Origin of the sequence: Actinomyces ruminis, from assembly GCF_002154335.2 — a bacterium.
GTDB classification, from domain to species: Bacteria; Actinomycetota; Actinomycetes; order Actinomycetales; family Actinomycetaceae; genus Actinomyces; species Actinomyces ruminis.
Genome location: NZ_MTPX02000077.1, coordinates 1 through 44,245, shown reverse-complemented (window position 1 = coordinate 44,245; position 44,245 = coordinate 1). Strand labels below are relative to the sequence as shown.

Sequence of the window (44,245 nt, the reverse complement as noted above, 5' to 3'; positions counted from 1 at the left end):
CGAACAGGGTGAGCCGGTGCGTCCTGAGAGTCCGGAGGAGTTGATCTACCGGCGTTTTTTGGGGCAGATCAGTAGTCAGGAGATGATGGAGCGGCTGCGTAGTTGGCCCTACACCTTTGGTCGTATCCGTGGCTACGACGGCTATGAGCGCGGCTCCTGGGACGACGTGTACCGCCTCAACATGAAGGGATACCTGAGAGACGAGGAGTACGCGGAGTTGCGGGCGATCACCGATCCGATGCCCAAGCCGCCCGATGACCCCATGCCTTGGGAGAAGGGGAGGCAGCCCCAGTGACATCCCCGACCGCAGGGGGTAAGGAGGATGTCCTGGATGCCACCGCAGCCCAGCTCCAGAAGGTCATCGATCGCCTGGAGGCCTACCACACCTTGCCCCGTAAACCCGCGGAGGGTTCTTTTTGGCACCGGTTGCAGGAGGCCATCTCTGACGCATACCTGGCCTGGGCGGGGGAGCACGGCTCGCGTGAGGGTCGGGCGATTATTATGGCGGGGTCTCCGGGGGCGGGTAAGTCTCAGGCGGTTGCCACCGTCCGGAAGGTTCTGGGGCCGCAGCACTCGGCTGAGCTGGGTGTGGACGAGTCCGGTTACACCACCATTGACGCTGATGACATCAAACAGTTGCTGCTGGGGAACCCCGTGGACGGTCTGGACGTGGACCCCAGTTTGCTGGCTCAGGCTCGCGCTCACTGGGATGGATTGATCGCCAGTCAGGCGCCCGGTCATTTGGCTGATGGTCGTCCCGTGGTTCGTGGCGAGTTGGCCACCCTGGTCCATCGTCTGTCCACCGACACCGCCGACCTCGTCCGCGGTGACCTGCTCGCTGAGCGGTTTGATGTAAAGATCGAGGGCACCCTGCAATGGATGGAGTCCCCCACCGTCGGCCAGGGCCCCCGCCTGGTCCGTGAGCTCGAGGCTGTGCGCTACGCGCGAGTGACTGTTGTGGCGGTGGACGCCCCCGAACACATGTGCCTCAAGGGTGCCCGGGACCGGTGGACGGGACCGCGCTCCCAGGGTGATCCCACTGCTCGCTATACCCCGCCCAGGGCTGTGACCGATACTTTTACTGTCGGCTCCGACGGCAGTAAGACCTGTCGGTGTATCGAGAACGCTCGGGCGACCCACCGCCTGGCGGCCTCCAGCACTACTTTGACTGCCGCGGATCTGTTGGTCACTCATCGTGCTGAGCGTGGTCCCGTTCTTATTGATCACATCGGTCATGATGGCAAGGTGACCTCCTACTCCGTGTCCCGCGCCGTGCGCGCGGACACTCCGGCCGACACCGGGGTCCCGGGCGTCAATAAGACATCCAGTCCAACCACCGCCCATACTCCGAGAACGCCGCTCACGCGTCAGGATGTACTGCGCAACATCAACGCTCGCGCCCAACAGGCACCACGTCACCCCAAACCACTTCGACACGGCCACGGCATCGGCCGTTGATGGTGTGGTGTTACCAGGTGTTATTCACGGGGCAGGTTGTGGCTGTGTCGTAACTGGATCGTCGGGTTGGAAGCACTGCGGAGCTGATACTCGATTCTCCCGCGGAGGCGATTGATGCGGTGAGCCGACCACCGGCCTGCGCCAGGCCAACATTGATGAAATGACCAGACGGATGCAAGAACTCCTCGCGGACCCGGGATGCGCCCGGACCGTCACCTGCTCCGCGTGCGCGGACAGGTCAAAGTGGTGCTGATCGCTACTGCGCGGAACAAGTCCTGGTCCCTGGCCGCAGGCCTGATCGTAGGCGTATCCCAACCAACTGTCTTCCGTAGTTGCCGGCGCATCACACAATCACAACGTCCCGAGTCCCTCGTCATCAACATCGTGGGGAAGTTGAATCTCTCGATCCTCAACGTGCCCATCCGGCCAAACAATGGTGACAGCTACCGTGCCCTCGAGAGCCGAGTCGGGCTCGCGCGTGTTGGCCTCGTTGTCCGTTGGCGTATCTGCTCGACGCGCGAGGTCTATGCGTGAGTGCCGTGGGATGGGTTTGTTGAGAGCGCTGGTAGTGTCGGGTTGGTAACGGTAGGGTGGGTGCTGGATCGGGGTGTGTGTGCCTTGGTTGAGGTTTGATGGCCTGGTTGGAGGAGTCATGAGTGACGATGACGATGCGCCCGCCAGTGGTGGTGGTTCTTTTGAACCACATGATGCCGGTGTGGCCGGTTTGTGGGACTTCACGCCGGAGCCGGAGCCTGTTGATCCGGTTGAGCAGGATGCGCTGACTGACAAGATCATCGACCGCGATTTGATTGGTGCGGTGGAGGGTGCGGGTCTCGCGCCGATGGGTGTGGGGCGGGCGGTGCCGGAGGAGTACTTCCACCGGTTCGCGCACATTCTGCCGCGCTCGGTTTTGCGCGTGTGGCGGCGTTTCGGGTTCGAGGGCTTCGGCAAGGGCCTGTTCTGGATCACAGACCCCCTCCAGTGGGCGCCCATAGTCGGCGAGTGGCTCGAACCGGTCAGGGATCGGCTGCCGTTTACCGACACCTTCTACTGCTTGGCCCGCAACGCTATGGGCGAGATGTACCTGTGGGGAGAGCACACCGGACACAGCCTGGATATCGACCCCACTCATACGCGCCTTGTCATCGACCAACTCTCCATACGGTCCTTCAGCGACCCCGACGTCCGCCAGCAGGCTGGGCGTGCCATATTCATCAGCCAGCGTATTTCACTCTTGAGGGTCCTGAGGATGAGGATTGCATGCCGTTGCCGCCGCAGGCCCTGGAGCGGTTGGGGCCGGTGGGCGCCGACCAGGTGTACGGGTTCGTGCTGCCGCCGGTGCTGGGTGGGGCCATCAGTGTGGATAACCTGCGCGTTATGGACGCGCGCACCTACCTGACTCTGCAGGCCCAGCAGGGCGAGATCACCATCGCCGACCCCGTGGGTGCCAACTGGGCTCAGGTCGCCACTATCATCGGTGCCGACCCTGGTGCTTTCCCGCTCGAGCAGCCGGACAACGAGCACAGGGGCGGGCCGTGACCGCTGCAGACCCTGCGGGCGGCGGAGACGCTGCAAGGGATGCTCCCGCGTCTTTGCCGGAGGTGCATGGTTTCCGGCATGTGCTGGGGGCTGAGGATGCTGGTGCGGTGGCCAGGCAGTACCCATCCGTACCGGCCGGTGATGGCCGGATCTTGGTGCGCACCGTGTACCACAACGGTCGCAGCTCCAGCCTGCAGACCCAGGGTGCGGAGTTCGAGTTCCAGCTCGACGGCCAGTACCGGGTCCTGGCACAGATACCCGCCCAGGACTACCTCAAGGCGCGCGACCTGTTCCGACAGCGGGGCCGCCAAGGAGACAGCGCCACCCGATTAGCGCGAAACGACCTCCGAAAGAAGCTTATAGATTACGGGATCAAACGCTTGAGGATGTCTCCCGGCCGGGCTAGTGGTTGGGCGGGTAAGGCTCTGCGTCAGGTGGCTATCTTGCACAACCCCGACCAGGTCCTGGGCGGTAACCTTGAGCCGTCTCGGGACCCGGTCGGCACACCAATCCCGGGGGACGCCAGGGTGAATTCCTCACTGGGGGCCCAGAACCTCACCAATGCGGCAGTCATCGATGCCGCCGCCCACCGACAGGTCGCAGAAGGCCGGGGCCACTTGCCCTTGGGGTTCCAGGTGGTGCTGACCAACCGGCGCCGCAATATCAAGCGACTGCTAGCCCGCCAACCATCTCCGGCCCGGGAAGCGGCGCCTCCGCGGAAGGATCGTCAACAGGGTGTGTCGGTTCGCGCGGGATCGACTCCCGTCACGCCGCGTCCGCCTCCGAAGCGACCCGTTACCGTCGCGGAGGACATCCGCGTGAGGCTTGGAATTGGACCGCCCAGTTACAGGGATGCTGGCGCCAAGTTCGTGGCGTCGCAGCGATTGCCCGCATTCGGCGGGCGGGTGAGAGGTCAGAAGACTGTGGAGGATGTGGTCCGCGATATCAATGGCAGGACGAGCAAGCGCGGAGACTCCACACCTCAAGTTAACGCGCAGGACCGGAGCCGCCGGCACAAACGTACACACTGATGGTGTTGTTCATGGGGTTATCGTCCGGTTCGGTAGAGTTCAGCCCTGTTGGGCAGGATGACGATGTCGGGTAGTTTATTCAGACGGTTGAGTAGTGCTTGCCGTTCGGTGGCCTTGGCGGTGGCGGGCCGGTTGCCAGCAGGGATGTAGGTGCCGTCGATCAACGGCAGGTGGCCCTGTTCGATGGTCGCATCCAGACTGATACCGTCCAGTACCTGGGGCGGCAGCGGTCGGATGCGCAGGTAGATGCGGTAGATGGTGGGTTGGGATACTCCGATCAGGTCGGTGGCCAAGGCCTGGGCTGGCGTAGCAGCATCGCTGTCACTTCGACCTGCCTGCGCACGCAGGGCAGGTGACGGCTCAGGATCACGCCCCGCCCGGACAGGACATCCGGCCCCCTGAATAACACCCTAAGGGGCACAATACGGCGGGTCGGCTGGCATCACTCCGACGGCGTGTCTTCATCAAAGAAGTCAGACAGCCGAATTTCGTCGTCCTCCACGTTGCCATCGGGCCAGACAACCGTGATTGCCACCCTGCCGTCACGATCTGAAGAAGAGACGCTCGTATCGGACGCTGGTATCGGATCCGCCGCGAGCCAAGGGTTCACATCGCCAACTGTGTCAAGGATTGCGTCAGGGACGTCTTCGCTTACGGGAGGAGCAGGGCTCTCGGCCGCTGCCGGTCCGGTGGCCGGTACTGCAACACGGGGAATATATGAGAAGGCTCCGGTAGCGGGCGCGGGCAGCTTGCGCGAGTGGAAGGGAGGCAGACCCCTCAATATGTAAATGCACTCGTCTCCGGGTAGGCGTGCCACTTCATCGGGTGTGAGTAACTCTCGTCCGGTCGAACGCAGAGAACGTGACCACGATCCATGTGTGCCGCGCTGCTCTGAGGTGTCCTCGCTGTTGACAGTCTCCTTGCCGAGCCTCTTGGAGATGAACTCCGTTGTTGACTGCTCGTTGCCGCCAAGAAAAAGCAACGAGTCGCAGTTGCCCACGATCGTCTCCCAGTCATCTCTGTATAGGGCCTTGCCCTGCGAGTAATTCTGAAGAATAACCGACGTGCTGATGCCGCGAGAACGCATGACGGCAATCTTACGCTCGAACGAGGGCATCTTGCCGATGTTCGCGAACTCGTCCATGAAGCACTGGATGGGAACGTCAAGGCGTCCGCCGTTGTGATCGGCAAGATAGATGTTGCGCTCGAAGAAGGTCTCATAGAATATCGATGCGAGAAAACTGAAGGCCTGATGGGTGTCAGGAACCACAAGGAACAAAGCGGTAGGTCTGCTGCCGACTCGATCGGCCTCGATGGAGTTGGCTGCAAGCAGCCTGCGAACTGATGCCATGTGTAACGGCGCCATACGTACACCGAGTGAGATGATGATGCTCTTCTTTGTCTCGCCCGCACCTTGCGTGTAAACGTTGTATTGGGAACAAGAGAAGCGCAGCCCTTCAAGCATGGCGGCCGCTTCCGGGGTGAATGCGTCGGGCTCCGCATCGTACTCGGCTATCTGTGCATGAGTGGATGCGAACAGGGCATCGATTTCGCTGACGGCGGTTTCGTCCTCCTCGGAGGCACTCATGGCTGAAAGCAAGTCGACTACATCGAGCAAAGTGCCTTGCGGTCCCTTGGTGAAATAAACGTAGCTGATCAGCGCATTCAGTAGTGCGCGCTCGGCTCTCTCCCAGAAGTCGGCATTGGCGCCTGTACTTCCCGGCCTCTGGCCAGAGGTATTGGTGATGAAATTCTCTGTGAGGATGGCGCAGTCGACCTCGGCCTGCTCGGGATTGAAGTAGGCGAGTGGGTTGAAGGTGTCACTGCGGCCGAAGTCCACGAGGTTGAGGCAGCGAATCTCGTACCCCCTGCGCGCGAGCTCGTCACCGGTAGCTGCAAGCACCTCGCCCTTGGGATCCGTTACTACGTAGCTGGTGTTGGCCTGATAGAGGTTCGGCATGACGAAGTACCTGGACTTGCCCGACCCCGATGAGCCGATCACCAGCGCGTTCAAATTGCGCTGGGTCTTGCGCGAATCGAGACTGAGCGACTCGGTTCGAGTAAAGAGCAGATCATTGCCTCGATCGCCGACGTATCTCCTGATCTCGCCGGGACGGGCCCAACGCGCAGAACCCTGCTCTTCGCCACTGCGCGTCGCCCGACGCGCTCCATGTCGGTACGCCCATGCCAGGCCCAAGAAGACGACGAATCCAAGTCCCGCCAGCACATCTGTGCGGTGGGACGACAGGTGTAACGGATCGTGGATCAGGTCTAGCCACATCCTGTCCATGATGTGGCTGAGATCCATGCCGGCAGACGCGTCTGTACGTATTTGCCAGGATATCTTGTCTCCGAGCCACCATCCGAGCCCAGCGACGACGGTGATGAACAGGAATCGCAGTCTAGTCATTGAATTCGCTCCTGTGCAGGGTTCTCTGCTTGGGCATGTGGAGTCTCCGAGTTAGTCGACTTACTTGGGTGGCGGGGTAGAGCTGGTCCGTGAGCCCCTCTATCCTCTCTAGAACCTCTGCTCGTGAGGCGCGTGCACGCTCAGTGAGCCGCCGCGTCTCTAGCCATTTCATATAGGAGTTAATGATCATGATGGAAATACTGTCTCGGATTTGGGTGATCTCAGTGTCAGGGGCGCCTGGGGGAGGGGATGTCATTCGATCCTGAAGTCTTATGGATTCACGCAAGTGCTGGATCAGCGGCTCCGGGGTGCCCACCACTATTATCATGCCGTCACCCAACGGATAGATCCAGGCGGGTAACTGCTTGATCCCCAGCCGTGAGACTAGAAACGAGGCGTCGCTGCGTTCGACGTCGATCAAAGCCACGTCCGCCAGCCTCGCAAAAGGTGCTGTAGCTGCGGTAGTCAGCTCGTCGTCCCGGGACCGTGTCAAGGCTATGACTCTATTCGGCACAGGGAGAGGCTCCTATGCCAAAGTGGGGATCGACGATCCCGACGCCGCATCGGATGGAGCGGGCCGTTCTAATACCGCCTGATGGGGCCAGGTGCGTGTCGAGAAATAACGGGGGACTGGTCGGCCTGAACATCAACGCGCTCCGTGAGAACGGGTGTGCTTGGGAGTATGTTGCTGTGCTCGTGCCGTTGAGGAAAGTTGTTTCTGCCTGCTGGCGATGCGTGCGAGTGTGTCGTGCTTGGAGATCCGTCTTGAGGTGTTCGGTGAGTGCGGTCGTGTGCGAGTACTACCCTCGTTGAAATTGTTCCTCAAGGCTGAGCGCCCCGATATGCGGTGACCCAGGAGTTTGTTTAGACGGGACGCCAAGCGCCGCATGGCTCGGTCGACGGATCCGGCGTCTCGCCCGGTGAACTTGAGGTTGGTTTGGCCGTTCGCGCCGGTGCTCGTCAAGAAGTCAACACCGATCCGCCGCATGTCTGCCTTGAGTGAGCGCAGCATCTGCGGAGTTATTTCAGCGGCTCCGCTTGCTGGTCGGGCGGAGCCCATAGGTGCTCGTAAAGTCATCTCGGCGGCATGCATGGACTTAGAGGCGGCGTAACCAAACCCTGTCCGGGAGACGCGGGTGACGTCCGCCAATGCCTGTGCCGTCAGCTGAGGTATCGAGGCCAAGACGTCTATAGCCCGCTCAGTCGCACTGACCGATACTTTAATGACGGCTTCTCCCTGCTCGTCTGCGAGCGTCATCGCGACTCCTTTCTTTTCTCGTGGGCGCGTAACGCCGGGGTCAGGTGGTTCATGTGGTTGAGATCGTTGGGGCCCAGCCTAGCTGATCACAGAGTGATCTTGACAGTATCTCAAGTGTTTGCTTACTGTGTTGTTCAAGATGACGGTACATCCGGAGCCGCGCTTCGGCCGATCTTGGCGAGAGGGGACGGCGGAGCCTGGATAGGTGGGCGGGACGCACGCCACACCGCGGCCAGCGGATACCCGCATACACTTGGGCCGGCCTGAGCGCCGCACCACCCGGTGTGAGCCAAGGCTCCCACCCGTAGTCGCCAGAAACGAAGAGCAGTGAACGCACGCCCCCTCAATGTCGCCGTCATCGGAGCAGGCCCCGCCGGCATCTACGCCTCGGACATCCTGTCGAAGTCGGGCCTGGACGTGAACATCGACCTGTTCGAGCGCCTGCCCGCACCCTACGGGCTGGTGCGCTACGGCGTGGCCCCCGACCACCCGCGCATCAAACAGATCATCGTGGCCCTGTACAAGATCCTCCAGCGCGGCGACATCCGCCTGATCGGGAATGTGGAGGTCGGTCGCGACATCAGCGTGGACGAGCTGCACGAGCACTACGACGCCCTGATCTTCTCCACCGGCGCCGACACGGACGCCCCCCTGGACATCCCCGGCATCGACGCCCCGGAGTCCTACGGCGGCGCCGACTTCGTCTCCTGGTACGACGGCCACCCCGACCATCCGCGCACCTGGCCCCTGGAGGCCAAGGAGGTCGCCGTCATCGGCGTCGGCAATGTGGCCCTGGACATTTCCCGCATCCTCGCCAAGCACGTCGAGGACCTGATGACCACGGAGATCCCGGCGAATGTGGCCGAGATCCTGAAGCAGTCGCCGGTCACCGACGTGCACGTCTTCGGCCGCCGCGGCCCCGCTCAGGTGAAGTTCACCCCCCTGGAACTGCGCGAGCTGGGCAAGCAGCCCGACGTGGACGTCACCGTCGACGAGGAGGACTTCGAGTACGACGAGGGCTCCCGCGCGGCCCTGGCCGCCTCGAACCAGCAGAGGCAGGTGGTCAAGGCCCTGGAGAATTACGCCATGCAGGAGCCCGAGGACCTGACCGCCTCCCGCACGATCCACATCCACCTGTTCCAGGCCCCGTCCGCCATCCTGACTGATGACGCCGGGCATGTGTGCGCCCTGCGCACCGAACGCACTCGGCTCAACGGCGACGGCACCGTCTCCGGCACGGGCGAGTTTCGCGACTGGCCGGTCCAGGCCGTCTACCGGGCGGTCGGCTACGCCGGCAGCCCGATTGCGGGCCTGCCCTTCGACGCCGACCGGCACGTGATCCCCAACGCCGGCGGGCGGGTCCTCGGCGCCGACGGCGAACCGCTGACCGGCATCTACGCCACCGGTTGGATCCGCCGCGGCCCGGTCGGCCTGATCGGCTCCACCAAGTCCGACGCCCAGGAGACGATCACCAATCTGGTCGCCGACGCCAACGCCGGCCTGCTGCACGCCACCACCGAGGATGAGTCCCAGGTCGGCCACGACGCCCTGCTCGCCCTGCTCGAGACCCGCGGCGTGCCCTACACCACCTGGGAGGGCTGGGAGCTGTTGGACGCCTATGAGCGCCACCTGGGCGAGGAGTACGGCGAGGTGACCGTCACCGGTGGGAAGTCCAAACCGCGCGAACGCGTCAAGGTCGTTGCCCGGGGCGCCATGACCGCCATCTCCCGTGGCGCCGAGGCTCCCGATGACCTCATCGGCCAGCCCGACGCCGACCGGGTACCCGACCGCGTCGCCCACCGGCTGCGGGACTGACCAGCGGGTGGGGCGGTAGGCTGTGGCGCCTACGGCTCAACCGGCGAAAGGCATCACCATGCGCATCGGCGTCCCCACCGAGGTCAAGGACCACGAGTATCGGGTGGCCCTCACGCCGCGGGCGTGGATACGCTGGTGCGCCGCGGACACGAGGTGACCGTGCAGGCGGGCGCCGGCCTGGGCGCCGGCATCACCGACGAGCAGTACCTCGACGCCGGCGCCACGCTCGCCGCCGAGGCCGCCTCCGTGTGGGGCGGCGCCGAGATGATTCTCAAGGTCAAGGAACCTGTCCCCTCTGAGTTCGGCTACCTGCACGAGGACCTGGTGCTGTTCACCTACCTGCACCTGGCCGCTGACCGCGCGCTGACCGAGGCGCTCCTGGAACGCCGGGTTACCGCCGTCGCCTATGAGACGGTCGCGACCGACGACGGCGGCCTGCCGCTGCTGGCCCCCATGTCCGAGATCGCCGGACGCCTGGGGGTGCAGGTCGGCGCGCAGGCACTCCTCGCCCCGGGCGGCGGCTCCGGCGTCCTGCTGGGTGGGGCTGCGGGCGTGCGCCGTGGCAACGTCGTCGTCCTCGGCGGCGGCACCGCCGGGCTGGCCGCCGCCCGCGTGGCCGCGGGCATGGGTGCGGACGTCACCGTCATGGACATCAACCCTGTCCGCATGCGTCAGATCGATGAACTGTCCGGCGGCGCTCTCCGCACGCGCTTCTCCACCCCGCTGGACGTGGCGGACGCCGTGGCCCGCGCCGACATGGTCATCGGCGCCGTGCTCGTGCCCGGCGCCCGCACTCCCAGGCTCGTCACCCACCAGATGGTCCAGGCCATGCGTCCGGGCTCCGTGCTCGTGGACATTGCCATCGACCAGGGCGGCTGCTTCGAGGACTCCCACGTCACCACGCACTCCGATCCCACCTACGAGGTGGACGGCAAGATCCTCTACGCCGTGGGCAATATGCCCGGGGCCGTGTCCTACACCTCCACCCACGCGCTGACGAACGCGACCCTGCCCTACGCCGTCGCGCTCGCCGATAACGGCTGGCGCCAGGCCTGTCGGGGGAGTACGGCCCTGGCTCGTGGCCTGGCCACTCACGGCGGCGCGCTGTACACGGCCGGCGTCGGGCAGGCGCTGGACCTGGACGTCGCCGACGTCGCCGCGCTGCTGTCCTGAAGCGCCAACTCCCAGGTGCTGCACAGCGAGCGTTCATACACTCGCTGTCATGACGGGCACGAACACCACAACGGACTCAAGACGGCGGTCCTCATGGGGGGACTGTGGGGGCTGCTGCTCCTGATCGGCTGGCTGCTGGCGCAGGGCACCGGCTCGGGTGTCTGGCTGCTGCTCATGCCGGCCATCGGGGTGGCCCAGACGGCTTACACCTATTGGAACTCCGACCGCCTGGCAGTGCGCTCCATGGGCGCCATCGAGGTCAGTGAGGCGCAGCAGCCGGTCATGTACGCCGTCGTGCGTGAGCTGTCCGCAGCCGCGGGGCAGCCCATGCCCCGTCTGTACGTGGCGCCCACCATGAGTCCCAACGCCTTCGCCACCGGCCGCAATCCGCAGCACGCCGCCGTGTGCTGCACCCAGGGCATCCTCCAGCTGCTCAACCGGCGCGAGTTGCGCGGAGTGCTCGGCCACGAGCTGTCCCACGTGTACAACCGAGACATTCTCACCGGCTCCGTCGCCGCGGGCATCGCCGGAGTCATCTCCTCGATCGCCACCGGCATCATGTGGTTCGGCGGGGGCAGGGACCGGCGTGACGGCAATGCGCTCGTCCTCCTGCTGCTGGCGCTGCTCGCCCCGCTCGCGGCCAGCCTGACCCAGTTCGCCGTCTCCCGCACCCGCGAGTACGACGCCGACCACGACGGCGCAGTGCTGACTAACGACCCGCTGGCTCTGGCCAGTGCTCTGCGCAAGCTGGAAACCGGCGTGGCCGAGGCCCCCATGCCGCAGGACCCGCGCCTGGAACCGGTGTCCGCCATGATGATCGCCAACCCCTTCGGGAGGGTGAAGAGCCTGTTCGCCACCCACCCGCCGATGGCGCAGCGCATCGCCCGCCTGGAGCAGATGGCCGGCTACTAGTCGGCGGCGTGGGCGCGGCCGCAGTGCTTGGGCCGGGGTGTCAAGGCATCAGGACTGCTCGGCGCCCAAGCAGTACACGATGTCGTTGGTGTCTTTTTCGGTCAGGCTTCCCAGGTTGGGGCCGGAGCTGTAGAAGTCGAAGTTCCACACGTACCAGGAGTCGTAGGCGTCTTCATCTACGCCGGCGTTGTAGCACGCGTCCGGCCATGTATCCAGTTCTGAGTCCTTGACGTCGGTGAGGACCTTCAAGACCTCACGGCTCCCGGTTGCGGTGCACTCCTGAGCCGTGGCCTCCTCGGAGACCGTGTCGACCTTTAGACAGTCGCCCTCCTGGGTGCCGGCCGGCGAGCTGCTCGGGTCCTCGTTTACGCCGATCAGGCACAGGTCTTCATAGACGGTGGTCGTACCCGCCACGGTGGCGCAGTCGGCGCCGGCGGCCGCGGTGACCTTGTATGCGGCGTCGTCGGCGTCACAGTCCGTGACGTGGACCTCGCTGCTCTGCTTGCCCTCCGGTTCCTGGATGCACTCGCCGGCGGCGGCCTTGGCCGCAGGTGTGGGGCGATTGAGTGAACTCACGCCGATGATGACGCCCATGACGACGACCGCCAGCACCGCAATCACAATGCCGAGAGCACGGCGGTTCTTGCGTGCGGGCGCGGACTGCTGCATGGGAGCGCCCGGCATCGGCGCCGGCATTCCCGCTGCGCCTGACCATACGGAGACTGCTGGCCGTACTGCGACTGGGGATTTGACTGCGGGTTGGAGCCATAAGGGTTGGGGCCGTAAGGAGACTGGGGTTGCGACATGGCAACGACTCTAGAACGATTCGCCTCAAGATGGGGGTGGACGTGATGCCGTTCGCCTCGCTGTGAGCAGGGTCCTACGGCGGCGATTGGCGTGCGTCGCGTCGGCTTGCTATCCTTCCACGGCACCGAGCGGAGGCGTGGGACGGCGAGACCGGCCCACGGTGAGCGAGGAGCCCGGCGGGTTGCCCGAGCGGCCAATGGGAGCTGACTGTAAATCAGCCGCAGTATGCTACGGGGGTTCGAATCCCTCACCCGCCACCATGGTTGCGGCGTGCGCTGCAACCAGACTCGCCCCCCCAGAGGGGGTGGGACCGCGGTGAGCGAGGCCACGGGGAGCGGAGTTGCGCAGGCAAATCCGATCTGCCTAAAGTTCCGCTCGTTGCCCCGATAGCTCAGTCGGCAGAGCGTCTCCATGGTAAGGAGAAGGTCAAGGGTTCGATTCCCTTTCGGGGCTCGGATGCTGCGGGGGCCTACGGGCCCCTGACGTGTCATCTGGCGAGGTAGCTCAGCTGGTTAGAGCGCACGACTCATAATCGTGAGGTCGAGGGTTCGAGTCCCTCCCCCGCTACGCAAGTTCGAGCATGGCACCCAACGGGCTGCTCGAGGATCAGTGAGAGGAGAGTGGCGTGGCTAAGTCCAGCGACGTTCGCCCCAAGATCACTCTGGCATGCTCGGAGTGCAAGGAGCGCAACTACATCACCAAGAAGAACCGCCGGAACACTCCGGACCGGCTGTCTTTGTCCAAGTTCTGCCCGCGCTGCGGCAAGCACACGGAGCACCGCGAGACCCGCTGACCATGGCGGAGCGCAGTGCGCACACAGGCCCCGACGATCCCAGGTCGCCGGGGCCTTGCTGTACCTCTACGACGGCGGGGGCCGCAGGCGCCGCGACAGTCTCGGACATGGCCGCCGTCATCGCCACCGCCTTCGCCCGTTTACCGCACGTCCCCGGCGCATCGGGGACGCCGGGCGCACCTGCTGCGCCTCAACCCGCTGAGATAACCCGTGCCGCCCAGGTGCTCCTCCCCGCCATTCTGGCGCTGGACCGCTTGGCTAACCGGCTCGCCCACGACACTGTCCGCGGGATCGGCGGCGCCGCGGGACCGGGGCTGGCCGGATACATCCACCGCCGCTGCAGGATCGCCCCTGCCGACGCCGAAGCCTCCGACGCCCGTGGGCACGACCGGAGCGCAGACGACGCCGGGGCCGGCCTGCGCCGCGCCGCCCGTGGCGGCTGGGAGCTGATCTACAGCACGACCCGGGTACCCGACGCCGGACCCGCCTGGGCCCGAGGCGCCCTGGTCGCCCATGACCTGGCCCGCCGCACGACGCCGTCGCCCCTGGGCGCGGACGGCCCCGCCCCGAGTGCCAGTCCCACGCCGACCCGGGAACTCACCCTTGCTGCCGTCGACTTGCGCGCTTGGGCCCGGGCGACCGGTGACCACAATCTCATTCACCTGCATCCCGGTGCGGCGCTGCGCGCGGGGATGCAGGCGGGGGAGGGGGACGTCGTTGCGCAGGGGCTGCTGTTGGGCGCCATCAGCCTCTCGCTCGTTCCGGCGGTCGGAGCGGTAAACCTGCGCTTCACCGGGGCCGTGCCGCTACCGGCTGACGGGAGCATCACGCTGCACGTCGACGCCGCAGGTGCCGTCAGCGTCGGTGCGCGTACCGTCCTAGTGCGCCGCTGAGTCGCTCACGCGGCGGGCGAGGCCCACAGGTCCGTCCAGGTCACTCCCAGGCGGGTCAACAAGCGGCGCAGCAGCGGCAGGGAGATTCCCACCACGCCGTGCGGATCGCCTTCGACTCCCTCAATGAAGGCGCCGCCCAGTCCGTCGATGGTGAAGGCTCCCGCGCACCACAGCGGTTCCCCGGAGGCGATGTAGGCGTCGATCTCGGCGTCGCTGGGAGAGCCGAAATGCACGATCGTGGATGACACGCCTGCGGCGGTGGCGGCATCGCGTGCGCGCACCAGGAAGTGGCCGGTGTGCAGGGTGCCGGTGCGCCCCCGCATTTCCAGCCAGCGCTCGCGTGCCGCCCGCGCGGTACCCGGCTTGCCGACCACCTCCCCGGCGATCTCCAGCATGGAGTCGCAGCCGACCACCACCAGGTCCGGGTCCGCATCCACCGCCGCGGGCGGGAGGCTGCCGGCCACGTCAAGCGCCTTGGCCTGCGCCAGCGCCTGCACCTGCTCGGCGGGCGTGGGCGCGCCGGCGCCGACGGACCGGCGGGCGGCGGCGAGAGCGGCCAGGATCCGGGGCTCATCGACGTCGGAGACCCGCACCTGTGGGTCTACGCCGGCCGCGCGCAGAGTGGCCAGTCGCCCGGCGGACTGGGAAGCCAGAACAAGCACGCGCTCAAGCCTAATGCCCGGCGCCGCGCAAACGGCCGGCGATCCTGGGTTTCGTCATTTCGACCGGTCTCGGTGGGAAACAAGTGCGAGTTGTCGGCACGGGCGTGTTGCCTGGGGGTCGGGGTGGTTGTGGTTTTGGGAGCTAGTCCGGGAGGGGGCTGACCCTGCGGGTAAATACGTGCGGGCCCTGAGAACACGGTCCCCGCGGGGCAGGGTCCTGCTCGATCTGCCGGGTCCCCGGGATGGAACGAGTCCGGCTGCATCGCCACAGCAGCCGCCCAGCCGTGGGTGCGCGCCGTCTGTCGGACCCAGGCGAGCGCATCACGAACGCCGCCGGCCTGTGCCGGCAAGCCCGAGCGGGTTGGAGTGAATCGTCCCGGTTTGGACCCCTTGCGTCGGTTTGGACCCCTTACGTCGGTTTGGACCGCCCCAGTAGCACGCAACGGCGGTCCAAACAGGGGATAGCGGTCCAAATGGACTTTCGCGGTCCAAACAGGGGACAGCGGTCCAAACAGGGGAGGTCGCCAGCGGCCATCCCCCCGACACACCGCACTAAAGCACCACACTCACCCCGATAACCCACAAGTGCCGGTCTCTGTGGATGCATAGGCTGGTGGCATGAGCTCCCGTTCGCCGTTCAGCCGGCTCATAGTGGTGGAGCGCACCGGTTCGACCAACACCGACCTGCGGCGAGCGCTGACCGGCCCCGACGGCGCCCTCGACCCCGCCGCGGCCGCCGCCTGGCCGCACCTGTCCGCCCTGCACGCGCTGACACAGACCGCCGGCCGTGGCCGCGCCGACCACACCTGGACCACGCCACCCGTCGGCGCCCTGACCGCCTCCATCGTGGTACGGCCACTCGTCCCCGCCGCCCACCTGGCCTGGCTGCCGCTGCTGGCCGGTCTCGCTGTAGCTCGCGCGCTGGCGCCCCGCCTGGAGGCTACGGGCTGGAGGACGGCCACTAAGTGGCCCAACGACGTCGTCGCCCTGCCCGCGCCAAACGCGTCGGCACCCACGGCGGTGCCGGGGTGGGGGCGCTCCCGCAAGGTCGCAGGCATCCTCACGGAATTGATCGCCGTACCCGGTCACGGTGAGGCAGCCGATCCCGCCGCCCCGCACGACCGGGCGGAGGCGCCTGCCGTCGTCGTCGGCATTGGCGTCAACCTCGCCCAGCCCGCCGCGCAGCTGCCGGTGCCTGGGCCGCCTCCGTGGCCTCGCTCGGCGCCCCCGCACCGCCCGCCGCCACGGTTTTGGACGACTGCGGGTACCACCTGAATGAACTGCTGGCCGCCTGGGAGGCGAGCGGCGGCGACCCGGACGCCGGTGCGGGCACACTCGGCGCACAACTGCGCGGCGCCTGCACCACCCTGGGGCAGACCGTGCGCGTCACCGGCCCTGCGGGCGCCATTACCGGCACTGCCGTTGACCTCGCCCCGGGCCTAGTCCTGCAAGGGGACGATGGTGCCGGCCCGCGTCACGTCGTCACCGCCGGGGATGTCGCCACGGTGCGTACGGCGAGGTAGCGCGCAAAGACCGCCGCCGAGAGGAGGCGCGGTAGCGGCGGGCGCGGGAGCCGCGGGCTGAAGCCGGGCACAGAATCACCCCGATTGTTCCACCGATTGATCACCCTCCTGTGATTTGCGCTACTCTTGCGCGGTGACCCCTCAGCAGACGCCCGACCCGCGTACCCCAGCCGGGGACCCCGAACCCGGCGAGGCCGCATCCACGACGGGCGCTCCGGCCGACGACGCCTGGGGGACGGTCCGCGGTCACGAACAGCGGCTGCTGCAGGGAGTCCCCAGCCTCACCCTGCGCCAGATCGCCGAACGCGCCGGCACCGGACTGGATCTGGCCCGCCGCTTCTGGCGCGCCATGGGCTTTGCGGACGTCGACCCCGATGAAGTCTGCTTCACCGATCAGGACGCCATGGCCCTGCGCACCGTCGCAGACCTGATCGATGAGACCGACGACGGCCTGCCGTCCGCGCACGCGCCCGGGGGTGGCTCGCCGCCAGCAGTGTCTTGGAGCTTCTGCGCGCCCAATCTTTCACCATGGACAGGCTGGTGCTGTGGGAATTGGAGACCCTGGTGGCGGACATCTCCCAGCGTCTGCACCTGGACGACACCGCCGCCCGGCTGGTGGCCCTGGACCATATCGACGAGATGATCCAGTCCCTGTCCGAGCAGCTGATCTACGTGTGGCGCCGGCACCTGGCCTCGCTGCTGGACCGGACGGACTCGGAAGTCTCCCGCCGGGGGCGGGAGGACGCCGGCCCCGACTTCTATCCGCTGATCCGCTCTCTGGGGTTCGTGGACATCGTCTCCTTCACTCAGCGTGCCCAGACCATGGGCAGGCTGGAGCTGTCGGAGATGCTCGACGACTTCGAGTCCACCGCCCGCGACGTGGTCACCTCCCGTGGTGCCCGTGTGGTCAAGACCATCGGGGACGCGGTCATGTACATCGCCGACGATCTGACCACGGCGGCCGACGTCGTCACGGCGCTGGTCGAAGAGCTCCAGTCCGGGCCGGAAATGATGCGGGTGCGCGCCAGTCTGGTGCAGGGGAGGGTCGTCTCCCGCTCCGGGGATGTCTTCGGCCCGCCTGTGAACCTCGCCTCCCGGCTGGTGGATACTGCCGAGCCCGGGGGAATCCGCATGGATGAGGCCACCGCCATGGACATCCTCAACGGCCCAGACGCCTACAAGTACACGGTCCACCCCTGTCACGAGGTGGTTGCCAAGGGATTGGGCAACGTCACCCCGTGGGCACTCGCCCTGGCTTGAGACCCACCGGTTCGGGGCGTCGGCCCCGGCCCGGGGCGAAATGCCTCCTGCGTGGGGAGGATGACGCCCGCCGCCCTGGTCGCATACGATCCTGGGCATGACGACTGTGCTTCTCGTTGAGGACGACCCCGCCATCTCCGAGCCGCTCGCCCGCGCCTTCGGCCGTGAGGGCTACGAGGTCCACGCCCACGGCACCGGCAAGGGCGCCCTGGAAGACCTGGACGGAGCGGACATCATCGTCCTCGACCTCGGCCTGCCCGACATCGACGGTCTGGACGTGGCTCGGCAGGTCCGCGCCCAGGGCCTGACCATCCCCATCCTCATGCTCACCGCTCGCAGCGAGGACACCGACCTGGTGGTCGGTCTCGATGCCGGCGCGGACGACTACGTGACCAAGCCCTTCCGCCTGGCCGAGCTGCTCGCCCGCGTGCGGGCGCAGGTGCGGCGTGCCTCGGGGGAGGCGATCGAGGAGGAGCTGGTCGCCGGAAACATTCGCGTCGACGTCGCCGCCCACCGGGCCTTCGTCGACGGGGGCGAGCTTCAGTTGACCACGCGGGAGTTCGAACTGCTGCGCGTGCTGGTGCGCGGCGGCGGCCAGACGCTGCCCACCGAGGACATCCTCAAGGAGGTCTGGGGCGAGGATCCGACCGGCACCGAGCACACCCTGGCCATGCACATCACCTGGCTGCGCCGCAAACTGGGCGACGACGCCGATTCCCCCGCACTGCTCGTGGCCGACGGTGCCGGGTACCGGCTGGCGGTTTGACCGAATACCCCGGATCTGGAATCGGCCACAACTAAAAGCGACCGTCTGTGAGGGCAGGGACAATGCAACGCCGAGCGATGCAGATGACCATGGCGGCGGTCTCCGTCGCCGTCATCCTCCTGGGGGTGCCGCTGGGCGGAGCCTGGATCGCCGTCGCCTCCCGTGCCTCCTCCGACAGTGACGACCACCTGCGGGTGATCATGGTCGTGGTGCTGACCACCGTCGGCCTGGCCGCGGTGGCGCTGGTGGCCGCCTACATCGTCGCGGCAAGGGCATCGCGGCGTATCAGCGCCCCCCTGATCTACCTCGCGGCCGAGGCCGAGCAGCTCGGATCCGGACAGGTACGGCCGCGCCTGCGTTCGTCCGGCATCGAGGAGATCGACCTGGTGCAGGCCGAGCTGGTGCGCAGCGCCGAGCGCGTGGCCGGCCGTATCGCCGCCGAACGGCAGTTCGCCTCGGACGCCTCTCACCAGCTGCGCACGCCCTTGACGTCGTTGAGCCTGCGCCTGGAGGAGATTGAGCTGCTGTCCACTCAGGAGGAGGTGCGCGAGGAGGCGCGCGCCTGCATTGAGCAGGTGGACCGTCTCGCCGGCGTGGTGGAGGACCTGTTGCGCATTTCCCGACGCACCGGCGGCGGCACCACCGAGGCCCTGCACCTGGCGGACCTGTTCGCCCAGCAGCGTGAGGAATGGGAGCCGGCCTTCCACGAGGCGGGGCGTGAGATCACCTTCACCGACGAGGTCGGTATGCCGGTGCTGGCCACGCCCGGGTCGCTGGCACAGGTGCTGGCCACCGTCATTGAGAACTCGCTGCGCTACGGCGACGGCACCACGAGTGTGAACGTGCGCAGCGCCAACGGCGGGCACGGTGTCTTCATCGACGTCGCCGACGAGGGCGAGGGCGTGGCCGAGGACATTGCCCCGAACGTGTTTGAGCGCAACGTCTCCGGGCATGGCTCCACTGGGGTGGGGTTGGCCCTGGCCAAGGACCTGGTGGAGGCCGATGGCGGGCGCATCGAACTGTCTCAGCGCAGGCCCGCTGTCTTCTCGATCCTGCTCAACGCCGTGCCCAAGTCTCTGGATCCCAACAATGTGCTGCCGCGGGGAGCGCTGGTGAGCGTGGGTCGCAGGCGTCGGCTCTGACTAGCCTGCGCGGCCGAGCCGGCACTCCCAACCCCCGCCGGAGCCCGCGTCGCCCCAGTCGGCGCCATGAAACACCGACGCGCGTTTTGAAGGTGACCGCCGGGTGCGGGCAGTCCTCCAAAACGCGCGTCGGAACTCAACGTGCGGTCGGGGCGGGTCACAGGATGAACGGGGCGATCATGAAGCCCAGGGCCACGCACACGATGATGGACGCGGTGCCCGGCAGCACGAAGGGGTGGTTCAGCACCATCTTGCCCACCCGGGTGGAGCCGGTGTCGTCCATCTCCATGGCGGCGACCGTCGTCGGGTAGTTGGGCAGCAGGTAGTAGTTCGCCACCGCCGGGTAGGAGGCCACCAGTGCCGTCCCGGGCAGGCCCAGGGACACCATGAGCGGCATGAACGCCCGGGTGGTGGCGGCGTGGGAGAACATCAGCGGCGCGGCGAAGTAGAAGAACACCGCCACCAGCCACGGGGCCGCCTGGAACGGGCCGGACAGGGCGTTGGAGATGGTCTCCTCATAGTGGTTGACGAAGGCGTTGCCCAGCCAGGCCAGACCGAGGATGCACACGGCGGCGGTCATGCCGGCCCGGAAGGTGTCCTGGGTGGCGATCTGGGTGGTCGGCTTCTTGGCGGCGGCGCAGATGATCGCGGCGGTGGCCAGCATGATGGTCATGATGGCCGGGGTGGAGCCCATCGGCGGGTCGGACAGGATGCCCAGCTCGGGGGAGGAGATGGTGGCGTAGGCGACCACCAGGATGAGGGCCACCAGGAAGATGATCAGGCTCGGAACGGCGCTGGGGGCCGGCTGGTAGTCCTTAGCCGCGGCGGTGGAGGGCTTGACCAGGCCCTTGGCCTTGCGCTCGAGGTAGACCGGGTCGTCCTCCAGCTCGCTGCCCTGGAAGTAGGCGACGACGGCGCCCACCATGCAGCCGATGAAGGTGGTCGGAATGACGATGGCCAGGCACTGCAGGTAGCCGATGTTAATCGGCTCCAAGGCGACGACGAGTGCCACCATGGCCGCGGAGATCGGGGAGGCGGCCACACCCACCTGGGAGGCGACCACGGCGATCGACAGCGGCCGCGAGGGGCGAATGCCGTGGCCCTTGGCCACGTCCACGATGACGGGGATGACGGAGTAGGCGGTGTGCCCGGTGCCGCAGAGCAACGACATCAGGTAGGTGACGATCGGCGCGAGAAACACAATCTGCTTGGGATGCTTGCGCAGGAGGACCTCGGTCAGGTGGACCAGGTGGTCCATTGCCCCGGCGAGCTGTAGCGCTGCGACCGTGCAGATCACCGACATGATGATGCCGATGACCTCCCAAGGGGCGTCATCGGCCGAGGTGTGTACGCCGGTCAGCGCCAGCACCAGAATGCCGGCGCCGCCGGCCAGGCCGATGCCGACGCCGCCCATGCGGGCGCCAATGATGATGAACAGCAGGACGACGGCCAGATGGAACCAGATCATCGTCGGTCTCCTTTCGGGATAGGGCGGTGCTGCCGTCGGCCGAGGCTCCATCCGACTCCTGTGCTGTCACTACGGCGCTGGCAGGGACGTGGCAGGCGTCGTGGGGAAGAAGCAGTAGGAGGATGACGACAACCTGTTGTGATCGTAGTCATAGTCCGCCGGTTATGTGTGAGTTTTGAACGTACAGATGTGTTACCGGCTTTTGATCAGAGTTGGCGTGATAACAGCGGTGCTCCGCGTGTGAGAGTCGGCCCCGATGCCTGCAGCGTGGCAGTATGTAGGCGCCCGCGCGCATTCGGCGTGCGGAACGAGCCGGAGGAGTGTGCGTGGAGACCGACACCTTAGCGAGGTGCCTGTGAGCGGCAGCGCGCAACCCTTGCGTATCGGCATTATGGGCGGCACCTTCGACCCAATCCACCACGGACACCTTGTGGCTGCCTCCGAGGTGCAGGACGTCTTCAAACTGGACGAGGTCATTTTTGTGCCCACCTGGGCGCAGCCGTTCAAAAAGGACCGACGCGTCTCTCCGGCCGAGCACCGCTACCTGATGACGGTGATCGCGACTGCGTCGAACCCGCGCTTCACGGTCTCCCGGGTGGATATTGATCGGGGCGGCACCACCTATACGATCGATACGCTTCATGACATCATGGCGGAGTACCCGGGCGCCGAGTTGTACTTCATCACCGGCGCTGATGCCCTTGCCCAGATCCTGACCTGGAAGGACAACGAGGAGATCCTCTCCTTGGCGCACATGGTGGGGGTGACCCGGCCCGGTCACGTGCTTACGGACACGGGCCTGCCCGCGGACAAGATCTCCCTGGTGGAGGTGCCTGCGATGGCCATCTCCTCCACCGACTGCCGCGAGCGGGTCAGCCACGGCGGTCCCGTTTGGTATCTGGTGCCTGACGGCGTCGTCCAGTACATCCGCAAATATGGTCTTTACCGCGTGGCCGAGCGGTCGGCGTCGACGACGTCAATGACCGCCCATGTAGCGCGTGAGCAGTCCCTGAGGAAGGAGAGCGAAGGTGAGTGAGAACACCGACGTCAACCAGTCCGAGTCCGGCTCGGGGGCTGCCCCGCGTCGTAGCCGTCGTGCCATACGGGAGGCGGAGCGCGCCGCCGAGCGTGAGGCGGCGCTGACCGGGCAGCAGCCGCTGCTCACCCGCCGGGAAATGCGGCGTCTGCGCGAGGAGGCGGAGGCGCTGCAGCAGGCACTTGAAGCCGGGGAAATCACTCCCGAGCAGGCGCGTGCGCTCCAGGACCGCTGGCCGAACAGCCCATCATCAGCGTTCCCGCACCCGGGGGTACCGGTCAGCACGCCGTCGCCGCGACGCCCGCCGAGGGCGGTCCCGCCGAGCAGGCGACGGCGCCGACTCCCGCCACCGCCGAAAGCCCGGCCGAGCCGGAGGAGGCCGCGGAGGCTGCGGAGACCGAGGAAACCACGGATGCGGAAACCGAGGGGGCGACCGAGTCGAAGGCCATTGCACCGGAGGCGACCGAAGCCGAATCTGAGACTGCTACCGCGGTTGCGACGCCGACGGAGTCGGAAGTCGCGTCTGCCATGCAGGCCGCGCCGTCGGCCCAGACCCCGGCGCAGGTTCCCGCCGGGGAGCCCGCCGCCGAAGAGCCCGCCGCCGAGGAGCCCGCCGCCGAAGAAGCATCGGCAGAAGAAGATGCGGAGGCGTCCGCGCCCGTCACCCCGGTGACGGGCGTGCCCGGTGCCGGCTCCCCGCAGGTGGCCGACACCACCCTGACCGGTGCACAGATGGAGGAGATCGCCAGTCTGCCCACCGGGGTTCTCGACGCGGTCGACGCCCCGATCCTGGACGCACAGCCGGATGCGGCGGCTTCCACCCCGACGCGTCGCTCCCTGCGCCACCGGCACGTCGCCGAGGAGTCCGGCCAGCCTGCCGATGAGCCGGCCGCCGAGCCCGCCGCAGAGGACGAAGGGCCGAAGACGCCGACGCGCCGTCCCATCGTCCGCATCCCCTCCGCCGCCCAGGGCGTGCGCACGGTAGACACCGACACCGGGCAGCTCAGCGCGGTCCAGCCGGTGATTCAGCCGGACGCGGCGCTGCAGGTTCCCCAGGAAGTCGCCGGTGAGGAAGACGACGAGGACGCCGAGATTTTCGGCGGCATCGACAACCCGCAGTGGCACTCCCTGACCGATGCGGACGCGGCCGGCTCAGGGACCGTGGACCGGGCGGAGGAACCGTCCGAGGGCGAAGCCGAAAGCGCTCCGGTCGCTGCGCCGGCCCCGAAGACAGAGGCCAAGGCGGAGTCGGCGGGGACCGAGGCGGCAGAGGCGTCGACCCAGACCGAGGGCGGCTCGCGCGCGGGACATACGCTGCTGATCATCCTGCTGGCCGTGGTGCTTGCGTTGGTTGTGCTCGCAGTGGTGTGGTTCCTGCTCCACAACGGCATCATCGGCGCGCTGTCGCAGACGCTCGACGCCTGGACGCGGCTGCTCATCTAGCCCGGACCGGACAATTCGCCGATCCCGCGGTTCGGCGCGGACGTCGGCTTGGCCACACTCGGCTGCCCGCGTGCCTCATGCCGCGAGCTGGCCCGTAGAGTGGTGGGCCAGTACCGATGTTCAGCCGGAGAAGGAGCCCCGTGCCCGCTACCGAACACGCCGTCGAGCTGGCCGCCGTTGCGGCCCGCGCCGCCACAGAGAAGAAGGCGAGCGGCGCCGTCGCCATTGACGTATCCGAGCGTCTGCCCTTCGCGGACATCTTCCTGATTGTCTCCGCCGCGAACGAGCGCCAGGTGCGCGCCGTCGTCGACGCCGTCGAGGAGGACATGTTCAAGGCGGGCGCCAAGGCGCGGTCGCGGGAGGGACTGGAGGAGGCCCGCTGGGTGCTGCTCGACTACGCTGACGTCGTAGTGCACGTGCTGCAGGCTGAGGACCGCGAGTACTACGGGCTTGAGCGCCTGTGGAAGGACTGCCCGCTGGTGCCTCTGCCCGAGCTCGCCTCGGAACCGGCCCAGGCCTGAGATCGGCTGCCCAGCTCATGACCACCAGACTCATCCTGTGGCGGCACGGCCAGACCGACTACAACGCCCAGGCGCGCGTGCAGGGTCGCGTCGACATTCCCTTGAACGCGACCGGTCGTGAGCAGGCGCGTGCCGCCGCTCCCGGACTCGCCGCGCTGGCGCCGGTGCGGATCGTCTCCTCCCCGCTGTCTCGCGCCCAGGAGACGGCACGTGCCCTGGCCGAACTGGCCGGCGTCGATATCGAACTGGATGAGGGCCTGTTGGAGCGCTCCTTCGCCGCTGGGAGGGACTCTCACGCGTCGAGATGGAGAGCCGGTGGCCCGAGGCCTACGCCGCCTGGAAGCGGGGCGAGGATCCGGCCGACGTCGGTGTGGAGACCCGACCGGCGGTGTCACTGCGCGTGGGTGGCACCCTGGAGCGCATCCTGGAGGAGACCCCACGGGCGGACGGCGGTCAGACCGTGGTGGTCGTCTCCCACGGCTCGGCGATCACGCTGGGCATCACCCATCTGCTTGGGCTCGACCCCGCCGGTTGGTTCGGGTTGCGCAGCCTGGATAACTGCCGCCACGGGGTCGTGGTGCCGGGGGAGCGGGTGCCCGGTTGGTCACTCACCGAGTGGAACGTGCAGTGAGCGGCGCCAGCGTGCGCGGGCGGCGTGTGCCCACCGGCGAGTTGGCGCCGGCCGGTGAGCGGCCCCGGCATGCACGGGCGGGTGAGGCACGGCACGCGATTCTGATTTGCTCGGGGACCGTCTGACTCCGTAGAGTTTGGACGTCGCCCGCGAGGGCGAAACCCGCAAGGGGCTATGGCGCAGTTGGTAGCGCGCTTCCATGGCATGGAAGAGGTCGGGGGTTCGAATCCCCCTAGCTCCACGATCACCGCCCCAAGCGGCGGGCCGATCAACCATTAGGGGCTATGGCGCAGTTGGTAGCGCGCTTCCATGGCATGGAAGAGGTCGGGGGTTCGAATCCCCCTAGCTCCACCCAGGTTTCGCCTCCTTCAAGCCCGGATCGTCGGAGCGAATGTCCAAATCCGGCATTAATGACGGCGATGCTCTCTCTGCGCGACGGCAGATCCGCATGATTTCAACGGTCGTGAGAACGCCAGTCTCCGCTTCAGGCTCGTTTATGCCGGATTTGGACAGTTTGCGGGCGTGAGTAGGGAAGGAGTAGTCAGTTCGCGGCGGTGCGCTCGAGACGGTCGAGCAGGCGCAGGACGTGCAGCTCTTCAGGGCGGGGCTCGTAGCCCTCGCGCAGATGCCGGAGGCGGTGGACATTGGCGACCACCACAGGTGTCCCCGCGATGGTGCCGGTGGTGCGCTCGTCGGCGCGGTGGTGGAACGTTTGCTCGTCGAAACCCTGCTGGACGCCGTCGCCGTTGCCCTCCAGGGCATGGGGTGGACGTCGACCCCGCCGAGGGGAGGCGCCAGCTCCACGCGGATCGGCAGCCAGTCGACGAGGGGCCGGTAGCCCCGTCCCCCAAGTCAGGTGAGCAGGTCTGGCATGGCAGTCGCATCCACGAACACATCAAGGTCCCCGTGCGCACGAGTCTGCCTCCCGACGAGCGCGTCGACGGCCCAGCCGCCGTAGACCTGATAGGTGGCTCCTCGCGCCGTCAGCCACTGCACGACGGCGAGTACCTCGCTAGCGGGCATGTGCGGTGACATATTCATGCTGCCACCCTACAGAACACCGAGGTTCGTGGCATCGCCCCGCTGAAGGCGTCGGGACATCGTGCTGCCGGAGGGGGACCGGCTCGGGACGGTGCAATACACAGTTTCGGATGAGGGGTGCCGGAACAGTTCTATCAATCTCGCTGTCGAAAAGATCGTCAACGGTTTCGGTCCGCTGTGTGTGGCTGGGACTGCAAGGGGCCCTGAATACAGATCACGGTGTTCAGTGGACTGCTTTGCCCAGACGGTGTGGCGTGACTTGGGCAATGATGGGCCCCCGAGCAGCGAGCTGCCGTTCTGTGTTGCACAAGACTAGCAGGTGTCTAGCGCCTGATCGTGTCCGCGTGCTCGCTTTGCGGAGCGTCCTGCAAACGGGTGCAGGTCGGTCGAGACGGCTTGCTGTATAGTTCTATTCCGACTCGATGATCGGCACGCGGGCCACAGCGACAGTGAATCCCATAGTAATGAGCTGCCGGCCCTGCTGCATCAGGTTCAACTTGCTGAAGAATGGAAGCCAGTCGTGTCCCTTACGGGGCGAGTTCGTGATCACCGCGTACGTGATGCGATACTGCGACCGGTCCACCGTCTCGTCGGCTTTTGGCACAAGGCGGAGCCACTCCTCGCGTGAGTTCTCTGAGGCCGCTTCTTCGATGAGCTCGCGGATTCGGGTTCGGAAAACGCCATCACTGATGAAAGTGGATGCGGAGACACTTCCTTGGGCGAAGAGATGGCTCAGCGTCGCGGAGCGGGACTTCCGCTTCACGTGGATCAAGTCACCCTGGTCAGAGAGGATATCGCAGAACTCGATGCCGCTGCTTGCGCCACCGGGCCGCTTGATGCGTGCGTCTAGTTTGAGCAGGTTCCCAGATGACTGACTGGCCAGACGCGTGTTGTACTCTGCCTCGATCTCGCCTGAACGTGCCGGTGGAAGGAACACTTGAGCATCTGATAGTTCCGCGACAAACGTGTCTACTTCCTCGACGAGCGTGGAGCTGACAGCGAACCAACGTCCTTCGATGAGGACGTGAAGCCGTTCATTGTGCCGCTGCTCGGTCACGATGCACTGGTAGAGATTCCACCGCTTGTCGAAGTTTCCGGAGCGTCCGAATCGAACTGAAACGGGTCTTGTCTTGAGATTTTCAAGCGTAATTGAGGCGCGTTCTTCTCCGAGACGGTTAAGGTAGTCATCGAGATCCAGGTCTTCGTAGACATGCGAGCGGGTTCCGGCGATCTTGAATCCATCGATGTCCTCCCAGTCTATTGTCTCTGGCATGGCGAGGTGTGTTGCCCCTGTTATCCCGGTTCGCAGTTGCTCGATGAGAAGATCATCCAGTGCGTCGATTGTTGCGTTATCGCGCACGAGTGAGAGATGATCGATCCAGCCGAAGTCAGTCTTGTAGTCGTCTGCAGTGAACGCTGTCAATAGGTCGTCGCAGATAGCGGGAAGATCCGATGAAGGCTTCTTGATGCTCATGACCAGTGAGTCTGCCCCGGCGATCCGCTTGGAGAATGTCTGGTCGCGAGGTTCGCCGGTTACCCCGCGTAGAATATCGCGGGAGATGTCAACGCCAAAGGTCGGCAACTCGGCACTCTTGCTCACTTGGGTATTGGTTGACACGACGAGGTCCTCGAATGTCTTGGTGTCAAGACTGCGGATCTGACGAGGATCGATGCGGTTGAGCGCGACGCGGAGACCGAATTGATGCTCTATCTTTGACAGGTTGAGCAGTGACCTACCATATCCGAAGGTCAGTGCGAAAACCCGACCGCTGGTCCGCAGGAGTAGCAATGCCGCAGTTGAGGTCGAGCGGATAGTGTTAAGTTCGTCCGTGAGTAGAGGTTGCACGAAAGCGACCCATGTTGGGATGGATGGACTGGGTTCGACGTAGAAAAAGCGGCCATCGATGCCGGTGGATGGGTCAATTTCAACGGTGATCCTTTCCTTGTCCGGGTCGAGAGCATCATCGAAGTCGACGATGTCCTCTCGGAGGAGATAGAGCGTGAGCCGTCTCGCCTTCATAATGGTCCTTTCGGTAGTGACAATGCTGTGTCGAAATTCATGGTCGCAATTGTGTTTTGTTGCTGGGAATGGCGGTCGTCGCTTGGGAACCGAATCATTGCCGGGAGGATGGTGTTGTGTGTGGACAGTGTTCTGGTTGCTATGGTCGGTGGTGGTCGGGTCCCAAGGGTGTGAGTCATGCGATGTATAGAGGTTTCGGATAGGGGTGACGCGCTACTGCGTCGCCATTCCTGTGTTGTTCATGGGGGGGCACGCCGATCAGGTGGATGACTTACCTCTGCGTCCGTGGCGCGGCTCTGATCCGCCTTGTTCCTGCCTTGGTGGCGGAGCGGTGGGTTTCGATGTCAGATGCCACCCATGGCATTCCTTGCATCGATAGGTACGGATCTCTCGTCGTCGCGATTCCTCGTTGGCTTCGCGTGCCCTCTTGCGCTGGTTGGCGGCCCGGTGCAGTGCCATCACTGCCTCGAGGTGGTCTCGGAACCGTCGCTTGCCTGACGCGGGGCATCGGTCCTTCGCGAAGCTCCTTGGGTGGCCGCCCGCCTGCCGGTTGTGCGGTGAGTTGTGATAGCGGGAGTCTGCTGCGTGTGCGACTGCGTGATGCTTGCCCATGGTTCCCTCCTCGGGTGTGGCTTGCCGGGTGCCTGGTGGAACTTAGGGTGCGCGCAGGCTTGCGGCAATGCAAGCATGACCGACGATAAGCCCCCTTATCAGTATCCGCAGCCTTCGGGCTGCCTGTTGCGCGTAGTCTTGCCTTGTATGTTCCAACGAGATAAGGAGAAGCGCCATGGTGGGTTCACATGGGTCCTTGTCCCTCGCTGACGTCGCCAAGCTGGCTGGGGTTAAACGTCCGGTTGTGTCGATGTGGCGCAAGCGCGAACTGGCAGGCGTGCCCTTTCCTGCGGCCGATGAGGATGGGCGCTTCGCTGCTACTGAGATCGTTGACTGGCTGGAGACGACGGGACGCGGCAACAATCCTGAAGTGCGTGCCGACCTGGCGGTCCGGGTGGCTACTTCGAACTCGATGAGCCCACTGCGCCGCAGTGCACTCATCACCTTGCTCGCTGTCAGGACGCTGCTTGATGAACCGCTGGTGTCCTACACGTTGGATGAGTTACTGGACGAGGCCGACGCGTTTGACCCAGACGATGACTTCCTATTCAGTGAGGTTGAAAGTCTCGACGTGGACGAGTACCCGACGCTGGCCGAACAGGCCGATGCTATTGCGGAGGCTGCCTGGTACCCCCAGGCGGCCTATGAGCGGCTGCTGGCCGCCCAACCCGGACCAGAGAATGACAACCGGCTGCAGCCGGACTTATGCGAGCTGCTCGCCGGGTTGTGCCACCTCCTGCTGAGGCCTGAAGGAGAACTAATCGATGTCCGGGGTGAATGCTGCGACGTGGTCAGCGTCGCAGGCGCTGAAGAGGATCTGCCCGCTCCAGCTATCAAAACCCCTGCGGATGTTCCTATTCGGGACGCCTACAGACACTACCGAGTGCGCGGCATGGCCCCCGTGGGGTGCGGCATGACGGATGACTGGGATGCTCGTCCAGGTAGCGTCACCCTAGTGAGGATCAAGGATCGGAATGACTTCGGTGTCGTCGACGAAGCCCGTCTGCAACTGTCTCGGAGTTCTACCATCATCGTCGTCGGCCCGGCGTCGCTGCTGACCGACGCCGCACCATCCGAGGTGGAGTCGTTGCGCGATGAGTTCATTCGCCAGGACCGCCCTCAGCCGGCAGTGCTGCGCGCTGCGGCGCGGCTTCCCGCTGGCTTGACGCGTGGCGGTAGCCGTCAGCATCTGGCTCTGTGGCTGCTGGGACCGGCTCCACAGCCTAGCCCGATCTGGATCGGAGATCTCTCTGGGACTCGCTTTGGCCGTGGCACTCGGCAGGCTTTGCTTGATGATTTGCAGGCGGTGTTCCAGGCACCGGGAAACCATGCCTTCGCCACGCTGCATGCGGTCCCGCGCACTGTGATTACCGCCAGTGGCGGCTCATTGGTCGATACCGGTGGGGCGACGGCCAGTGTGATGGTGGCAGCGTCCGACGACTCCGCCCGAATAACTGAACTGCGGCGTTCCCTGGCGGCGCCGATGCCTGAGGTCTTCGAGTATGAGCCACTGCCGTAGGCGACGGCGTGCAGCGTCAGATTCGCCTTGGGGACGCCTGCCAGGCTAGGCAGGCCAAGCTGCTGCCCGGCTCACGACTGGGAGAATTGCCGACTGGCACCACACCGCTGTGGACGAGCGACGCTGTGGCCGCGGGTAAGCCCGCGTCGGTCGATCTGTTGCGCCTGACCCACCAGCGTCCGGACATTCGCCTCACCGAGCCCGACGATGTCGTCTTCACCGCCGCGGGAAAACCGGTCGCGGTGCTCGACGAAGCGGGTGGGGCAGCAGTCGCTTACCCGGCGCGCATACTGCGCGTCACCGGAGGTCGGCTCTGCCCCGCGGCCATTGTGGACGCTATCAACGCCGTCCCGGCAGGCAATGCCAAGTGGCCCACCTGGCTGGTGCCCGAGACTCAGATTGACCCAGGTCTGGCCGCCGAAATCCTTCAATCCCTCCAACGCTGGGAGCGCCAGCTCCGTCAGCGGCAAGCTCTATTAGAGGAGTTAAAAGTGCTCATCACTCGATCGGTCCTGTCAGGGGCTATTCAAGTGGCCCGTCCGAACGAACAGAAAGGCAAGTAGGTGGCGCGTAGCAAGCAAGCCGAGGCTCTCGTCCCGTCGACGGCGAAGGAGCTTAAGGACACTCTGTGGAAGGCCGCGGACAAACTGCGCGGCTCGATGGACGCTTCCCAGTACAAGGACGTGGTGCTGGGGCTGGTGTTCCTCAAGTACGTATCCGACGCCTTCAACGAACGGGGCGAGGCGATTACCGCCGAGCTGACTGCGGAGGGTTACGACGAGGAGCAGATCGAGGAGACCCTTGAGGACCCGGACGAGTACTCCGGCCACCAGGTCTTCTGGGTCGACCCCGACGCGCGCTGGCAGACCCTGGTGGAGTCCGCCAAGGTGGGCGGCAGCAAGACCATCGGCCAGCGCATTAATGAGGCGATGGACCTGCTGATGGCGGACAACCGGGGTTTGGAGGGAACCCTGCCCAGGCTGTTCAACCGGGCGAATGTGGATCAGCGGCGGCTTGCGGACTTGCTCGATCTGCTGAACTCGATGCAGTTCACCGGGCAGGGTGCCTCGAAGGCGCGCGACCTATTGGGGGAGGTGTACGAGTACTTCCTGGCCAAGTTCGCGGCGGCCGAGGGGCGCCGCGGCGGGGAGTTCTACACCCCCGCCGGCGTGGTGCGGGTAATCGTGGAGATGCTGCAGCCCAAGGAGGGTAGGATATATGACCCGTGCTGTGGCTCGGGCGGCATGTTCGTGCAGGCCGAGAAGTTCCTGGCCGCCCACAACGAGGACCCGACCAAGCTGTCCGTATACGGCCAGGAGCTCAACGAGTCGACCTGGCGGATGGCCAAGATGAACCTCGCTATCCACGGCCTGAATGGCGACCTGGGGCAGGCATGGGGCGACACCTTCGCGCTAGACCTGCACGCGGGCACGCAGATGGACTTCGTGATGGCGAACCCGCCGTTCAACATCAAGGACTGGAACCGCGTCGAATCGGACTCGCGCTGGGCGTACGGCGTGCCGCCGGCCAAGAACGCCAACTACGCCTGGATGCAGCACATCATCTCCAAGCTCAAGCCGCACGGCACCGCGGGCGTGGTCATGGCCAACGGCTCAATGACCTCGAACTCCGGGGGAGAGGGACAGATCCGGGCGCAGCTGGTGGAGAACGACCTGGTCAGCTGCATGGTTGCCTTGCCCGACAAGCTCTTCCGCTCCACAGGCATTCCCGCATGCCTGTGGTTCTTCGCCAAGGACAAGTCGGCCGGGCAGGGAGGCACGGTTGATCGGAGAGGACAGGTGCTGTTCATTGACGCCCGCGCCATGGGGCACATGGCGACCCGTGCCGAGCGGGCGCTTTCTGACGCCGAGATCCACCGGATCGCCGACACTTACCACGCCTGGCGCGGTATGGAACGGCTGGAGCTGGGCACCCGGGACGTCACCGACACTGCGAGTACCGGTGAGGAGGCGGCCGAGTTGTTCGACGAGTACGAGGACGTGCCCGGCTTCTGCAAGTCGGTGAGTTTGGCGGATATCAAGGAGGCCGGCTACGCACTGACCCCCGGACGCTATGTCGGCATGCCCGAGGCGGAGGACGACGGCGAGCCCCTGGACGAGAAGATCACCCGCCTCACTGCGGAGCTGGAGGAGCAGTTCCGCGAGTCCGAGCGGCTGCAGCAGGTAGTGCGCGAACAGCTGGGGAGGTTGCGATGAGGCTGGAGGACTTGGCTGTGGAGGATGGCATTGTTGGTGGTCCGTTTGGTTCAACCCTGGTAGGTGCAGATTATGTGAATGCGGGCGTGCCAGTCGTTCGTGGATCTAACATGCGAGGCCGCTTTGTGTCCGGGGAGTTTGTGTACGTGACGTTGCGCAAGTTCGATCGGGATCTCTCGCGTAACACTGCCGAGCCTGGCGACCTGGTATTCACTCAGCGTGGAACCCTAGGGCAGGTTGCTCTTGTGCCAGACTCACCGTACGGGATCTATGTGGTTAGCCAAAGTCAGATGCGGGTTCGAGTGGATGCTTCCAAGGTGGAGCCGCTCTATGTGTACTATGCGTGTATGGCGCCGTCCTTCTTGCGGCAGATAGATGACATGGCGATCCGTACCGGAGTTCCGCATATTAATCTAGGAATACTGGGCAAGCTGCAAATCCCCGATATGCCGCGCCGTGAGCAGCAGGCCATCGCCGAAGTGCTGGGCGCGCTGGACGACAAGATCGCCGCCAACGGTCGTTTGATCTTGCTAGTGGAGGAGAGATTGCGAGCCCTGTTTGAACGCGATATTCGACGAGGTGAGCCAAGGCTTCTGTCTGAGTTTATTCTACTGAATCCGCGTCGGGAACCTCCGTCCGATCCGGCGCCGCATATTCCCATGCAAATGCTCCCGAGTCCTGGTGTGGCGATTCTGGAGTTTGGGGTTGCTTCGCCAAACGGTGGTGTTCGTTTCATGAACGGGGATACCTTGCTTGCTCGTATCACCCTAGCTTGGAAAACGGCAAGACTGGCTATGTGCTTTGCCTGCGGGATGGTGATGTCGGTTTTGGGTCTACCGAGTACATAGTGATGCGTTCTAGGTCAGGCTACCCGTTGCCACTGTCCTATTTTGTGGCCACGGATCCAGGTTTCCGGGCAGAAGCTATTCAAAGGATGGTCGGTAGCTCAGGCAGACAACGTGTGAAGGCGGACGATCTTGCGGACCTGACTTTTCCACTGACGAAAGATGCCCGAGCTCTGGAGCGTTTTGAGAGCCACGCAAGTTCGGAACTTCAGTTGGCTCAAACGCTAGCGGTCGAGTCCCATACTCTCGCTGAGCTCCGCGACGCCCTACTACCCCCACTCATGGACGGCACTCTGCGCGTGAAGGATGCTGTCGCCCAAGTTGAAGAGGTGCTGTGATGATCAACGAGTCCGAATGGGAGCAGGCCATGCTCGACTGGCTGGGCGAGCTGGGCTGGCGGCCCGGCAACGGGACGGAAATCGCCGTCGAACGGGCGTCGTCGGCAGACCCGGTGCTGCACGACGAGTTCCTGCGAGCGCTGCGCCGCTTGAACCCCACGATCCCCGACCAGTACCTGCAGCAGGCCAAGGCCGACATCCTACAGCCGGCGTCGCAGGACCCGCTGGCGGAGAACATGATCTTCCACGACTTCCTGGTGCACGGGTTCCGGGGCCTGACCTACACCGATGCGTCCGGGCGAGAGGAAACCCCCACCTTGCGCCTGGTGTCCGAAGACCCCGACGAGAACACATTACGAGCCGTGCAGCAGGTGACTGTGCAGGACCGACAGCAGCACCGACGCTTCGACGTCGTGCTCTACGTCAACGGCCTGCCGCTGGCGCTGATCGAGCTCAAGAATGCCGGGTCCAAGGACGCCACGATTGCCAAGGCACATGCGCAGCTCGCCACCTACCTGGACGAGTTCCCGATGGCCTTCCGCACCGTCGTCGCCACCGTGATCACCGACGGCATCGCCGCCCGCTACGGCACCCCGTTCACTCCACTCAATCACTTCTCTCCGTGGAAGGTTGACGAGGACGGCAATCCGGTAGAGACCAACCCCGAGTATCCCGAGATCGAGTCCCTCACCTGGGGCTTGTTCGAGCCGACCCGGTTCCTCGACATCGCCCGGAACTTCACCGCCTTCGATGTCTCTGAGGAAGGCCGGACCAAGCGCATCGCCAAACCCCACCAGTACTTCGCGGTACGCAAGGCCGTTGACAAGACCCTCGCGGCGATGAACGCCGACGGTCGTGCCGGAGTGGTCTGGCACACCCAGGGATCGGGCAAGTCGATGGAGATGGAGCTGTACGCCAACCTGGTGATCGGCCACCCCCGCATGCTCAACCCCACCATTGTGGTGGTCACCGACCGCACCGAGCTCGACGGCCAGCTCTACGACACCTTCAAGCGCTCCACCCTGCTGGAAGAACCCATCCAGATCAGGCGGCGCAACGAGTTGCGCGAGCAGCTGACCAACCGCAACAGTGGCGGCATCTACTTCACCACCCTGCAGAAGTTCAGCCGCTCAGCCGACGAGCGCAGTGCCGGGCTGGCACACCCCGAACTGAGCGACCGGCACAACGTCATCGTCATCGTCGATGAAGCCCACCGCAGCCACTACGACGACCTCGACGGCTTCGCCCGCCATCTCAAGGACGCGCTGCCGAACGCCACGATGATCGCCTTCACTGGCACCCCGGTCAGCCTGACCGAACGCAATACCCGAGAGGTCTTCGGCGAGTACATCGACGTCTACGACCTCAGCCGCGCCGTGTCCGACGGCGCGACCGTGCCCGTCTACTTTGAGCCGCGGCACATCCGAGTAGGGCTAGCCGACGGCGTGACCGAGGAGGAACTGGACGCCGTCGCCGATGAACAGACCGCGGGACTCGACGACGTCGAACGCGCTCGGATCGAACGGTCGGTCGCCGTCATCAACGCTATCTATGGTGCTCCCGAGCGGCTGAGAGCGCTGGCCGCGGACATTGTTGAGCAGTGGAAGCGCCGTCGGAAGGCCATGGAAGAGGCCCTGCAGCCCACGGACCCGGATGACAACACCAAGCCGCACGGCAAGGCGCTGATCGTCTGCTCCACCCGCGAGATCTGCGCCAATCTCTACGCCGAGATCGTCAAGCTGGAGCCGGACTGGCGCTCCAATGACATCAACACCGGGGTAATCAAGGTCGTCTACTCCGGCACCGCCGCGGACCAGCCGCCTATCCGCGAGCACGTGCGCCGGGACTCCGAGAACAAGGTCATCAAGAACCGGCTCAAGGACATCAACGACGAGCTCGAACTCGTGATCGTTAAGGACATGATGCTCACCGGCTTCGACGCTCCGCCGCTGCACACCCTCTTCCTGGACCGACCGCTCAAGGGCGCTTTGCTCATGCAGACCCTCGCCCGCGTAAACCGCACCTACCGGGGCAAGCAGGACGGTCTAATGGTCGCCTATGCGCCGCTGGTCGACAACCTGCGCGATGCCCTGAAGGAGTACAGTCCCGGCGACCAGCAGCACCGGCCTCTGGGCCGTGACATCGACGAGGCCGCCGCTGCCGTCCGTGAGCTGATGGCGGCCCTGCGCGAACTGCTTGCTGGGTTCGACTGGCAGACGATCATGACAAGCAGCGACCCCAGGCGGGCGTTCAAGCCGTCGGTGGTGCCGTCAACTACCTGCGCTCCGTGAACACCCCGGGCAACCGCGTGCCCGAAGGGACGCCGACGCTCGCTGACCGCTACCGGACGCTGTCCGGTCAGCTCAGCCGGATGTGGGCACTGGCCTCCGGGGCCGAGACACTGACCGAGATGCGGAACGAGATTCGCTTCTATGAACAAGTACGCATTTGGATGGCCAAGTACGACGCCATGGAGCGCCGCGCCAGTGGTGAGGCCATCCCCGAGGAGATTGCTCGCGCCCTACGCGGAACCGTCGCCCAGGCCACCGCGGCCGGCGAGATTACCGACATCTACCAGGCGGCGGGCCTGGAGCGCCCGGATATCCGCAACCTGAATGCGAAGTCGCTGGACCAGGCAGCCAAGGGAGACCGGGCACACCTGGCGATCGAGGCCCTGCGCGACCTGCTGATCGATGAGGCGAACCGGGTTACCCGAAACAACGTGGTGCGGCGCAAGGCGTTCAGTGAGCGGGTTAGGGAGCTGATGAACCGCTACACCAACCAGCAGCTCACCGCTGCCCAGGTCATGCAGCGGCTGTACCAGCTGGCCCAGGAAGTGGCGGGGGAGGCCGATCGTGGCAAGCAGTTCGACCCGCCGCTCAGCCACGACGAGCTCGCCTTCTACGACGCGGTCAGCCAGAATGACTCGGCCGTGCTCGAGCAGGGAACCGACGTGCTGGCCCAGATCGCCCGTGAACTGGTAGCCATCATGCGGCGCGACACCCGCACCGACTGGACCCGGCGCTCTGACGTGCAGGCCAAGCTCCGAGCCGAGATCAAGCGCCTCCTGCGCCGCTACCACTACCCGCCCGACAAGCAGCCGGGCGCGGTGAAACTGGTCATCGAGCAGATGGAAGTGCTGGCTCCCCAGTACGCGGAGCATGACTACCATTAGAGGGGATATATAGGTCGAAGGTGAGACTTGCCATGCTTAAGCGTGCTGGGACGGACCTGGACGAGAGTCTTAGCCGATGTGGCGGCTGCGGTAGTTGTGGATCTGTCCGAAGGGGAACGAGTGATGAGCCGTCTCGCCGATGATCCGCGCTTCGGCCTTGGAGTGCGTTCATGCCACCAGGGTGGGCGTCGTGAGTTCGCCCGGGACGAGCGGGGCGTGGCGTACGTGCTCACAGAGATGAAAGCTTTGCGTGCATGCATCAGTAAGGGCGAGTGGGAGGAACTGCTCGCCGACTTGGAAGATCTCATACGGGCGGCCGAATCGGGGGAGCTCACATTCGATTCCACCTACACCAAAGGTGTGGTCTGCCATGCAGGCGGAAAGGTCGCGGGCGTGGAGGACGTGCTCGAAGCGCGCATCGCTCGCACGTTCAACCTTGATGGAAGGCGGCGCCACCTGCGACTGTACTTCACCGAGCCGTCCGACTTCGCGGGCATGCTCTTGCTCCTGGGCTTGCAGCACAAGGGCGATGGTGAGCTTGGGCTGGAGGAGCAGAACGAGCACATCAGGGAGGCACAGCGCCGCTTCGACCGCTGGTGGAGGGAGCACTACCGTCCCGTGGGCGAGACGATGTGACCAGGCCTCCTGCCCCGACAGGTTTACACCCGGCCACCCAGAACCTAATATGTCTTAAACGACATGGCGTGGGAGGTGCCGACCAATGGATCTTTACGAACTACTCGACGAGGACCGGAACGCCCCCGGTCACCGACACTCTCGGGAACTCAAGTCCGCAGAACGACGGCTCTTCTCCGATCTAGTCGCCGCGCGCAAGGCCGTGGGCATGAGCCAGGCGGACCTCGCCCGCAAAATGGGCACCAACCAAGCGGCGGTGTCCCGCTTCGAGTCCGGCCAGACCGACGTCCGCTATCCACACTGCGCCGCTACGCCAAGGCGGTCGGCGTCGTCATCCACCACGACGTACGCCCCTTCCGAGCTGCGAGCGTTGCGGGGGCTCCGGAACACGAGGCCGCATACACCTGGAAACCTGCTAGCTCACAGCGAGGAGCCTTCGCTCGATGACAGCGCACGCCGACAGCACGCCCGGTTCCCCAGAAGCACTGACGATCCGTTCCGCCACACCAGTTGGTCTGAGCATCAGCCGCCTCATCGTGCAGTCATCCGGACAGGAGCAGAACATCTTCTCCTGGGCGATCGGCCACCAGCCGATCAACTACGAAGCAGTCCCGCCACAGGGGCCGACCCCGTACGCGCTCTTCGGGGACATGCTCATCACCAGCGGGGACTGGATCGTAGGAGCAACAGCAGCGCTCACGTTCGTTACTGACGACATCGAACACTACGACACCAGCACCGACGAAGGGGTAACCGCCTGATTGATAGGTACGCCCCCTGGGCGACACATGTCCTATGGGACCACGTCACGACCGCGGCGCGGGCCGCTGCTGCCCTGTGCGGTCACACGGATGCCGCGAGCGCAATTCCGCATCAGACGCCCGCTGCGACGCTGGTGTGGCCTGCGGGCTACGAACAGGAAGACGATCTACCGGACGAGGCTTAGCGGTTGACCGCTTGGCGGGACGACCTCGACGAAGAGTTCAAGACCTACCCTGAAGAGGAGACCCGATATGGGATACCGCGAACAGACCATCAAGGTTTCGGCACTGCGCCTTGACATAGATAACGCGCGGTTCCCGGATGGCGTCGATGGGCAGGACGCGGCGATTGCAGAGATGCTTACCAACAAGAAGTCTCAGCGGGAAATCCTGAAGCTGGCGCAATCCATTATCGACGAAGGAGGGCTCGACCCGACCCAGCTGATCGCAGTCGCCGTCGAAGACGGGCAGAAGGTGGTGGTCGAGGGGAACCGGAGGTTGACCACCCTCAAGCTCCTTAACAGGCCGTCATTGGCGCCAACGCAGGAGTTGCGTGACCGTTTCTCTGCGTTGGCGGAGGATGCAACAGACCTGCCGGACCGGGTCAAGGCCATCGTCTTCGATGCCCGCAGCGAGTACGAGCAATTCCAGCTTCTGCGCCATACGGGGGAGAATGGCGGCGCAGGGCTCAAACCATGGAGGAGCAACGAGGTCGCGCGCTTCCAGGAGAGGCAAGGCGGCGCCAGCCCCATCCATATGGAACTGCTCAAATGGTGTGACCGCGAATATGGCGGCGACGCGGAGATGACGACCTATGTTGCTCGTATACGCACCGAACGGCTCACGACACTCAAACGCGTCCTCATGGTGGAGGTTCGACCTAACCTCGGGCTGAACTACAAGCATGGGACGCTGCAAGTCGAGTACACGGCAGCGCAACTGCGCCCATTCCTGAGGCAACTGTTCTCAGACATCCTCGACGGGCGCACCGAGCAGGGGCAGCCCTGGTCCCGCGCGACACGGGCAGATGTAAAGCACTACGTGCAGGAAAGGCACGCGGACCTGCTGCCCTCGGCAGACGAAAAACAAGCCGACGCTGCAACGCCGGCACCAGATACACCCGAGCACGAAGACCAGGACCAAAACACCGCTCCCGACCCGGAGACCGAAGCGGACGACCAGCACGCACACGGAGCGCAGGACGAACCTACCCCTGAGCCGGCCAACCAAGACCCGCTCGGTCCGACGCCACCCAACCCGCCACCGGGGAGCGATCTTGGAGACAGGCTCTTCCCCGGCGTCTCCTTCGACCAATTCGGAGATCGTACGAACGCCATCGGCGTGCAGGCAAAGAAGTTCTCCATCAACGCCAACGCCGAAGCCTGCGGAGTGCTGTGCCGCGTCGTAGTAGACCTCGCCTGCACCGTGTTCCTAGAACGCCACGACAAACCCGAACCCAAAGCGCTATGGCAACGCGTCACCAAGAGCCTCGAAACACTGGACCCGAACGTGGCGAACAAGAAGAGATGCCGAGACGAACGTCTGCACGAGGTGTGGAAGCACTCCGATCATGGGAATCACGGCTTGGCAGTTGAGACGATGAACGACTTCGTTCATCGAACGCTTTATCGCAACGCACCTTCAGAAGTGCGCCACATCAACAATCTCTACACCCCGATGCTTGCCGCAATGGAGGCCAATCTGCGGCAGGCCGACAACGGGGTGGCCACGGGCGGCAAAAAAGGGCATTCTTGATCCCGTGAGGTACTTATCCCCGCTGCGCTACCCAGGCGGTAAGGCCCGTCTGGCGCCGTTCTTCGCGCGACTCATTACGGCACAGGACCCGACTCCAACCCAGTATGCCGAGCCCTACGCCGGCGGGGCTGGGGCCGCCTTGCGACTACTGAGCGACGGCATCGTCGACCAGGTGCATATCAACGACATCAACGCTGGCATCGCCGCCTTTTGGCGCACCATCACCACCAACGACGGGGCCGACGCGTTCTGCGAGCTTATCAGCACCACCTCAGTCACCATCGACGAGTGGCACCGTCAGCGTGCCACCTACCAGGCCGGGGAAGTAGACGACCTCGCGCTCGGGTTCGCCACCTTCTTCCTTAACCGCACCAACCGCTCGGGCATTCTCGACGCCCGACCCATCGGCGGACTCGACCAAACCGGAGACTGGAAGATCGATGCTCGCTTCAACAAGAAGAACCTGACCGCCCGTGTCCAGGCCGTGGCCGCGCTAGGGGATCGCATCGGCGTGACCCAGATGGACGGGATTGATTTCCTGCGCACCTTGGAAGGGTACGAGGAGGACGTGCTGATCTACGCAGATCCTCCCTACATCGAACAGGGGAACAACCTCTACCTTCATGCCTTCGATGCAGACGGACACAAGGCCCTGGCCAACACCCTGCTGAGATCCCCCTATCCGTGGTTGCTGACCTATGACGACAAGAAGGTCATCTGGGCGGACCTGTACGGCGCAGAACGCTGCGCCCGCTTCAACATCGCCCACACCGCAGCCATCCAGCACATCGGCAGGGAAACCATAGTCTACGGGCCCGGACTCAACGTCCCCGGTGGACTCGAGATCACCCCCGGTGTCTACGCCCGCTGGGTTGACGCTGCGTCTTGATGACATTCATGTCAATGGTGCCGCCCAATCCACCCCCATGGCCGATTCCTGAGACCGACTACCGACGCGCTGGGCAAGTGGCGGGTGCCCTGGCGGTCGCGCTCGACATTCCGTGCTGGGGCGTCGTCGTCCGCCAGGCCACGCTACGCACCTAATGCGGTGTTGCAAACAAAAGAAGTTCGCCGGAGGAGGCACAAGGTCAGGTGCGAGAGCTGGCGTGCGGGTGCTCCTGGGGCAGGAGTGCCCGCAGACCCCGGACGACAGGGCTTCGGACACCGCACGCCAGTGCCTCACGCCCTGACCGCTACTATTCGTTGAAATAGCAACGATTCACAATGGGGTGGCTGACGAGGCTTGAACTCGCGACCTCCTGGACCACAACCAGGCGCTCTACCGACTGAGCTACAGCCACCATGGGGCGACGTCGTCGCACCGAGTCGGTACTTTATCGGCTCACATGCGGTTGCACCAATCCGGACTCCGTGTACTACGTCACCTTCGCAGCAGGGGAGCGAGCGCACACGTCGGGACAGCCGCCTCGCCGTCGGGCGGACTGGCGGAAACTGGCTCGAATACGGGCGTCGCCGCCGTCAGAGCAGCTCCGCCGTCGGGTGCGCGACGATCCGGTCGGCGACCGCCTGGCACTCCTCACTCGTGGGGCCCTCACCCTTGGGAAACAGCACCTCGCGGTAGTAGCGCAGCTCGTCGATCGACTCCAGGATGTCGGCCAGTGCGCGGTGCCCGCCGTGCTTCTCCGGGGCGTGGAAGAAGGTGCGCGGGAACCAGCGCTTGGCGACCTCCTTGATGGAGGACACGTCCACGATCCGGTAGTGCAGGTACTCGATGAGCTCCGGCATGTCGCGGGCCAGAAAGGCCTTGTCGGTGCCCACCGAGTTGCCGGCCAGCTGCGCGGTGCCCGCCTCCGGCACCAGGGACTTCACATAGTCCAGGACGCGTGGCCGGCCTCCTCGAGCGTCAGCCCCTCCTTGAGCTCCTCCAGCAGGCCGGAGCTGGTGTGCATCTCGCGCACGTAGTCGCCCATCTGCTCCAGGGCGGCCGCCGGCGGCTTGATCAGGACGTCGATGCCCTTGTCGAGCGGCTTGAGCTCATAGTCGGTGACGATCACAGCCACCTCGATCAGAGCGTCCGTCTCCAGGTTCAGGCCCGTCATCTCGCAGTCGATCCACACCAGGGGATCGGCGGTAGTTATCTGTCGGCTCACGGTCGCGAGTCTAGACCCGGGTGGGCGGGCCGGGGCTATGGGGCATTGGCGGTACTTGCCCACTCAGGGTGAAGCTAGTCCGCTCAGGCAGAGCGTATGCTGCCGCAGGTAGCGGGCGGTTACCGGCCCGCCCGCCGAGGACGACTTGGCAAGAGGAGAGGACTGAAGCCGAAGTGACGCCTACCCCTGCCATCATGCGGGTCAACTGGGTGAACGGCGACCCCGTCGAATCGTCGACCAATGTCCGGCTGCGGAAGGTGGCACAGCGCGGCATCTTCTATCTTCTGCCGTTACCAGGCGTCGAATACGACTACGGCAACGACGACCTCGCTACGCCCTCTACTCGTGGCGTCGCCAGGTGGAAGAGTGAGACGCATATAACAACCTCGCCCACCACCGAGTGCTTTCAGCCGAGCGGATTGCGGCTATGGCGAATGAGGCGGTGAAGCCGCTCGGGGTTCGGCTTAGTTATAACGGTCCCGGGCTTTATCACCTCGGGTACGAGCTCGCCTACGACAACATCGCCGTCGACGCCCAGGGGGATTTCGCTCCGGAGTGGGCGGGCCTCCTGGCGCAGGCGCGGCAACGGATCATGGATGCGTTTACTGCCGAGGTAGTCGCGGACCTGTTTGACGAGGCCGCAGAGTACCGGCGTCGGCAAGACTCGTGGGACCGTGCGGCACCAGAAGAGAGAACCGGGTATCGGATGAATCTCGCCCCCGGTGAACCGCGGTGATGCGGCTCTTCTGACATGTGTGTGGTGGGGCGGGTTCGGGCGGATGAGTTCGTCTGGTGGGTGTGGTTGTTGGTGCCCCCGCCCGGACTCGAACCGGGAACCTGCGGATTAGAAGGCCGATGCTCTATCCATTGAGCTACGGAGGCTTGCGCTCAGACTACGTCACCATGGGCGCATGTTCCCACTTTGAGACGGCGGGCGGCCTCTGGTCGGTTCGTCCGCTACGGGTCGGCTTGCGCCTCTGGTCGGTTCGTCCGCCGCGGGTCGGCTCGCGCCGCTGGCTCGGGCGCGCCCTTGGCCGGCCCGCCTGCCGCCCGCTGGCTCGGGCGCGCCCCTGGCGTTTGGTGGCGGTGGGGACGAGGATGGGGCAACGCCCGCCCGCCCCGGCCCAGCCCACGCAATGGCGGGTCGATACGGCTTCGCCTCGCTTCCGCCTAAGGTTGGACCATGGCCTCAACTGCTTCCCCGCTGTCCGCCGGAGAAGACGTCCCCGTCTGCGCGCTCAGCCGCGCACAGCTCATCGACGTCCTCACCGACACCGTGGGGGACCTGTCCCGCCTCGACCTGACCCTGAACGCCGCCGGCGCCGAGGATGCGCGCCGTCTGCGCGACAGCCTCATCGCCCAGATCCGCGATCACGTACTCCCACGGCTTGCCGACGCCGATATTCCGGCGATCGTCGTGGTTGGCGGCTCGACCGGCGCCGGCAAGTCCACGCTGGTCAATTCGGTGCTCGGCCAGGAGGTATCCGACGCCGGCGTGCTGCGCCCCACCACGCGCACCCCGGTGCTGGTGGTCAACCCCGAGGACCGCGACTCGCTCACCGACCATCCGATCGCCCAGGTCTGTGTGACCGTCGCCTCCGCCGCCGTCCCCGCCGGCCTGGCTCTCGTGGACGCCTCCGACCTGGACTCCGTACAGGAGAGCAACCGCGTACTCGCCTCCCGGCTGCTCGACGCCGCCGACCTGTGGCTGTTCGTCACCACCGCCGCCCGCTACGGCGATCAAACCCCTTGGCTCTCCCTGGAGGAGGCGGCCGGTCGGGAAACGCCCATCGGTGTGGTCCTGAACCGGGTGCCCGTGAAGGTGCTGGCCGAGGTCCGCCGCGACCTGATCGAACGCCTGGATGGACTCGGCTTGGCCGAATCCCCCTTCTTCGTGGTCCCCGATGCCGGCCCCCACGAGGGCCTGCTGCCGGACGCCTCCGTCGGCGAGCTGCGCGACTGGCTGCAGTTGTTGGCCGGCCGTCACCGCGCCGCGGGGCTCGTGCGCCGTACCGGCCGCGGCGTGTGGACCGGCCTGCGCGCGGATCTGCTCACCCTCGCCGACGGCGTCGACGCCCAGGACGACGCCGCCACCCGCCTGGAGCGTGCCTCCCAGCACCTCCTAGAGGCTCCCGGCGCGGACCTGCGCGCCGACGTCGAGCGCGGCTCCTGTGCGCAGGGCGCCCCTACCACTCGCTGGATCACCCTCGCCTCCTCCGGCGGCCCACTGGCCCCGCTCGCCCAGGGCGGCAAGCTCCGCTCCGGTTGGTTCGGACGCACCGGCAAGGCGCGCGCCGCCGCCCTGGCCACGCTCGCCGCCGACGTCCGCGAATCCGTCGCCTCCCGCCTGGAGGCGGCCCTGGTAACCGTTCACGACGACGCCGCCCGCACCTGGCAGGAGGCCGGCGCCGCGGCCCGCGCCGACGAGCTGCTTCCCGTCGACGCCGACGCGACCGCCGTCGTCGACGCCTGGGCCGCAGACCAGACCTCCCGCATCACCGCCCCGCCCAAGGGTCTGACCATGCAGGGGGCCGGCGACCTGCTGATCTCCGCCGCCGCCGGCGTCGACGGCGCCCGCGCCGCCGCCAACCGCCTAGGCTCGGGCAGGCGGTGGCCGACGCCAAGACCTCTTTGGCGCAGACCCTGACCGACGTGCTCGCCGCCGCCGTCCCGGC

42 protein-coding genes, 7 tRNA genes and 3 pseudogenes are annotated in these 44,245 nt (G+C 65.5%); 40 read left to right on the top strand and 12 right to left on the bottom strand.

Translation table 11 applies throughout. The features are described from left to right. The 6 genes from BW737_RS14340 to BW737_RS20120 form a co-directional block, all read left to right on the top strand. Nucleotides 1-295 (top strand): hypothetical protein (locus tag BW737_RS14340; protein WP_218961932.1); only part of this gene is annotated, 295 nt, incomplete at its 5' end. Further along, the gene (locus tag BW737_RS14335; RefSeq protein ID WP_086615527.1) at nucleotides 292-1,458 is read left to right on the top strand and encodes a DEAD/DEAH box helicase family protein; all 1,167 of its coding nucleotides are present in this window, start codon (nucleotides 292-294) and stop codon (nucleotides 1,456-1,458) included. The genes BW737_RS14340 and BW737_RS14335, both read left to right, overlap by 4 nt. A 198-nt stretch (nucleotides 1,459-1,656) precedes the next feature. After that, nucleotides 1,657-1,992: a hypothetical protein gene (locus BW737_RS14330; protein ID WP_086615526.1), complete on the top strand. Its 336-nt coding sequence runs from the start codon at nucleotides 1,657-1,659 to the stop codon at nucleotides 1,990-1,992. A 118-nt stretch (nucleotides 1,993-2,110) separates the two neighbouring features. Beyond that, the gene (locus tag BW737_RS14325) at nucleotides 2,111-2,857 is read left to right on the top strand and encodes a GAD-like domain-containing protein (RefSeq protein WP_086615525.1); all 747 of its coding nucleotides are present in this window, start codon (nucleotides 2,111-2,113) and stop codon (nucleotides 2,855-2,857) included. Further along, on the top strand, nucleotides 2,758-2,997 hold the full coding sequence (locus BW737_RS14320) for a T6SS immunity protein Tdi1 domain-containing protein (RefSeq protein ID WP_180272240.1): 240 nt from the start codon (nucleotides 2,758-2,760) through the stop codon (nucleotides 2,995-2,997). Before BW737_RS14325 ends, BW737_RS14320 begins: the two co-directional genes overlap by 100 nt. Beyond that, on the top strand, nucleotides 2,994-4,028 hold the full coding sequence (locus BW737_RS20120; protein WP_180272239.1) for a polymorphic toxin type 15 domain-containing protein: 1,035 nt from the start codon (nucleotides 2,994-2,996) through the stop codon (nucleotides 4,026-4,028). Before BW737_RS14320 ends, BW737_RS20120 begins: the two co-directional genes overlap by 4 nt. Before the next feature lie 17 nt (nucleotides 4,029-4,045). Here BW737_RS20120 and BW737_RS14310 read toward each other — a convergent pair whose 3' ends face one another. The 3 genes from BW737_RS14310 to BW737_RS20115 form a co-directional block, all read right to left on the bottom strand. Continuing rightward, nucleotides 4,046-4,321, bottom strand: coding sequence for a hypothetical protein (locus BW737_RS14310; RefSeq protein WP_086615522.1), 276 nt, complete (start codon nucleotides 4,319-4,321; stop codon nucleotides 4,046-4,048). A 149-nt stretch (nucleotides 4,322-4,470) separates the two neighbouring features. After that, nucleotides 4,471-6,438, bottom strand: a complete 1,968-nt coding sequence (locus BW737_RS14305) for a VirD4-like conjugal transfer protein, CD1115 family (RefSeq protein ID WP_086615521.1) — start codon at nucleotides 6,436-6,438, stop codon at nucleotides 4,471-4,473. Between the two features lie 646 nt (nucleotides 6,439-7,084). Further along, a complete protein-coding gene (locus BW737_RS20115) occupies nucleotides 7,085-7,531 on the bottom strand; it encodes a DUF3801 domain-containing protein (RefSeq protein ID WP_476723628.1) in 447 nt (148 codons plus the stop codon). Nucleotides 7,532-8,023: 492 nt separating this feature from the next. Here BW737_RS20115 and BW737_RS14295 point away from each other — a divergent pair, with 492 nt between their 5' ends. From BW737_RS14295 to htpX, 3 genes are all read left to right on the top strand, one after another. Beyond that, nucleotides 8,024-9,511 carry an FAD-dependent oxidoreductase gene (locus tag BW737_RS14295; RefSeq protein WP_086615519.1) on the top strand — a complete coding sequence of 496 codons (1,488 nt, stop codon included), beginning with the start codon at nucleotides 8,024-8,026 and terminating at the stop codon, nucleotides 9,509-9,511. A gap of 123 nt (nucleotides 9,512-9,634) precedes the next feature. Next, nucleotides 9,635-10,684 carry an alanine dehydrogenase gene (gene ald / locus BW737_RS14290; RefSeq protein ID WP_099330396.1) on the top strand — a complete coding sequence of 350 codons (1,050 nt, stop codon included), beginning with the start codon at nucleotides 9,635-9,637 and terminating at the stop codon, nucleotides 10,682-10,684. A gap of 18 nt (nucleotides 10,685-10,702) precedes the next feature. Next, the gene (gene htpX, locus BW737_RS14285) at nucleotides 10,703-11,596 is read left to right on the top strand and encodes a zinc metalloprotease HtpX (RefSeq protein ID WP_257210894.1); all 894 of its coding nucleotides are present in this window, start codon (nucleotides 10,703-10,705) and stop codon (nucleotides 11,594-11,596) included. Nucleotides 11,597-11,644: 48 nt separating this feature from the next. Here the strand turns inward: htpX and BW737_RS14280 are convergent, their stop codons facing one another. Continuing rightward, complete coding sequence (locus tag BW737_RS14280) at nucleotides 11,645-12,265, bottom strand: hypothetical protein (protein ID WP_143233400.1); 621 nt, start codon at nucleotides 12,263-12,265, stop codon at nucleotides 11,645-11,647. Between the two features lie 313 nt (nucleotides 12,266-12,578). On the opposite strand from BW737_RS14280, the gene BW737_RS14275 reads away from it, so the two are divergent. From BW737_RS14275 to BW737_RS14255, 5 genes are all read left to right on the top strand, one after another. Next, nucleotides 12,579-12,663: transfer RNA gene (locus BW737_RS14275), tRNA-Tyr, on the top strand. A 120-nt stretch (nucleotides 12,664-12,783) separates the two neighbouring features. Next, nucleotides 12,784-12,856, top strand: a tRNA-Thr gene (locus BW737_RS14270). 40 nt (nucleotides 12,857-12,896) lie between these two features. After that, a tRNA-Met gene (locus tag BW737_RS14265) sits at nucleotides 12,897-12,970 on the top strand. Between the two features lie 58 nt (nucleotides 12,971-13,028). Continuing rightward, nucleotides 13,029-13,196 carry a 50S ribosomal protein L33 gene (gene rpmG / locus BW737_RS14260; protein WP_073330885.1) on the top strand — a complete coding sequence of 56 codons (168 nt, stop codon included), beginning with the start codon at nucleotides 13,029-13,031 and terminating at the stop codon, nucleotides 13,194-13,196. Between the two features lie 107 nt (nucleotides 13,197-13,303). Beyond that, a complete protein-coding gene (locus tag BW737_RS14255) occupies nucleotides 13,304-14,089 on the top strand; it encodes a MaoC/PaaZ C-terminal domain-containing protein (RefSeq protein WP_180272238.1) in 786 nt (261 codons plus the stop codon). A 5-nt stretch (nucleotides 14,090-14,094) separates the two neighbouring features. Here BW737_RS14255 and BW737_RS14250 read toward each other — a convergent pair whose 3' ends face one another. Then, complete coding sequence (locus BW737_RS14250; RefSeq protein ID WP_086615515.1) at nucleotides 14,095-14,751, bottom strand: Maf family protein; 657 nt, start codon at nucleotides 14,749-14,751, stop codon at nucleotides 14,095-14,097. A gap of 618 nt (nucleotides 14,752-15,369) precedes the next feature. Here BW737_RS14250 and BW737_RS14245 point away from each other — a divergent pair. From BW737_RS14245 to BW737_RS14230, 6 genes are all read left to right on the top strand, one after another. Next, entirely contained in the window at nucleotides 15,370-16,026 is a 657-nt protein-coding gene (locus BW737_RS14245) for a biotin--[acetyl-CoA-carboxylase] ligase (protein WP_257210892.1), read from the top strand. After that, on the top strand, nucleotides 16,002-16,274 hold the full coding sequence (locus BW737_RS19000) for a hypothetical protein (RefSeq protein WP_257210891.1): 273 nt from the start codon (nucleotides 16,002-16,004) through the stop codon (nucleotides 16,272-16,274). The genes BW737_RS14245 and BW737_RS19000 overlap by 25 nt, the downstream gene beginning before the upstream one ends. A 133-nt stretch (nucleotides 16,275-16,407) precedes the next feature. Continuing rightward, nucleotides 16,408-16,917 carry a hypothetical protein gene (locus BW737_RS20110; RefSeq protein WP_420835765.1) on the top strand — a complete coding sequence of 170 codons (510 nt, stop codon included), beginning with the start codon at nucleotides 16,408-16,410 and terminating at the stop codon, nucleotides 16,915-16,917. Continuing rightward, nucleotides 16,803-17,534 (top strand): adenylate/guanylate cyclase domain-containing protein, encoded by a 732-nt coding sequence (locus BW737_RS14240; RefSeq protein WP_420835764.1) that lies wholly within the window; start codon nucleotides 16,803-16,805, stop codon nucleotides 17,532-17,534. Before BW737_RS20110 ends, BW737_RS14240 begins: the two co-directional genes overlap by 115 nt. A 97-nt stretch (nucleotides 17,535-17,631) precedes the next feature. Then, nucleotides 17,632-18,300, top strand: coding sequence for a response regulator transcription factor (locus BW737_RS14235; RefSeq protein WP_086615514.1), 669 nt, complete (start codon nucleotides 17,632-17,634; stop codon nucleotides 18,298-18,300). A gap of 62 nt (nucleotides 18,301-18,362) precedes the next feature. Then, the gene (locus tag BW737_RS14230) at nucleotides 18,363-19,442 is read left to right on the top strand and encodes a sensor histidine kinase (RefSeq protein ID WP_086615513.1); all 1,080 of its coding nucleotides are present in this window, start codon (nucleotides 18,363-18,365) and stop codon (nucleotides 19,440-19,442) included. 157 nt (nucleotides 19,443-19,599) lie between these two features. Here BW737_RS14230 and BW737_RS14225 read toward each other — a convergent pair whose 3' ends face one another. After that, nucleotides 19,600-20,910 (bottom strand): anaerobic C4-dicarboxylate transporter family protein, encoded by a 1,311-nt coding sequence (locus BW737_RS14225; protein WP_086615512.1) that lies wholly within the window; start codon nucleotides 20,908-20,910, stop codon nucleotides 19,600-19,602. A 355-nt stretch (nucleotides 20,911-21,265) separates the two neighbouring features. Here BW737_RS14225 and nadD point away from each other — a divergent pair, with 355 nt between their 5' ends. Continuing rightward, entirely contained in the window at nucleotides 21,266-21,946 is a 681-nt protein-coding gene (nadD, locus tag BW737_RS14220) for a nicotinate-nucleotide adenylyltransferase (RefSeq protein ID WP_086615511.1), read from the top strand. A gap of 278 nt (nucleotides 21,947-22,224) precedes the next feature. Here nadD and BW737_RS16355 read toward each other — a convergent pair whose 3' ends face one another. Beyond that, nucleotides 22,225-22,476, bottom strand: a complete 252-nt coding sequence (locus BW737_RS16355) for a hypothetical protein (protein WP_086615510.1) — start codon at nucleotides 22,474-22,476, stop codon at nucleotides 22,225-22,227. Here BW737_RS16355 and BW737_RS14210 point away from each other — a divergent pair. The 6 genes and pseudogenes from BW737_RS14210 to BW737_RS17100 all read left to right on the top strand — a co-directional run bounded on the left by BW737_RS14210 (nucleotide 22,475) and on the right by BW737_RS17100 (nucleotide 25,379). Beyond that, nucleotides 22,475-23,389, top strand: a complete 915-nt coding sequence (locus BW737_RS14210) for a hypothetical protein (RefSeq protein WP_086615509.1) — start codon at nucleotides 22,475-22,477, stop codon at nucleotides 23,387-23,389. The genes BW737_RS16355 and BW737_RS14210 overlap by 2 nt on opposite strands. Nucleotides 23,390-23,529: 140 nt before the next feature. Further along, nucleotides 23,530-23,910, top strand: a complete 381-nt coding sequence (gene rsfS / locus BW737_RS14205) for a ribosome silencing factor (RefSeq protein WP_086615508.1) — start codon at nucleotides 23,530-23,532, stop codon at nucleotides 23,908-23,910. Nucleotides 23,911-23,927: 17 nt separating this feature from the next. Next, a pseudogene (locus tag BW737_RS14200) lies at nucleotides 23,928-24,541 on the top strand (histidine phosphatase family protein). A gap of 168 nt (nucleotides 24,542-24,709) precedes the next feature. After that, nucleotides 24,710-24,782 (top strand) — tRNA-Ala (locus BW737_RS14195). 37 nt (nucleotides 24,783-24,819) lie between these two features. Beyond that, nucleotides 24,820-24,892, top strand: a tRNA-Ala gene (locus BW737_RS14190). Nucleotides 24,893-25,127: 235 nt separating this feature from the next. Further along, the gene (locus BW737_RS17100; RefSeq protein ID WP_218961931.1) at nucleotides 25,128-25,379 is read left to right on the top strand and encodes a hypothetical protein; all 252 of its coding nucleotides are present in this window, start codon (nucleotides 25,128-25,130) and stop codon (nucleotides 25,377-25,379) included. Between the two features lie 14 nt (nucleotides 25,380-25,393). Here the strand turns inward: BW737_RS17100 and BW737_RS17095 are convergent, their stop codons facing one another. Both BW737_RS17095 and BW737_RS14180 read right to left on the bottom strand, forming a co-directional pair. Then, on the bottom strand, nucleotides 25,394-25,564 hold the full coding sequence (locus BW737_RS17095) for a nucleotidyltransferase domain-containing protein (RefSeq protein WP_218961930.1): 171 nt from the start codon (nucleotides 25,562-25,564) through the stop codon (nucleotides 25,394-25,396). A gap of 427 nt (nucleotides 25,565-25,991) precedes the next feature. Next, the gene (locus tag BW737_RS14180; RefSeq protein WP_086615507.1) at nucleotides 25,992-27,602 is read right to left on the bottom strand and encodes a DUF6119 family protein; all 1,611 of its coding nucleotides are present in this window, start codon (nucleotides 27,600-27,602) and stop codon (nucleotides 25,992-25,994) included. 787 nt (nucleotides 27,603-28,389) lie between these two features. Between BW737_RS14180 and BW737_RS14170 the strand changes: the two genes are divergently transcribed. From BW737_RS14170 to BW737_RS14120, 11 genes and pseudogenes are all read left to right on the top strand, one after another. Next, the gene (locus BW737_RS14170) at nucleotides 28,390-29,733 is read left to right on the top strand and encodes a hypothetical protein (protein WP_086615506.1); all 1,344 of its coding nucleotides are present in this window, start codon (nucleotides 28,390-28,392) and stop codon (nucleotides 29,731-29,733) included. An 8-nt stretch (nucleotides 29,734-29,741) separates the two neighbouring features. Continuing rightward, nucleotides 29,742-30,296: a hypothetical protein gene (locus BW737_RS14165; RefSeq protein ID WP_086615505.1), complete on the top strand. Its 555-nt coding sequence runs from the start codon at nucleotides 29,742-29,744 to the stop codon at nucleotides 30,294-30,296. Further along, entirely contained in the window at nucleotides 30,297-31,949 is a 1,653-nt protein-coding gene (locus BW737_RS14160; RefSeq protein WP_086615504.1) for a class I SAM-dependent DNA methyltransferase, read from the top strand. After that, nucleotides 31,946-32,797 carry a restriction endonuclease subunit S gene (locus tag BW737_RS14155; RefSeq protein ID WP_086615503.1) on the top strand — a complete coding sequence of 284 codons (852 nt, stop codon included), beginning with the start codon at nucleotides 31,946-31,948 and terminating at the stop codon, nucleotides 32,795-32,797. The genes BW737_RS14160 and BW737_RS14155 overlap by 4 nt, the downstream gene beginning before the upstream one ends. Nucleotides 32,798-33,131: 334 nt before the next feature. Beyond that, complete coding sequence (locus BW737_RS14145) at nucleotides 33,132-35,423, top strand: type I restriction endonuclease subunit R (protein ID WP_218961929.1); 2,292 nt, start codon at nucleotides 33,132-33,134, stop codon at nucleotides 35,421-35,423. Further along, nucleotides 35,420-36,307, top strand: coding sequence for a DUF3387 domain-containing protein (locus BW737_RS17090; protein WP_257210890.1), 888 nt, complete (start codon nucleotides 35,420-35,422; stop codon nucleotides 36,305-36,307). The genes BW737_RS14145 and BW737_RS17090 overlap by 4 nt, the downstream gene beginning before the upstream one ends. A 216-nt stretch (nucleotides 36,308-36,523) precedes the next feature. Beyond that, nucleotides 36,524-36,943, top strand: coding sequence for a hypothetical protein (locus BW737_RS14140; protein ID WP_257210889.1), 420 nt, complete (start codon nucleotides 36,524-36,526; stop codon nucleotides 36,941-36,943). Nucleotides 36,944-37,028: 85 nt separating this feature from the next. Continuing rightward, nucleotides 37,029-37,184: pseudogene (locus BW737_RS19610) on the top strand (helix-turn-helix domain-containing protein); the annotation flags it as partial. Between the two features lie 202 nt (nucleotides 37,185-37,386). Continuing rightward, nucleotides 37,387-37,704 (top strand): hypothetical protein, encoded by a 318-nt coding sequence (locus BW737_RS14130; RefSeq protein WP_086615500.1) that lies wholly within the window; start codon nucleotides 37,387-37,389, stop codon nucleotides 37,702-37,704. Nucleotides 37,705-37,956: 252 nt separating this feature from the next. Further along, complete coding sequence (locus tag BW737_RS14125; protein ID WP_086615499.1) at nucleotides 37,957-39,459, top strand: hypothetical protein; 1,503 nt, start codon at nucleotides 37,957-37,959, stop codon at nucleotides 39,457-39,459. Between the two features lie 4 nt (nucleotides 39,460-39,463). After that, on the top strand, nucleotides 39,464-40,348 hold the full coding sequence (locus BW737_RS14120) for a DNA adenine methylase (RefSeq protein WP_086615498.1): 885 nt from the start codon (nucleotides 39,464-39,466) through the stop codon (nucleotides 40,346-40,348). A 336-nt stretch (nucleotides 40,349-40,684) separates the two neighbouring features. Here the strand turns inward: BW737_RS14120 and BW737_RS14115 are convergent. After that, nucleotides 40,685-40,760: transfer RNA gene (locus BW737_RS14115), tRNA-His, on the bottom strand. A gap of 178 nt (nucleotides 40,761-40,938) precedes the next feature. Beyond that, nucleotides 40,939-41,519 (bottom strand): annotated as a pseudogene (gene orn / locus BW737_RS14110) (oligoribonuclease). Nucleotides 41,520-41,997: 478 nt separating this feature from the next. Here orn and BW737_RS14105 point away from each other — a divergent pair. Beyond that, nucleotides 41,998-42,306, top strand: a complete 309-nt coding sequence (locus tag BW737_RS14105; protein ID WP_086615497.1) for a hypothetical protein — start codon at nucleotides 41,998-42,000, stop codon at nucleotides 42,304-42,306. Between the two features lie 70 nt (nucleotides 42,307-42,376). Here the strand turns inward: BW737_RS14105 and BW737_RS14100 are convergent. Beyond that, nucleotides 42,377-42,452 (bottom strand) — tRNA-Arg (locus tag BW737_RS14100). Nucleotides 42,453-42,753: 301 nt separating this feature from the next. Between BW737_RS14100 and BW737_RS14095 the strand changes: the two genes are divergently transcribed. After that, on the top strand, nucleotides 42,754-44,217 hold the full coding sequence (locus tag BW737_RS14095) for a GTPase domain-containing protein (RefSeq protein WP_086615496.1): 1,464 nt from the start codon (nucleotides 42,754-42,756) through the stop codon (nucleotides 44,215-44,217). Nucleotides 44,218-44,245: the final 28 nt, after the last annotated feature.

Bases quoted from the DNA above. Each gene is read 5' to 3' on its own strand.
- BW737_RS14105 (WP_086615497.1), top strand. From the start codon at position 41,998: ATGGCGAATGAGGCGGTGAAGCCGCTCGGGGTTCGGCTTAGTTATAAC.
- BW737_RS14155 (WP_086615503.1), top strand. From the start codon at position 31,946: ATGAGGCTGGAGGACTTGGCTGTGGAGGATGGCATTGTTGGTGGTCCG.
- BW737_RS14240 (WP_420835764.1), top strand. From the start codon at position 16,803: ATGGACAGGCTGGTGCTGTGGGAATTGGAGACCCTGGTGGCGGACATC.
- BW737_RS17095 (WP_218961930.1), bottom strand. From the start codon at position 25,564: ATGCCCGCTAGCGAGGTACTCGCCGTCGTGCAGTGGCTGACGGCGCGA.
- BW737_RS20115 (WP_476723628.1), bottom strand. From the start codon at position 7,531: ATGCATGCCGCCGAGATGACTTTACGAGCACCTATGGGCTCCGCCCGA.
- BW737_RS14255 (WP_180272238.1), top strand. From the start codon at position 13,304: ATGGCCGCCGTCATCGCCACCGCCTTCGCCCGTTTACCGCACGTCCCC.
- BW737_RS14230 (WP_086615513.1), top strand. From the start codon at position 18,363: ATGCAACGCCGAGCGATGCAGATGACCATGGCGGCGGTCTCCGTCGCC.
- BW737_RS16355 (WP_086615510.1), bottom strand. From the start codon at position 22,476: ATGGCAGACGCGACTTCCGACTCCGTCGGCGTCGCAACCGCGGTAGCA.
- BW737_RS14125 (WP_086615499.1), top strand. From the start codon at position 37,957: ATGGGATACCGCGAACAGACCATCAAGGTTTCGGCACTGCGCCTTGAC.
- BW737_RS14235 (WP_086615514.1), top strand. From the start codon at position 17,632: ATGACGACTGTGCTTCTCGTTGAGGACGACCCCGCCATCTCCGAGCCG.
- BW737_RS14130 (WP_086615500.1), top strand. From the start codon at position 37,387: ATGACAGCGCACGCCGACAGCACGCCCGGTTCCCCAGAAGCACTGACG.
- BW737_RS14145 (WP_218961929.1), top strand. From the start codon at position 33,132: ATGATCAACGAGTCCGAATGGGAGCAGGCCATGCTCGACTGGCTGGGC.
- BW737_RS14180 (WP_086615507.1), bottom strand. From the start codon at position 27,602: ATGAAGGCGAGACGGCTCACGCTCTATCTCCTCCGAGAGGACATCGTC.
- BW737_RS14245 (WP_257210892.1), top strand. From the start codon at position 15,370: ATGAGCTCCCGTTCGCCGTTCAGCCGGCTCATAGTGGTGGAGCGCACC.
- BW737_RS14225 (WP_086615512.1), bottom strand. From the start codon at position 20,910: ATGATCTGGTTCCATCTGGCCGTCGTCCTGCTGTTCATCATCATTGGC.
- BW737_RS14330 (WP_086615526.1), top strand. From the start codon at position 1,657: ATGCGCCCGGACCGTCACCTGCTCCGCGTGCGCGGACAGGTCAAAGTG.
- BW737_RS14280 (WP_143233400.1), bottom strand. From the start codon at position 12,265: ATGCAGCAGTCCGCGCCCGCACGCAAGAACCGCCGTGCTCTCGGCATT.
- BW737_RS14325 (WP_086615525.1), top strand. From the start codon at position 2,111: ATGAGTGACGATGACGATGCGCCCGCCAGTGGTGGTGGTTCTTTTGAA.
- BW737_RS14305 (WP_086615521.1), bottom strand. From the start codon at position 6,438: ATGACTAGACTGCGATTCCTGTTCATCACCGTCGTCGCTGGGCTCGGA.
- BW737_RS14210 (WP_086615509.1), top strand. From the start codon at position 22,475: ATGCAGGCCGCGCCGTCGGCCCAGACCCCGGCGCAGGTTCCCGCCGGG.
- BW737_RS14170 (WP_086615506.1), top strand. From the start codon at position 28,390: ATGGTGGGTTCACATGGGTCCTTGTCCCTCGCTGACGTCGCCAAGCTG.
- BW737_RS14095 (WP_086615496.1), top strand. From the start codon at position 42,754: ATGGCCTCAACTGCTTCCCCGCTGTCCGCCGGAGAAGACGTCCCCGTC.